The following is a 54,171-nucleotide window of genomic DNA, read 5'->3' on the forward strand; positions in this document are numbered from 1 at the left end:
TCGGGCCGCACATCCACGGCCCGCCACAAGCGCTTGCTGATGGCGCGCACGAACGTTTCGAGATATTCCGCGGCCACCGAGCGAGGGCCTGGCACGCTATCGACGTCAGCGTTCTCGAGGGCATCCCGGTCGTCGTTAAGAATGGGTTAGGGCGCATGATGTGATCGGTCGAAGCGAGTCAAACGCTCCCGCGTTATCATACCCGGTCGCGACCTCCCGGTTATGCTTGGGCACGTCCCAAATCTGATCGGCGGTGGATGCTTCTTCGAGCAAGACTCTCTGGCTCTCGAACTGATTCTTCGCTCACGACGGTGGCCGGCCACCCGGAAAAGCTCTAACGTGACGTCTATGCGTTCGCTAAGTGCTCGCCAGTGGACCGGAATCGCACTCGTCGTTGTAGTTCTCCCCGTGCTCACCGTAACCAGTTGGCCTTTGGCTTCTCTTCTGTGGGATATGCGTCCACAGAGCTGGCCTGCGGCTCGCATCCTCCACGGGATAGCCCTAGGGGCGGTGGTGCTGATCGCAGTCGGATTGATTAGAGGGGCTCGACTGTTGTGGCTGATCACAGCAGCTTGGATGGTGGCTAGCGCCGCAGTGGTCGCGATGATATTCGTAGTTTGGCTCTTCCTGGGCTCTCCCGAGCTGGCGATCACTACCCGACTCTCGCCTGCGAACGTAGACGCGATCGCCACCCGCGCATTCGCTGTCGTTGCCGGGCTCGGCGGTGTGGCGCTGCTGGTCATCGCCTACCGGCGTCAACGCACGACCGAAAACGGTGAGCAGCGCGAGGTCACTCGGCTCTTCACTGAGCGTTTCACCACTGCGGTCAGCCAGCTCGGAGAAGACCAGCCCGCGATACGGCTCGGAGGCGTGCATGCTTTGGCCCATTTGGCCGATGATGCCCCCGAGGGCCGTGAGGACCTGGTGCAGATGGTCATTGACGTACTCTGCGCCTACCTACGCATGCCATCGGCACCCGCCCCCAGCCCTCCGCCCAAGAATGCCAGCAAGGTGCAGCGCGAAGAACATCGCGTTCGGGAACTCGAATTCGTAGCTTTCCGAGAGGTTCGGCACACCATCATCCGTGTCATTCGTGACCATCTGCGCAGAGGCTCCCGTTGGCAAGGGATGGATTACGATTTTACTGGCGCTATATTCGATGGGGCTAACTTGTCTCGTTCCGTATTCTCCAGTGGGCAAATGCTTTTCGATAATGCTTCGTTCTCGAGTGGAAAAATCGACTTCAGTGACGCTGTGTTCTGTGGCGGGAGAGTCTCCTTCAATGGTACCGAAATATCCGATGGGCGTGTTACCTTCAGAGGGGCTGAGTTTACCGACGGTTGGGTGTCCTTCGGGGCCACCGGGTTCGTTGGTGGGGAGGTGGATTTCAATGGTTCCGTTTTCTCCGGCGGAAGGGTTACGTTCAGGGAATCGCGGTTCGCTGGTGGGAAAGTCGATTTTGATGGCGCTTCGTTTCGTGGGGGTTGGGCGTCCTTCAGTGGTGCTGTGTTCTCGGGTGGTCGGGTCTCCTTCGGCGGCGCCCATTTCACCGGAGGGTGGGTGTCCTTCTATCGCACCAAGTTCTCCGGGGCCAAGATCGACTTCTCGCGTGCGTTCGGCGTTTGTCCTGCCGGGCTGATCGAGGCCAGCAGAAAGGCGCCCGATGAAACGGTGTCCCTACTCAATACATGGCAGGCTGCATCAGCTCGACCAAACATAAAATCGCGTGGTGAAGATTGAGAAAATCTGCCGCCCCACGAGCCATCAGTCAAGGAGGTGTAGCCGTCCGGCCCGACACGGTTGTCCCGCCGCGTGCGTCGACTCCGCTGGACGCCTAGACGTTCGCTACCGCGCTGAATCGGCCGCTGAAGCGGATGGTGACTAGGCAGAGGACGCCGGACACCCGAGGGCTGGTCACTGGCGATTGGATGCGCGCCAACGCTGGCCATGTCACCTGGCTGACGGCGCTGGTTCACGTCCGAGAGATTCCCGGCTGGGCATCGCGTCGCATTAGGGGACGGCGAGGGCTTCATAGGGGGTGTCGGGGCGAGGAGCAGTGGGCGGGCACATGATGCATGGCGCGTTCGCAGCAGGTGCACTCCATTGGTGGGGGAGCCGCAGGTACGCCGTTGGCGGTGTGGCCGTGTGCCCCGGCCGGCGGGGTGCGGGGGGGTCGGGGCCACGAGCGGGAGATGTCGGCGGAGCTGGTGCGGCGGGTGGTCACCGCGTTCAGTCCTCCGGCGGGTCGGGTGGCCGTTGTGGGGTGCGGTCGGGGTGTGCCGGTGGCGCAGGGGGCGCTGCTGGGGCGGTCAGTGGTCGGGGTGGACGCCGATCCGAATCGGGTGCGTCGTGCCGTCCGCTACGCCGAGGCGGTGCTGTCCGAGGAGCAGTGCGCCCGGGTGCGGGTCGTGCGGGAGGAAGCGCGCAACCTCGACCGGGTGTGCGCGGACTGGAGCGGACGGGCCGACCTCGTCCTGTTCGATGTCCCTCCACCCATCGGTGGAGAGCCGAAGTGCCGCCGTGATCTGCCGGCGGGTGACCTCCGCCTTCTCGACGGGCCGGCCTTCGCGGTGGCGCTGGAGGAGGCGTTCGCGGCGGTGGCCCGGCTGCTGCGGCCGGGCGGCTACATGGCCGTGGTGTGCCGTCGCGGAGTTCCCCGGCCACGGCCGTTGGACCGGGTGGCGAGCTGCGTTCGCCGCGCCTCTGCCGCCGGTCTGGTCTACGTCCAGCATGTGATCGCGTTGGCGGTGCCGATCCGCGGAGACCGGCTCGCCGCCGACCAGGTGCCGTCGCGGGTGCTGAACGCGTCGCACGCTGCTGCCGCGGCAACCCTCGTCAGTCCCGTCCACGACGACGTGTGCGTGTTCACCCGGCCGGAGGTCGTCCGGGAGGTGGGCTTGTGAAGCGTTCACCGCGTATGCCGTCGGTGTGGGCGACGGGGCAGGTCCAGGCCAAGGGGCAGCGGACGGGCCGGTATTCGCGGTTGTCGCTGGAGCACCCGGCGAAGATGCTGCCCGCCATCGCCCGCCACGCGATCCGTGTCTTCACCGAGCCGGGTGACCTGGTGCTGGACCCGATGTGCGGCATCGGTACAACCCTGGTCGAGGCGGTCCACCTCGGTCGGGAAGCGGTCGGTATCGAGCTGGAGGCCAAGTGGGCCTCGATCGCCCGCATCAACCTGGGCGTGGCCGCGGTCCAGGGCGCGGAGGGGACGGGCGAGGTCCACATCGGGGACGCCGCCCGCGTGGCCGGGCAGATCGCGCCAGCGGTTTCGTCGGCCGCGTCGCTGCTGCTGACCTCGCCTCCCTACGGGGCGATGACCCACGGTCTGGTGCGCACCCGGCGCGACGGCGCGGCCAAGGTCGCCAAGTGGTCGCACCGCTACAACCGGGACAAGGACAGGGCCAACTTGGCCTATCAGAGGCCCGAGGAACTGCTGGCGTCGTTCACCACGATCCTCGCCGAGTGCCGGCCGTTGCTGAAGCCCGGTGCCCACGTCGTGATCACGGCGAGGCCGTTCCGCGTCAAGGGCGAGCTGGTCGACTTCCCTGCCCGCGTGGCCCGAGCTGTTGAGGTGGCGGGGTTGGTCCCAGTGGGTCGGTGCGTGGCCCTGCTGTGCGCTCTGCGCGATGGCGGCGTGGTCTCGCGCACGTCGTTCTTCCAGGCGGTCGAGACCCGCCGGTTGCGGGACGCGGGGACGGCTGCCCACGTGATCCAGCACGAGGACGTGCTCATCTTCCAGAACCCGCCGCTGTCCCCTGTCCCGGCGCTGCTGGCGGTGGCGGCATGAGTCCCGCCTCTGCCCCGCCCGACCTGCTGCGGACGACCGACACCGTTGTGTGGTTCGCCTCGACTCTTGGAGTGCTGACCTGTGACCACCGCTGATGCCCAGGCCCGCGCCGGGTTCACTCGTGATCTTCGTTCGCTCGCCGACTTCCTCGACGCCCACACCGACCTCCCCGTCGGCGCCTTCTCCTGCTTCGACGTCGTGTACTTCCCCTCGGGGACTGATGAAGCCCAGTTCGAGGAGGTCGAGCGCGTGGCCGGCCTGCTCGCCGCCCTGCCGCAGCGCGAGGGCGAGCACTACGTGTGCCAGCACCGCATCGGCCGGGCCGCCTACCGGGTGGTCGCGATCCCGGAGGAGACGCGGGCACGCCACCGGGCGCTGATGAGCTACGCCGACAACCTCCGACCCGAACGGCCTGCGAACCGCCTCACGCGAGGGAAGGAGGCGTAGGTGCCCGCGAACGCCATGGTGGAAACCGGCCCCCTCCCGCGCGCCAGGCGACGCCCGTGCGCGGCGGGTGCGCACGGGGTGGGCGGTGGCGGCGTCGACCTCGGAGCGCGCTGTGCGAGGCGGGGGCCGGGGGAGCGAGGTTCTTCACCCGTCCGCTGGGTTTTTCCGCGAATCCGCTTGTGTCCTCGGGCGGAGTGGAGCGTCCATGTCGTCGGCCCCGCGACCGCGGGGGGCGGACGACGGGATCGATCGCGGGGCGCGGCCCCGGGACGGCGCAGCAAGGCAAGGGGGCGCGGTGAAGCCGGACGTGACCATGGCGCAGATGCGCCGTTTGCCCGTGGTGCTGGACCCGGTGACGGCCGGGCGCCTTCTGGGCATCGGCCGCACCAGCGTCTACCGGTTGCTGGAGGCGGGGGAGTTCCCCGCCCCGGCGTTCAAGGTCGGCAGGCAGTGGCGCATCCCCACCTCGGGGCTGTGCCGTCTGCTGGGCATGGACCCCGCGCTGATGCACGGCGACGACCCCGTTCGGCCGTCTGCGACCGACCCACAGGGATGATCGATGGCCAACACCGAAGGCTCCACCTTCAAGCGCTGCGGGTGCCGCAGCGCCGACAAGCCGCTCGGGGCGGCCTGCCCCCGGTTGAAGCGCCGCAACGGCACCTGGAGCCCCACCCACGGCGCGTGGGGGTACCAGGTCGAGCTGCCCCGCACCGCCGAGGGGCGGCGCCGGCAGGCCCGGCGCACCGGGCTGGCCTCCCAGCAGGAGGCGCTGGAGGGTGCCGATCACGTCAAGGACCTGCTGGCCCTGGCCGAGGACGACGAGGGCAGTGCGGTGCGCATCGCCGACGCCGTCCAGGCCGCCCTCAAAGCGCGCGCCCCGCTGCCGTCCCTGGAAGAAGCCCGGCGCCGGTTCGGCGCCGGTGTGCAGACCCGGGAGGTGATCCCGACGGTCGTGGCGTGGCTGGAGGAGTGGCTGGCAGCCAAGGCGGACCTGGCGGCGGGCACGCGGCGCTCCTACCTCGGCCACATCACCAACCACCTCGTCCCGGTGATCGGCCACATCCGCCTCGACCGGCTGCGGGTGGGCCACGTCCAGGCGGTGTTCGACGCGATCGAGGAGCGCAACGACCACATCCGCCGCTGCCGAGACTCCGACGACCCCGAGATGCGGGCGTCGGTACGGGGCATGCGGCTCATCTCCGTGGCGACCAGGCACCGCATCCGCGCCACCCTGCGCAGCGCGCTGAACGAGGCGATCTCGCGCCCGGACCTGCCGATCCAGGTCAACGCCGCCTCGCATGTGAAGCTGCCGTCCTGCCCCCGGGTGCGCCCGGTGGTGTGGACGCCGGACCGGGTGCAGCAGTACCGGGCCACGGGGGAGGTCCCGTCGGCGGTGATGGTGTGGACGCCGGAGCAGACCGCGGTGTTCCTGCGGCGGGCGCGCCGCGACCGGCTCTATGCCATGTTCCACCTGATCGCGATGAAGGGCCTGCGGCGGGGCGAGGCGGTGGGGCTGCCCTGGCCCCAGACCCGGCTGGGGGACCGGGCCATCGACGTCCGCTTCCAATCGGTCCAGCTCGGGTGGGAGGTCATCACCTCGGCGCCGAAGAGCCTGGCGGGGCAGCGCACCATCACCTTGGACGCCGGCACCGCGCAGGTCCTGAGGACCTGGCGGACGAAACAGAATGAGGAGCGGTTGGCGGCGGGACAGGACTGGCAGGACACGGGGCTGGTGTTCACCCACGCCGACGGGTCGGCGCTGCATCCGGCGTGGGTGACCGATCTGTTCCACCGGATCGCGGCGGAGGCGGGGTTGCCGCCGATCGGGTTGCACGGGCTGCGCCATGGGGCGGCGTCACTGAGTCTGGCGGCGGGGGTGGACGTGAAGGTGGTCTCGGCCGAGCTGGGTCATGCCACGACGCATTTCACCCAGGACACCTACCAGAGCGTGTTCCCGGAGGTGGCGCGGGCGGCGGCGGAGGCCACGGCCGCGCTGGTGCCGCTGAAGGCGGGAGGTCGGCGTAGGGCCGGGTAGGCGAGGGTCTTCGCGCACGGGGGCGGGGTGGTTCGGTGGGGCGGGGCGCCATGGGCGGCCGCCCCGCCGGGCCTTGGGGCGGGCTGCCGTTGATCGTCGGCCCCCGCCGGGCGTTGGTGCGGCTCCTGCCGGGTGTTTTGCCACGGGGTGCGGGTCCGGGGCGGGCCGGTAGGGGAACGGCGGGGGCAGGCCGTTTGGCGGGGCCGACGAGGTGGGGGCGCAGGGGCGTTGAACAGCCCGGGCGACTGAGGGCGGACCATGGAGCACACGCGGAGCACACGCGGGAGCGGGGCGTGGTCCGGTTTGTGGGGTGCATGTCGTCTGACCTGCGAGTTTGTGGTGGCCCCCCAGGGGATCGAACCCTGAACCCGCGGATTAAAAGTCCGCTGCTCTGCCGGTTGAGCTAAGGGGCCCTGCGCGCTTACCACACATCGTGCCAGGCGCGCTCGGGTAAGCCTAACGGGTTTTCGGGGGCGGTGCGGCATCCTGGCGGAGACCGGGGAGGCAGGGTGGTCAGGGTCGGGTCAGGGGTCGGCCAGGGGGGTTCCCGATGGGAGGAACACGGCTGAGCGGGCAGGCTGGAGGACATGAACGAGAACCTCGGCAAGAAGACCCTGCGGCGCAGCGACCGCCACCGGATGCTCACCGGCGTCTGCGGCGGAATCGGCGAGTACGTGGGGATCGACGCGAACCTGGTGCGGCTGGCCTTCGCCGTCTTCACCCTCCTCGGCGGCAGCGGGGTGCTGCTGTACGTCATCGCGTGGCTGGTGATGCCGGAGGCGTCGGGGACGTCGGTGCTGGAGCACCTCATCCGGAACTTCCAGGGCAAGAAGTCGAGCTACTGATGTGGTCCCTCAGGGCCCGGCCCGGGTACGCGCCGAAGGCGTTCCGGCGGGCGGAGGCGGCGGCTCCGGCGGCGGAGCGCGAGACGGCGGGCGCCGGCGCCGGGAACGCCGACGGGGAGCCGAACGGATCGGCTCCCCGCGGTGAGGGCGGCACCGGGCGCTAGCGCCCCGGCGCGGTGTTCGGTTGGTGCCTGACGCCCTGTGGACGTGGGGCGGTGCGCTGTCGGACGGTTTCCGGTCGGCGGGTGACCGCCGCGCCTCCTGCGGCTCCCCGGGCGTGGGGCCGATGGTGAGCGGGTGTGGCCGTTCGGCGGTCCGCCTGCGGGACCCGGTCAGTCGTCCTGGGGGGTTCGGGGGTCCGGGGGTGCCGGGGGGTCGGGTGGGGCTTCGGGCAGGGGGGTGTCGGAGGCGGGGGCGTCGGTCGGTGCCTGCATGGCCGCGATCGTGCCCTCGGACAGCCGCGCCCACGGGATGGCGAGGGCCAGCGCGCCGAGAACGCCCAGGGCCCCGGCCCCGGTGACGACCGGGATGGGCCCGAGGATCTCGGTGAGCAGGCTGGCCAGGGCGATGCCCACACCCTGGGCCGCCTGGAGGCCGGCCGCCACCAGGCCGAACGCGAGCCCGCGCCCCTCGGCCGGTACGCACAGCACGAACGCGGCGTTGGCGACGAACTGGTACGAGGCCATCATCCCGGAGAACACCAGCAGCAGCACCATGGCCCACAGCGGGGGCTCCAGGAGCCACGCCAGCAGGGGCAGGGAGGCCGCCACGGCCATCGGGCCGAGGAGGCGCATGCGGGTGTCGGGGTTGATGAGCCGGGTCAGGACGAACCCGCCGATGACGGCGCCCAGCGCCGACCCCGCCATGATCATCCCGGCCGCCATGGGCCCGCCGTCGACCCGGTCGGCCAGCGGGTTGGCGAGCCCGTAGGGGACCATGTAGAAGCCGGCCAGCCAGGCGAGCAGGCCGAGGGTCCGCAGCCGGGAGTCGCCGAACACCAGGCGGGTGCCGTCGCGGGTGACCCGCCACAGCGAGGGGCGGGAGTCGCCCTCGTCGCGCGGCGCCGGGCGGGAGCGCACGCCGAGGAAGATGATGGTGGCCGACAGCAGGAAGGTCAGCCCGTTGTACATGACGGCGGGGTTGGGCCCGACCACGGCGACCACCCAGCCGCCCGCCACCAGCCCGACGAGGCTCCCCACCTGCGAGGTGAGGTTGATGATGGCCGACCCGGCGATGTAGCGCTCGCCCTGCACGATCTCGGTCATGAGCGCGGCCCGGGCCGCGCCGAAGGGCACCATGGGCAGGATCGAGCAGAACAGCAGCGCCCAGATGGCCCACAGCGGCAGCCCCGGGATGCCGATGCCGACGACGAGCGCCGCCCGGCAGACGTCGCTGGCGATGATGACGCGGCGGCGGGGGAAGAGGTCGGCGAGCCCCGACAGCAGGGGCCCGGCGATGATCTGCGGCAGGAAGGTCAGCGCCATGGTGATGCCGGCCGCGAGCGCGGACGCGGTCTGCTGGTACACCAGCACCGCGACGGCGATGCTCAGCAGGTAGTTGCCGGTCATGGACAGCGCATGGGCGAGCCACAGGGCCTGGAACTCGCGGACGCGGATGACGTCGCGGTAACTGCGGCGCCAGTCGTTCTCGGGGGCGGGCGGGCCCGGTGGGCCGTCGTCGCCGGTGGCGGGGGCGTCGGCGAGGGGGCCGGCGGTTCCGGGCTCGTGTGCGGGGGCGTCGGTCTTGCGGCTGCCCGCAGAAGGTGTACCCACCCGGCGACTCCCTTACTGGTTCGCGGAGTGTCACTCTCGGTTGTTATTCGATGACCTAACGTTCCCGACGATGGTGGTACTTGGCAAGCGGTTTACCGAAATTCGTGTCTGATTCGTTGCAGATGTTCTGCATAAGCGGAGAATCCCGCGCCAGTGCCAGGTCAGCGGATGTGGTGGGTGATCGGGTGAAATGTCGGGCGGCGGTGCTCCTTCCGCATTCCGCTCATCCCCAACCGAGCTCGTGCAGGCGCTCGTCGCCGATTCCGAAATGGTGCGCGATCTCGTGTACGACGGTGATCCGCACCTCCTCGACGACCTCCTCCTCGGTGTCGCAGATCGCGCGGATCTCCCGCCAGTAGATGAGGATGCGGTCGGGCAGCACGCCCGCGTACCCGTCGCCCCGCTCGGTCAGCGGGATGCCCTCGTAGAGTCCGAGCAGCCCGGGTTCCGGCGGGTCCTCCGCGACGGTGATCACGACGTTGTCCATGACGGCGGTCAACTCCGGGGGAATGGAGTCGAGCGCGTCTCCGACCAGTTCCTCGAAGCGCGTACGCGAGATATCCACCACGCCTCGTATTGTCCGCCGTGCCGGTCGGCCGCGCACGCCCGCCCCCGTTGCGGATGGTGTCCCGGCGCGGATTACGGGCAGGTGCCGAGCGCGCCACGTTGGCGCCGACGCCGCCGGGGGCATGATGGGAGGGTGTTGTCTCGCATGAGAGCCGCACCGCCCTTCGACCTGCGCCGGGCCGCCGTCCGCCTCTCCCGGGTGCGCCGCGGCCGGGCGTGGCGGATCGGGGCGGTCGCCGTCGCGGCCCTCCTCGGCGGCTGGGTGGGGCTGGCGCTCGGCGGCCAGGTCACCACCCCGGTCGGCCCGGCCGACGTCCGCTTCACCGTGAGCCCGAGCTGGACCGGCGAGACCGTGCTCGACGTCGCCCCGCTGGGCCGCCTGGAGTTCGACACGCACGCCGCCCCGCTGCGGTTCGAGGCGGCCATCGCCGAGATCCGGCTGTCGGCGGCCGAGGAGATGTTCGAGAACCCCGAGGCGATCGACCGCATGGCGGCGAGCATCGGCACCGAGCTGCGCGACGGCGTGGTGCGGCTCTTCGCGCAGGCCGCGGGGGCGGCGGTGCTGGGCGCGGTGCTCGCGGCGCTGCTGGTGTTCCGCGACTGGCGGCGCTCGCTGTGGAGCGGGCTGACGGCGCTGCTCACGTTCGCCGCCGCCGGCGGGCTGGCGGCGTGGACGTTCAACCCCAGCGCCATCGCCGAGCCGCGCTACAGCGGGCTGCTCGCGGGCGCCCCGCAGGTCGTCGGCAGCGCCGAGGACGTCGTCAACCGGTTCTCCGAGTACCGCGAGCAGCTGGCCGGGCTGGTCGGCAACGTGTCGCAGCTGTACGAGGCGACGTCGACCCTGCCCGTATACGAGGACGACGGCTCCACGATCCGGGTGCTGCACGTGTCCGACATCCACCTCAACCCGGCGGCCTGGAGCGTCATCCGCTCGCTCCAGGAGCAGTTCCGGGTTGATTTGATCGTGGACTCCGGCGACCTCACCGACCGGGGCAGCGCCGCCGAGGACGTGTTCGCCGACGACATCGCCCGGCTGGACGTCCCCTATGTGTGGGTGCGCGGCAACCACGACTCCATGGGCACCCAGCGCGCCGTCGAGGCGCAGCCGAACGCGGTGGTGCTGGACGACGAGGTCGAGGAGGTCGGCGGCATCGTCTTCTACGGGGCCGGCGACCCCCGGTTCACCCCCGACAAGGCGCGCGACAACCCCGGCGCCGACGAGGTCGCCGCCCTCGGCGCCGAGCAGGCCGAGGGCCTGGCCGACGCCGGAACCGAGGTGGACGTCGCCATCCTGCACGACCCGGTGCAGGCGCGGGCGTTCCTGGGCGAGGTGCCGCTGGTCCTGTCCGGCCACGGGCACTCCCGCTACGCCGAACTCGACGCCACGGGCACGCGCTCCATCGTCCAGGGCTCGACCGGCGGCGCCGGCCTGCGCGGGCTCGACCGAGGGGACGACCGGCCGACGCCCTACGAGGCGTCGGTGCTGTACTTCGACGCGGAGACCAAGCGGCTCCAGGCGTGGGACGACGTCACCCTCGGCGGGATCGGGCTGACCTCGGCGCAGATCGAGCGGCACATCGAGCCCGACCCGCAGCGCGACATCACCCCCGCCTCGCCGTCCCCGACCACGCCCGCCCCGACCTCCCCCGGGCGGTCGTCGGCGCCGCCCCCCTCAGCGGACGCCGCCGAGTGACCGGCTTATCGCTTTGGCACTGGCCCCACATCTCCCCTATGCTGGTGCCGTCCCCGACGGCAGGCGAAGCGGGAAGTGGCGACTCGTTCGTCGTCGAGGCCCCCATCGTCTAGTGGCCTAGGACGCCGCCCTTTCAAGGCGGTAACGCCGGTTCGAATCCGGTTGGGGGTACGCTCCGGTCCGAGCACTGCCGAACGTCTGGCAGAATAAGGGCACGGAACAGCGCGGTGCCGACCACCCGAGCGATCGGGTGCGACGCAAGGTGCACAACTGAACAAGGTCCTGTGGAGCAGTTAGGAGTGCTCGCCACCCTGTCAAGGTGGAGGCCGCGGGTTCAAATCCCGTCAGGACCGCCTCCCGTACCCACGCGGTGCGATCGAGGCCAGGTAGCTCAGTCGGTACGAGCGTCCGCCTGAAAAGCGGAAGGTCGGCGGTTCGACCCCGCCCCTGGCCACTCGGTATGACCAGCGAGAAAGCCCGGAGCCATCACGGCCCCGGGCTTTTTTGGCGTCGGTGGTGACGGCAACGGTGCGGCGGCGCCGGTCCCCGGGGTGGTCACGGGCGCGCGGCCTCCAGGCGCGGGGCCACGCCCGTCGGCGGGGTCCGCCGCTCCGCTGCGGGCCGGGGCGCGTCCCCGCCCGTCCGCGCCTCGGCGGGGCCCAGCGTCTCCACGACCACGGCCTGGAAGGCCCGGACCATCGCCGTCTCGGCGGCCGTGGGCCACACCAGGGCCAGCGCCGAGGCCGTCATCCCGTCGACCGGCACGTACACCACGTCGTCCCGCCGGTGGTAGTCCGCCGTGGGCCGGCACACCAGCATGGCCCCGGCCCCCGCCGCCACCAGGGTGAGCCCCTCCTGGAGGGTCTTCACCGGCTCGGTGTGTCCGATCGGCCGCCCCAGCGGGGTGCGGTCGGGCGCGTGGTCGGCGCGCCAGTACGCCGGGGCGGGCTCCGCGAACGGCACCAGCGCCACCCGCGCCAGGTCCTCCGCGTCGACCCCGGCCCGCCGGGCGAACGGGTGGCCGGCGGCGACCGCCAGCATCCGCTGCCGCCGCGAGAACGTCGCGCCCAGCGTGAGCCCGTCCTCGGCCACCGGCAGCAGCACGGTCGCGGCGTCGACCTCGCCCCGGTCCAGGGCGCCGAACGGGTCCGACAGCGGCAGCTCGACGACGGAGACGCGGCACCCCGGGTGGCGCTCGTGGAACAGCGCGATGGCGGCGGTCATGTGCCGGTACACCGTGCCCTGGAAGCCCACGCGCAGCACGCCCGCCACCTCGCGCGCGGCGGAGCGGGTGCGTTCGACGGCGGCCCGCACCGCCGCGTAGGCGGGCGCGAGCCCGGCGTGGAGGTCGGCGCCCAGCGGGGTGAGGCGGACGCGGCGGCTGGTGCGGTCGACCAGGCGGGCGCCGATGCGCCGCTCCAGCGCGCGCAGGAGCTGGCTCACGCGGCTCTGCGAGACCAGAAGCCGTTCGGCCGTTCGGCCGAAGTGCAGTTCCTCGGCCAGGACCAGGAAGCACTCCAGTTCCCGGCTCTCCACGCTCGACGCCATGGCCGCCTCCACCTCCGCCGAACGGGATCGATGAGCCCAGCTTATGGAACGGGGAGGACTTCGCCGTTGTCCGGGGCCGGTCGGACCGGTTCGCTGGGGGACATGTCGAACCCGATCCCAGCCACGTCCCCGGACCCGGCGTCCCCCGATCCCGCGGCGCGGCCCGCGCCCGAGCCGGTCCCCGTGCGGGGGTGGCTCGCGGCGGCCGTGGTCGCCCTGGGCACCTTCACCGTCGTCACCGCCGAGATGATGCCGGTGGGCCTGCTGACCCCGATGGGCGGCGCCCTCGGCGTCTCCCCGGGCACGGCCGGGCTCACGCTGACCATCACCGGTTTCGTCGCCGCGGTGGCCGCGCCGCCGGCCACCCTGGTCGCCGGACGGTTGGACCGGCGCACCGTCCTGGTGCTGACGAGCGTGATGCTGGCCGCGGCCAACCTGGTCGCGGCGGCGGCGCCCGGCTTCGCGGTGATGGTCGCGGCGCGCGTGCTGGTGGGGGTCGCCATGGGCTTCCTGTGGACGTTCGCCGTGGGGGTCGCGCCGCGCCTGGTCCCGGCGCACGCCGCCGCGAAGGCGACCGCGATCGTGTTCAGCGGGGTCGCGGTGGCGTCGGTGCTGGGGGTGCCGCTGGGGACGTTCCTGAGCGGGCTCGCGGGCTGGCGGGCGGCGTTCGCCGCCGTCGCGGGGCTGGCGCTGGTCACGGCGGCCGCGATGGCGCTCCTGCTGCCCCGGCTCCCCGCCGAGGGCCCCGTGCGGGTCGGCGGGGTCCTGGGCACGCTGCGCGTCCCAGCGGTGCGGGCGGGCCTGGCGCTCACGGCGCTGCTGGTCGCCGGGCACTTCGCCGCCTACACCTACGTCCGGCCGGCCCTGGAGCAGGCGCTGGGCGCGGGCGCCGCCCTCATCGGCGCGCTGCTGCTGGTGTACGGGGTGGCGGGCGTGGTCGGCAACTTCACCGCGGGGGCGCTCGTGGGGCGCGGCCCCCGCCGCGTGCTCGTGGCCATCGGCGCGGTGCTGGCCGTGGTCATGCCCCTGGTGCCGCTCCTCGGCGCCACGGGCGTCGGAGCGGTGGTGGTGATGGTCGTGTGGGGCCTGGCGTACGGCGGGGTGTCGGTGAGCACGACGTCCTGGACCACGACGGCGGCCGGGCCGGCGCGTGAGGCGGCGTCGGGCCTGCTGGTGGGCGTCTTCAACGCGGCCATCGGCGGCGGCGCCCTGATGGGCGGCGCGGTGGTGAACGCGGTGAGCCCGGCGGGGGCGATGCTCCTCGGCGGCGGACTGGCGCTGGCCGCGCTGGCGACGGCCCTCCTCGCCCGGTCCCCGGGACGGCAGGCCTGACGGGGCCGAAGGGGCTCGCGCGGTGCGGAACGCCCGTTGTGCGGGACGCCGACCGCCGCGTTGCGCCGGGCACGGTCCCGGACACCTCGACCCGCGCCGGGGAAGCGGGGGCGGGTGACTCCGCCGGGTCCGGGCCCTCCTGCCGCGTGGAGGGCCGGTGGTCCCGCCCCCGCCCCCGGCCACGCGGTACGGCCGGCGAGAAGGCGCTGGGCCCCGGCGGCCTCGGGCCTTCCCGGCGGCGGTGGTGGTGGTGACGACGGCGGCGGCGCACCGGGTGGGCGGCGTTATGATCTTCCGCATTCCACGACAGGGGGAAGCCATGCCCAAGAAGATCAAGCCCCAGGATCTGTCGCCCGATCTCCGGAAGATCCACGACGAGGCCGCGGCCAAGCGCGGGGCAGCGGCCGCCGACGCGGCCGTCCAGCGCGTCAACTCATACTCCGGCATCATCGAGAACGCGGACCTCGCCAAGGCCGTCGCCGAGACCGCCGACCAGGCGGTGAACGCCCAGTACCGGCGGTCCGAGACGGCGTCCCAGCCGGAGCAGCCGAAGCGGCGCGGCTTCGGGCGCAGGTAGCGCGGGCCCTCTCCGGAGGGCGGTGCCCCCTCGATCCACCGCCGTGCGCCGACCGGGGGCGTCCCCGCCCCCGGGCCGCCCGGGCACGGCGGGTGCCTCCGGGCGCGCAGTGCCCGGCGGCGGTCACCCGGCGAAGAACCGGGCCAGGGCGTCGGCGATGCGGTCGGGGGCGTTCTCCGTGGGGATGTGGTCCGCGCCGGGGATGCGCACCAGCGTGGTCTCCGGGACCTCCGCGGCGAACCGCTCGGCGTACTCCACCTTCTCGAAGGCGTCGTCCTCGCCCCAGACCAGCAGCTTGGGCACCGCGGATCGCCGCAGCGCGGGGACGAGGTCCCGGGTGTGGCGGCTGTCGGCCGCAGCCGCCAGCGCCAGCCAGGAGCGCTGGACCCGCGGATCGGTCCACGGGTCCGCGTAGTCGGCGATCAGCTCCTCCGTCGCGGCCCCCGCCAGAGCCGACGCCACGGCCCGGCGGCGGGCCGCGAGCAGGTCGCCGCCGGTCGCGGCCGCGGCGACCTCCGGGTCCCCGAACCGGGCCACGTGCGGCGCCGGCCAGGAGTCGTAGAGGACCGAGTTGACCAGGGCCAGCCGGTCCACCTCCAGCCGGCCGTGGACGAGCAGGTGCTGCGCGACGGCGCCGCCGATGTCGTGGCCCGCAACGGGAACCGGCCCGGAGAGCCCCAGCGCGGCCGCGAACCGGTCCACCCACTCCGCGAGGGCCGGGACCGCGGCCGTCTCCGGGGTGAGCTCGCCGCCCGAGCGCCCCAGCCCGGGGAGGTCGACGGCGAGGGGCCGCAGCCCCGCCGCCGCGAGGCGGCCCACCACCGGAAGCCACACCCGGCTCCAGTACGTCCCGTGCAGCAGGAGCACCGGCGGGCCGCCCCGCCCGGCGGTCAGGTAGCTCGCCGCCTCACCGCCGACCCGGACCGAGGTCCGCCGCACGCCCGTCTCCGTCGTCTGTGCCATGGCACCACTGTGCCCGCGTCCCGCCGCGCGGCCGAGAGTCGGAAAAGACATCCCTGGGTACGTTCCTGCCATGCGCCGTCATCGGGTGGTGGCCCTGCTCACCCCGCCCCAGTCCCCGTTCGAACTCGCCTGCGCCGCCGAGGTCTTCGGCACGGTCCGGCCGGACGTGCCGACCCGCTACGACTTCCGGGTCTGCGCCGAGCGACCCGGCCCACTGCCGACCACCACCGGCTTCGCGGTCGTCGCCGACGCGGGCCTGGAGGCCCTGCGCGAGGCGGACACCGTCGTCGTGCCCGGCCGGCAGCCGCCCGACGCGCCGGTACCGCCGGCCGTCACCGAGGAGCTGCGGGCCGCCCACCGGCGCGGGGCGCGGATCGCCGCCATCTGCACCGGGGCGTTCGTCCTCGCCCGGGCCGGGCTGCTCGGCGGCCGCCGGGCGACCACGCACTGGCGCCACACCGCCCGGCTGGCGGCCGCCTTCCCCGAGGTGCGGGTGGACCCCGACGTGCTCTACGTCGACCACGGCGACGTGGCGACCAGCGCCGGGACCGGCGCGGGCATCGACCTGTGCCTGCACCTGGTGCGCTCCGACCACGGCGCCGCGTACGCCGCCCAGGTCGCCCGGAACATGGTGCTGCCGCCGCACCGGGAGGGCGGCCAGCTCCAGTACGCCGCCCGGCCCACCCCCGCCCGCGCCGACGACTCCCTGGCGCCGCTGCTGGAGTGGGCCGCCGACCGGCTCGACTCCCCGCTGACCGTCGGTCGGCTCGCCGGGCGCGCCGGGCTGTCGGGCCGGACGCTCGCCCGGCGGTTCACCGAACAGCTCGGGACCAGCCCGGGGCGGTGGCTGCTCGACCGGCGGCTCGACGCGGCCCGGGTCCTGCTGGAGCAGACCCGCCTGCCGGTGGAGGCCGTCGCCCAGCGGGTGGGCCTCGTCTCGGCGGTCAACCTGCGCCGCCGCTTCCGGACCCACCTCGGCACCACCCCCGGCGCCTACCGGCGGGACTTCGGCGAGACCCGGTAGGGGCCCGGGCCGGGGCCGTTCCGGTGGTCGTGCCGCCCCGGCCTCAGGGCCCGAGGGCGCGGTGGGCGGCGCGGATGGCGTCGGCGGCGGCCTCGGCCTCGGCGGGGCCGGTGCGCCAGCTGCAGACCGACAGGCGGACGGCGCCGCGCCCCCGCCATCGGGTGCGGGTGACCCAGACGGCGCCCCCGGTGTTGAGGCGGTCGACGAGGCGCCGGGTGCGGTCGTCGTCGCCGACACGGAGGAGGACCTGGTTCAGGCGCACCGGGGCCAGCAGCTCGATCCCGGGTTCGCCGGCCAGCGCCCGCGCGAGCCCCTGGGCGGCGTCGACGTTCCGCTCGACCAGGGCGGCCAGCCCCGCGCGGCCGAGGTGGTGCAGCACCGCCCAGAGGGTGATGGCGCGCGAGCGCTGGGAGAACTCCACCCGCCGGTCGACCTGGTCGCCGCCGGGGGCCGCGCCCCGGACGGGCGCCGGGGCCGCGGGGCCGTCCGCACCGCCCGCGACGGCCGGGGCGGCGTCCCCGGCGGGGGCGGCCGGGCCCGTGCCGCCGCCGGGGTGGACGTAGTCGGCGTGGACGGCGACGGCGCGGTGGAAGGCGTCGGGGCGGGCGCACAGCGCGAGCCCGCAGTCGTACGGGGTGTTCAGCCACTTGTGGCCGTCGCACGACCAGGAGTCGGCCAGGGCGACGCCGTCCAGCAGCGGGCGCAGCCGGGGGGAGGCCGCCGCCCACAGCCCGAACGCGCCGTCGAGGTGCAGCCAGCCGCCGCGGGCGCGGACCACCTCGGCCAGCCGGGGCAGCGGGTCGACCGAGCCGGTGTTGGTCGAGCCGACCTCGCCGCAGACGATGAGGCCGCCCTCGGCCCGGTCGGCCAGCCGCGCCAGGTGGCGCGCGTCCATCCGCCCCTCGCCGTCGGCGCGCACGCGGTGGACCTGTCCGCCGAGCCCGAGCAGGCGCAGGCAGCGCAGCACCGAGACGTGGGTCTCGCGGCCGACGAGGACGGTGAGCGGCGGCGCGCCCCGCATGCCCTGCTCGCGCACCGACCACCCGGCGCGGCGGAGCTGGTCGTCGCGGGCGGCGGCCAGGCAGACCAGGTTGGCCGTGGTGCACCCGGAGGTCAGTCCCATGACGGTGCCCGGCGGAAGGCCGAGCAGGTCGACCAGCCACCGCGCGCACACGTCCTCGGCGGTCGCGGCGAGTGGGCTGGCGTCCGGTGTCGCGGCGCACTGGTCCCACAGGCTGGTCAGCCAGTCGGCGGCGACGCCCACGGGCAGCGCCCCGCCGATGACGTAGCCGAAGCTGTGCGCACCGCCGGTGTCGACGGTGCCCGCCTCGCCGGCGCGGATCAGCCGCCGCACGGTCGCCGCCGCGTCGGCGCCGGCCTCCGGGACCGGGCCGCCCAGCAGGTCCGCGAGCAGGCCCGGGGCGGCCGCCGCCACCGGGCGCGGGCGGCGGGTGGACGCCCGCGCGTACCGCGCGACCAGGTCGAGCACGCCGAGGGCGTCACCGGCCGGGTCGGGGGAGCGGTTCTCCATACGTCGGGCGCCTTCCTCCGCACGCAGGGCTCGGCCCGCTCGGGTGCGCGGGCCCGGACCGGCGCGGACGGGGCGCGGGGCCCGGGCCGCCGCACCGATGGTCACTCAGCGTAGTGGATGTGCGGCGGGCGGTGGTCCGTCACGGCGGAGCGGGGGACGCGGCCCGACCCCGGACGGGCCGCAGCCGGACGGGGCGGCCGGTCAGGGGGTGCGGCGGCGGGTGGGGAGGCGGAGGGCGCGCCGGGCGGCGTCGGTGGCGGGGGCGGAACCGGCGGCGACGTCACGCATGGCGGCGGCCAGGGTTCGGACCTTGGTGTTGGTGTCCTGCGAGACGCGGACCAGCACCCGCCAGGCGGTGTCGGCGTCGACCTGGCGGACGAGCATCACCATGCCGATGGCGCGGTCGATGTCGGCGCGGGAGTCGAGCGCCTGCTCCAGGCGGGAGGCGTGCGCGCGCAGTGTGTCGAGTTCGTGGAGGGACGCCGTGATCGGCTCGCGCGCCCCGCCCGTCCCACGTGCGGCCATGGTCCGAGCCTACGCCGGACGCCGCGCCGCGCGGGGGGAGTGGCGGGAAACCGCCCTGGTGGTGAGGGCGGGCGGCCCGGGCGGCGGGGGGTCCGGCCGCCCCGGCCGCCCCGGTCGGTGCCGGAACGGCCGGCGCGGTCCCGTGCCGCCGGTCGGCCCGGGCCGTGCCGTCTCCGGTCGGGCCGTGGGCGGGGAGGGCCGGCGCGGTGGCCGCCGCGCGCCCCGGCCGCCCCGAGCGGGGCCGCTCGGGGCGGCCGGGGCGCCGAGGTCAGTGGTGGCCGGAGTCGGTCGGGGAGAGCGAGCCCTTGATGCCCGCGACGCGGCCGTAGCCGTCGAAGGAGATCCGGGCGGACAGTCCGGGCCCGGTCAGGGACAGGCCGCCGTCGGGGTCCCACTCCGCGCCGAGGCCGCGGCCGTGGGCGTAGGCGCCGATGGTGCGCCGCCAGTCGGTCGGGCGGAGTTCGGCCACGCTCTGCTGGAGGACGCGCATGACGCGGGTCGGCTCTGGCGGCGGCAGGCGGAACTCGGGGTGCTCCAGGAGGAACGCGGCGCGGGTGCCCCCGCCGGCGTCCCCGGTGTAGGACGTCCAGCGCCCGGTCACCGCCTTGGCGGCCTCCACGAACACCCCCGCGACGTGGTTGGGGTCCTGGGGGTCGCCCGGGAGGGCGGAGAAGGGCACCTCGGGCTCGGTGAGTTCGGCGATGCCGTGCTGCCGGCCGAAGTCGCGCACCGCCGCCGACAGGGCGGTGACCTCCGGCGGGAAACCGGAGGGGTTGGCCCACGCCCACAGCCACGACCGCGGTCCGGGGGCGGCGCTGCCCAGCAGGTGGAGCCGCTCGCACTCCAGCGACCGCTCACCGGAGAAGGTGAACCGCTGCTGCTGGAGGTCGACGTTCCAGTTGTGCCGGCCGACCACCTCGGCGAGGTGGATCTGGTGTTCGAGGGAGAGGAGCGCGGCGTCGTCGAGGAGGGCCGCGAGGGTGGGAGTGGGATGCACGCGTGGATGCTAGTGCTGGCCGGTGATTTGCGTCTATTCGGACATGCGGCCCAGGGAGCGCATGGCGGGTGGAGTCGGGCGCGGGGCGCCGGGCTCCACCCCTACCCGCCCGCCCGTGCGGCGGCGGGGCGGGCGGGGTCATGAGCCGGCCGGCCGCAGGGTGAGGGTGACCGTGTAGGGGTGCTCGTCGGCGGAGATCGCGTCGACCGTGGCCTCGTAGTCGCCCACCGGCTGGGTGTGCCCGACCGGCCCGCTGACGACGACGGTGTCGAGGCCGTCGCCCTCGAAGTGCACCTCGGCGCCGTCGGCGGTGATGCCGTACACCGACGCGGTCAGGCCGCTGTCGCCGAACGGGCCGCGCGTGCCCTCGGCGAGCCGGTGGGTGAGGGCCCCGGACTCGGTGGGGGAGGGGTCGGGAGGCATGCCCGGCTCCATTCCGATGGTCGAGGAGGGCGTCGGCGCGGGCGGGTCGCCGCCGCCGTCGCCGCAGCCGGTCAAGGCGAGGACGAGTACCGCCGCTCCGGCGGCCCCGGTGGTCCACACGCGCATGGGCGTTCCTCTCAGTCGCGGAGGGGCATGCTCTGGATACCGCTGAAGTTGCCGGCGATCTCGTCGTAGCGGACGGTGCGCCGCAGGGCGTCGCCGCCCCAGGGATTGTAGAGATCGACGGTCCCGGCCTCGGCGTCGACGTCGGTGACCACGTAGAAGTGGAAGGCGGTCAGCCTGTCGCCGGGGTCGACGTCGTCGCCGTACCGGCTGCCGTCGGCCTCGTCGGCCGGGGGCGTCAGGAAGGCCATGCCCTCGCCGCGGTCGTCCATGGCCTGCAGCTCCTCGATGCTGAGCGCGTCGGGGGCGTGCGAGGTGGCCTCCTCGCCGGTGAGGATCTCCAGCCCGCGCTGGACGGAGTCGACCTCCAGGTGCTGGTAGCCGCCCTCGCGCTCGGCGAGGGCCTTCTCCATGATCGCCGGCCAGAGTTCCGGGGGGTCTCCGGCGGCGTCGGCGAACACCGGGCTGCTCCCGTTGAGCGGCAGGTCGGGCGAGACCGTGACGGAGTCGCCGGTGTCGGGGAAGGTGACCGTGAACGAGCCGTTGGGGTTCTGCCGGATCATGTCGCGGATGGCCTGGGGGTCGTGTTCGGCCAGGATGCCGAGCGAGGCCATGTACCAGCAGTCGGAGAGCTGCTGCTGGTGGATGTCCGACAGCGAGATGTCGTCGCGGTAGAGCACGGCGTCGGGAACGGGGCCGTACTCGGCGCTGTGCGTCGACGTGTTGGCGACCTCGTCGAACGCCGGGGAGAAGTACGGCGGCTCCATGCCCTGCATCCGGCGGACGATGTCGAGCGACGCGTTGGCCAGGATGTGCTGCTGGATCATGTGGGTGAACGGCTCCTGCCCGCCGGGGAGCCCGGCGAGTTCGGCGAGCTGCTCGTCGCTGAGAGGGCCGAGGAGCGCGGTCAGCTCGGCCGGGTTGAGCTCTTGGAGCGCCTCGTACACGTCGAGCCGGTCGGGCTTGCCGCCGAACCAGCTCTCCCAGAACGAGGGGTCGCGGAGGAACTCGTCGAGGAGTTCGTGGGCGGAGTCGACGTCGTCCTGGTCGACCTGGCCGGGCGGCCGGGGCGCGTCGGTCCCGCTGGGGGCGCCGGTGGGCCCGGGGTCGCCGGGGGTGTCCTCCTGGGGGGCCGCCGCGCCCTCGCCGGGGCTCGCGTCGGGCGCGGGGCCGGCCGGGTCGGCGCAGTCGCCGCCGGAGACCTCGCACACGGCCGAGGCGAGCAGGGTGGCGACGCGGTCGCCGGCGCCGGTGGCGAGGACCACGGCGGCGATCGCCGCCACCAGGAGGACGACGGCGGCGTACTCGGTGAAGCCGGCTCCGGAGTCGCGGGTGCGCGGCGGTGGGTGAAGGGACACCGGGGGGCTCCGTTCGAGGGGAGGCGGTGGCCTACGGGGGATGTGCCCGCGCGGGGGTGGTGCCACGTCCGACGGGTGTGGCCGGTGCGGGCCATTGCCGGACCACCAATGTACTCAGTGTGTTTGATCTGTGACAGGCAGTTATGAAAGGTGTGGACGGGGGAGGAGGGGAGTGCCGGGTCGGGGGGACCGGCCCGGGAGAGGGAGGGAGAACCGGATGGACTTGCGTGGATTCGCCGTCGCGGGGATGGCCGCGGCGGCCGTGCTGGCCACGGCCGGGTTCGCCGACGCGGACGTGACCGCCGCGCCCGGGGACCGGATCGAGTGTGCATCGGTCCTGGGCGGGGAGACCCGCGTGGGCGAGGTCGCCGCAACGGGCGGCGAGGGCGGTACCGAGCCGTTCCTGGTGCAGTGGGACGACGGCACCCGCTCCGTGGTGGAGGACGCCGACAACTGCTTCGTGCTGCCGGCGGAGGCCCCGGCCGAACCCGCTCCGGCGGCCGAGGCCCCGGCCGAGCCCGCGGCCGAGCCGGCTCCGGCGGACGCGCCCGCTCCGGTCGGCGGCGCCTGAGGCGCGTCCGGCGCGGGGCGGTCGGCGCGCCCCGCGCCGGACCGGGCGCGGTCGGGCGCGGCCGGTTCCGGGGAACGCCCGAGGGCCGGGCACCGATGGCGCGAACCGCTCGGCGGAGCCGCTACAGTTGGTGCAGCGGAGAACGCCGAAGGCGTCCGCACCAGGTCCTGTGGAGCAGTTAGGAGTGCTCGCCACCCTGTCAAGGTGGAGGCCGCGGGTTCAAATCCCGTCAGGACCGCCGTACCGCCCGGAGCCCTCACCGGCCCGGGCGTCGTCGTTTCCGGAGGGCGCCGCATGGCCTACCGGTTCGCCACCGAGCGCACCGACCACTCCGACCTCGCGAGCGGGGCGGTCCTGCGGTCGGCCCCCGGCCGCCCCGGGTTCCCGGTGCGGCTGGCCAGCGAGCTGTTCCAGCGCGCCGCCGCGCACGCGCCCGCGCGCCCCCTGCGCCTGTGGGACCCGATGTGCGGCACCGGGCACCTGGCCGTGGCGGTGGGCCTGCTGCACCGCGAGCGCCTGGCGCACGTCCGCGCCACCGACACCGACCCCGACGCGGTCGGCCTGGCGGCCCGCAACCTCGCCCTGCTCACCGCCGCCGGCCTGGCCGATCGCGAACGCGAGCTGCGCGCTCTCGCCGCCGAGAACGGCCGGGCCGACACCGCCGAGCGGGCCGCCGCCGCGCGCCGGCTCGCCGCCCGGCTGGCCGCCGCGGGCGGCGACCTGCCGCACACCGCCGCCGCCGACGACGCGTTCGCGCCCGCCGCGCCCGAGCCCCCGGTCGACGTGGTGCTGACCGACGTGCCCTACGGCGACCTCAGCCGGTGGAGCGGGGCGCCGCCCGGAGGCGACCCCGTGGCGGCGGTGCTGCGGTCCCTGGCCGGGGTCCTCGGCGGCGACGCGGTGCTCGCGGTGGCCGCCCGCGCCCGGCGGGTACCGCTGCCCGCGGGGGTGCCCGCCCTGGAGCGGGTGCGGGTGGGCGTGCGCGCGGCGGTGCTGGTGCGCGCCGGCGACCTCCCGCCCTGACGCGCCGGCTCAACGGGCGCGGTCGACCCCGGCGAACGCGCGCGAGGTGAACAGCGCGACGCCCAGCGCCACCGCCGCCAGCAGCACGAACCCGATGGTGTAGGCGCCGGTGGCCTGGTACACGCCGCCCATCAGCAGCGGCGGGAAGTACCCGCCGAGGCCGCCCGCGGCACCCACCAGCCCGGTGACCGTGCCCACTCGCGCGGGTTCGACCAGGCGGGCGACCAGCGCGAACACGCCGCCGGTGCCCAGCCCGAGGGAGAGGGCGATCAGCACGAACGCCGCCCCCGCCGGGAACTCCGTCGGCGGGTGCAGGGCCAGGACGACGGCGAACACGCACGTGCCGAGGAACGACACCAGGCAGACCCGCACCGGCCCGATGCGGTCGGACAGGGCGCCGCCGATCGGCCGGGCGACGACCGCCGCCGCGGCGAACCCGGCGGTGCGCAGCCCGGCGCCGGTCTGGGTGAAGTCGTAGGCGGTGGTGAGCAGGGTGGGCAGGTAGGTGGAGAACGCGACGAACCCGCCGAACGCGATCGCGTAGAGCAGCGACGTCTGCCAGGTGGCGCGGAGCCGCAGGGCGGCGCCCATGCGCGGCAGCGCGGGGGCCGTACTGGGCCGCCACTCCGGCGCGTCGCGGCTGAACACCCACACCACGACCCCCATCGCGGCGAGGGCGACGCACATGGCGACGTGGGTGCCCAGCACGCCCAGCGCCTCGGACAGGCGCGGGGTGAGCAGCGCCGACAGGGCGGTGCCGCCCATGCCGGCGCCGAACACGCCGGTGGCGAACCCGCGCCGGTCGGGGGTGTGCCAGGCGTTGACGAACGGGATGCCGACGGCGAACGAGGTGCCCGCCACGCCGAGGAGGAACCCCCACACGAGCAGCATCGGGTACGACCCGCCGGACAGCCCGACCAGCAGCGTGGGCACGATGCTCGCGAAGCACAGCACGGTGAACATGACCCGCCCGCCGTAGCGGTCGGTGAGCACGCCCACCGGGATGCGGCCGAGCGACCCGACCAGCACGGGGACGGCCACCAGCAGCGAGGTCTGCGTCGGCGACAGGTCCAGGGCCGAGGTGTAGGACTTCGACAGCGGGCCGACGAGGTTCCACGCCCAGAACGTCAGCGCGAACGCCGCGGTGGCCAGCGCCAGGTTGGCGCCGGCGCCGCGGCCGCCGGTGCGCGGCGCGGCCGCGTGCGGGGGCCGTGCGTTCATGTCCGCCTCCTCTGCTCCGCTCCGCCGGAATTCACCTTAGGTCCCGGACCGCGGTTTTCCGGTAAGGCGTCCCGCGCTTCTCCCTATTCGCGGGGTACCGTTGGCGGCGGCACCGGATTCCATTGTTCCGGCGGTGCCGTCCTGCGTTTCGGCGGTACGCAAAAAACGGGGAACGAATATGTCTGACGACGGTAAAGCCCCACGTGGCGACGTGAGCGACACCGATCTCCTGCTGCGTACCGGAATTCTCCTGGGGCGTTCGCGGACGACCCCCGATAACCGCGCGGTGTTCCGCGAGGGCGGCCGCGAGGGCGACGTCTTCTACCGCGACCGGTGGAGCCACGACAAGGTGGTGCGGTCGACCCACGGGGTGAACTGCACGGGCTCCTGCTCGTGGAACGTCTACGTCAAGGACGGCATCATCACCTGGGAGACCCAGGCGACCGACTACCCGTCGGTGGGCCCCGACCGGCCCGAGTACGAGCCGCGCGGCTGCCCCCGGGGCGCCGCGTTCTCCTGGTACACCTATTCGCCCACGCGGGTGCGCTACCCCTACGGGCGCGGGGTGCTGGTCGAGATGTACCGCGAGGCCCGCGCCCGGCTCGGCGACCCGGTCGCGGCCTGGGCCGAGGTCACCACCGACCCGGAGCGGCGCCGCCGCTACCAGCGGGCGCGCGGCAAGGGCGGGCTGGTGCGCCTGGAGTGGGCCGAGGCGCTGGAGATCGCGGCCGCCGCGCACGTGCACGCGATCCGCGCCCACGGCCCGGACCGGATCGCCGGGTTCTCGCCGATCCCCGCGATGTCGCAGGTCTCGCACGGGGTGGGGGCGCGCTTCCTCAACCTCATCGGCGGCTCGATGCTGTCGTTCTACGACTGGTACGCCGACCTGCCGGTGGCCTCCCCGCACGTCTTCGGCGACCAGACCGACGTCCCCGAGTCCGGTGACTGGTGGGACGCCGCCTACCTGGTGCTGTGGGGGTCGAACGTGCCGGTCACCCGCACCCCCGACGCCCACTGGATGGCCGAGGCCCGCTACCGGGGCCAGAAGGTCGTGGTGGTCTCGCCCGACTACAGCGACGCCACCAAGTTCGCCGACGAGTGGCTGCACCCGCGCCCCGGCACCGACGGCGCGCTCGCCATGGCCATGGGGCACGTGGTGCTGCGCGAGTACTTCGCCGACGCGCGCAACGAGGCGTTCGACCGCTACGTGCGCAAGTACACCGACCTGCCGTTCCTCGTCTCCCTGGGCGAGCGCGACGGGCGCCGGGTCCCCGGCAAGTTCCTCACCGCCGCCGACCTGCCGAGCACCGCCGGACTCCCCAACGCGGCGTGGAAGCCGCTGTTCCTGGACGCCGCCGGCGAGGTGGTGGTGCCCGACGGCACCCTCGGCCACCGGTGGGGCGACGACGGCCGCGGCCGGTGGAACCTGGACCTGGGCGGCCGCGAGCCGATGCTGACCCTGCTCGGCCACCCCGGCGCGGGCACGGCCGAGGTCGCGCTGCCCCGGTTCGACGCCGACGGCGGCACCGGCCGCACGGTGCCGCGCGGGGTGCCGGTGCGCCGGATCGGCGGCCACCTGGTGACCACGGTGTTCGACCTGCTGCTCGCCCAGTACGGGGTGGGCCGCCCCGGCCTGCCCGGGGCGTGGCCGTCGGGCTACGACGACGTGTCGGCGCCGTGCACGCCCGCCTGGCAGGAGGCGGTCACCGGGGTGCCGGCCGAGCGGGCGGTCCGCATCGCCCGCGAGTTCGCCGACACCGCGGCGGCCACGGGCGGCCGGTCGATGATCATCCTCGGCGCGGGCACCAACCAGTGGTTCCACGGCGACACCATGTACCGCGCGTTCCTGACCCTGCTGCTGCTCACCGGCTGCCAGGGCGTCAACGGGGGCGGGTGGGCGCACTACGTGGGCCAGGAGAAGTGCCGCACCCAGGCCGGGTGGGCGGCCTACGCGTCGGCGTCGGACTGGACCCGCCCGGCGCGGTTCATGGCCGGCACCGCCTACTGGTACCTGCACACCGACCAGTGGCGCTACGACACCTACGGCGCCGACGCGCTGACCGCCCCCACCGGTCCGGGCCGGCTCGCCGGGCGGCACACCGCCGACCTGGTGGCCGCGTCGGCGCGGATGGGCTGGCTGCCGTCCTACCCGACGTTCGACCGCAACCCGCTCGACCTGGCGCGGGCCGCCGAGGAGGCGGGCCGCGACCCCGCCGAGTACGTCGCCGGGGAGCTTGCCGGCGGGCGCCTCCGGTTCGCCGCGGAGGACCCCGACGACCCCGGCAACTGGCCGCGGGTGCTCGACGTGTGGCGGGCCAACCTGCTGGGGTCCTCGGCCAAGGGCAACGAGTACTTCCTGCGCCACCTGCTCGGCACGTCCGCCGCCGTGCAGGGCGGCGAGGCGGGGCCCGAGCACCGGCCGCGCGACGTCGTGTGGCGCGCGGACGCGCCGGAGGGCAAGCTCGACCTGCTGCTGTCGATCGACTTCCGGATGACCAGCACCACGCTGCTGTCCGACATCGTGCTGCCCGCCGCCACCTGGTACGAGAAGTACGACCTGTCGACCACTGACATGCACCCGTTCGTGCACGCGTTCACCCCGGCCATCGACCCGCCGTGGCAGGCGCGCAGCGACTTCGACGCCTTCCACGCGCTCGCCGCCCGGTTCAGCGAGCTGGCGCGCGAGCACCTGGGGACCGCCACCGACCTGGTGGCGGTCCCGCACCAGCACGACACCCCGGGGGAGCTGGCCCAGCCCAAGGGCACCGCGCCCGACTGGAAGGGGACCGGGGTGGTGCCGGTGCCCGGGGCGACGATGCCGGCCATCACGGCGGTGCGCCGCGACTACGGCGCGGTGGCCGAGAAGCTCGCCGCGGTCGGGCCGCTGGCGGAGACCAAGGGCCTGCCGGTCAAGGGGGTGGAGTTCACGCCCGACGTCGAGATCGCCTGGCTGCGCGAGGCCAACGGGACGGCCCGGGGCGGGGCCGCCGACGGCCGCCCGCTCATCGACACCGACGTCAAGGCGTGCGAGATGATCCTCGCCCTGTCGGGGACCACCAACGGGCGGCTGGCCGCGCAGGGCTTCGCCCGGCTGGCCGAGCGCACCGGCACCGACATGGACGAGCTGGTCCACGGCGGCCGGGAGCGGCGCATCGTGTTCGCCGACACCCAGGCCCGCCCGACCCCGGTCGGCGCCAGCCCGGAGTGGTCGGGCAAGGAGGCGCCCGACCGCAGGTACGCGCCGTTCACCGTCAACGTCGAGCACGACAAGCCGTGGCACACCCTCACCGGCCGCCAGCACTTCTACGTCGACCACGACTGGATGCTGGAGTTCGGCGAGGCGCTGCCGGTGTACCGGCCCCCGCTCGACATGCACCTGCTGTTCGGCGAGCCCCGCATCGGCCCCAAGGGGCGGCGCGAGGTGGTGGTGCGCTACCTGACCCCGCACTCCAAGTGGTCCATCCACTCCGAGTACCAGGACAACCTGCTGATGCTCAGCCTGTCCCGGGGCGGGCCGTCGATGTGGATGAGCCCGGCCGACGCCGCCGCCATCGGCGCCCGCGACAACGACTGGGTGGAGGCGGTCAACCGCAACGGGGTGGTGGCCGCCCGGCTGGTGGTGTCGCACCGCATGCCGACCGGGACCGTGTTCATCTACCACGCCCTGGAACGGGTGGTCGACACGCCGAAGACCGAGACCACCGGGCGGCGCGGCGGCATCCACAACTCGCTGACCCGGCTGCTGGTCAAGCCCACCCACCTGATCGGCGGCTACGCCCAGTTCGCCTACGGGTTCAACTACATCGGACCGACCGGCAACCAGCGCGACGAGGTCACCGTGGTGCGCCGGCGCACGACCGAGGTGAGGTACTAGATGGCGGAGCGGATCGGCCGGGTCATGGCGCAGGTCGCCATGGTGATGAACCTGGACAAGTGCATCGGCTGCCACACCTGCTCGGTGACGTGCAAGCAGGCGTGGACCAACCGCAGCGGGGTGGAGTACGTCTGGTTCAACAACGTCGAGACCCGGCCCGGCCAGGGCTACCCGCGCGGCTACCAGGACCAGGAGCGGTGGAAGGGCGGGTGGCGGCGCACCGCGACCGGCCGGCTGGTGCCGCGCGCGGGCGGGCGGCTGCGCAAGCTGGCCACCATCTTCGCCAACCCGGTCATGCCCGCCATCCAGGACTACTACGAGCCGTGGACCTACGACTACGAGAACCTGGTGGCCGCCCCGCTCGGCGACGACATGCCCGTGGCGCCCCCGAGGTCGCTCATCAGCGGCGAGCCCATGGCCATCACCTGGAGTGCGAACTGGGACGACGACCTGGGCGGCGGCGAGGAGCTGGGCGTCCACGACCCGATCGTGCGCCGCCTCGGCGAGCAGGTGCGCTTCTCCTTCGAGCAGGCGTTCATGTTCTACCTGCCGCGCATCTGCGAGCACTGCCTGAACCCGTCGTGCGTGGCGAGCTGCCCGAGCGGGGCGATGTACAAGCGCGCCGAGGACGGCATCGTGCTCGTCGACCAGGACCGGTGCCGGGGCTGGCGGATGTGCGTCACCGGCTGCCCGTACAAGAAGGTGTACTTCAACCACAAGACCGGCAAGGCCGAGAAGTGCACGATGTGCTATCCGCGCGTCGAGGTCGGCCTGCCCACCGTGTGCTCCGAGACCTGCGTGGGGCGGCTGCGCTACCTCGGCGTGGTGCTCTACGACGTCGACCGGGTGGGCGCCGCCGCCGCGGTCCCCGACGAGCACGACCTCTACCCGGCCCAGCTCGACCTGCTGCTCGACCCCGCCGATCCGGAGGTGGCGGCGGCCGCCCGCCGCGACGGCATCCCGGACCGGTGGATCGACGCGGCCCGGCGCTCACCGGTGTACGCGCTCGCCGTGCAGCACCGGGTGGCGCTGCCGCTGCACCCGGAGTTCCGCACCCTGCCGATGGTCTGGTACATCCCCCCGCTGTCGCCGGTGGTGGACACCCTCACCGGCACCGGCCACGACGGTGAGGACGCGGGCAACCTGTTCGGCGCGATCGAGACGCTGCGCATCCCCGTCGCCTACCTCGCCGAACTCTTCACCGCGGGCGACCCCGCCCCGGTCACCGCGGTGCTGCGCCGGCTGGCCGCCATGCGGGCGCACATGCGCCGGGTCAACCTCGGCCAGGAGCGGGACCCGTCGATCGCGGCCGCCGTCGGCATGGACGGCGACACGATCGAGGAGCTGTACCGGCTGCTCGCCATCGCCAAGTACGACGACCGCTACGTCATCCCCACCGCCTACGGGGTCGACGACGCCGACCGGGGCGCCGTGGAGGAGGTCGCGTGCTCCCTCGACTTCGAGGGCGGCCCCGGCATGGGCGGCATGGGCGGCCGGCCTCCGTTCGGCGAGGCCTCCGGCCGGCCCGACCCGGTGGGCGTCGAGACCTTCCACGCCCTGCGCGCCCGCCAGACCAGCGACGTCCGGGCGCGGGGCGGGCCGCGCCGGACCAACCTGCTCAACTGGGACGGCAACGGCCGCCCCGACGGGCTCTTCCCGCCCCGGGACGGGGCCCGCGACCGGAGGGAGGACGCATGACGGTCCGCGACCCCGCCGACCCCGCCCGCGTGTGCGCCGTGCTGCGCCAGGCGGCGTCGGTCCTGCTCGGCTACCCCGACGAGGCGTTCTTCGAGCGGCTGCCGGTGGTCTACCGGGCGCTGCTCGCGCTGCCCGACAGCGCCCCGCGCGCCGACCTCACCGGGTTCTGCGACCACGCCGCGAGCACCCCGGAGCTGGAGCTGGGCGCCCACTACGTGGCGACGTTCGACCTGCGCCGCCGCCGCACCCTGCACCTGACCTACTACACCGACGGCGACACCCGCCGCCGCGGCCACGCCCTGGCCGAGGTCAAGGCGGAGTACGCCGCGTGCGGCTGGGAGCTGGAGGCGCCGGAGCTGCCCGACCACCTCGCGGTGCTGCTGGAGTTCGCCGCGCGCGGCGACGCGCGGCGCGGCGAGGCGCTGCTGGTCCGGTTCCAACCCGGCCTGGAGCTGCTGCGCGCGGCGCTGCGCGCGTGCGGGACGCCCTACGCTGCGGTCCTCGACGCCGTCGCGGCCACGCTGCCCGCCCCGCACGCCGGCCACCGCGAGGCGGTGCGCCGGCTCGCCGCCGCCGGGCCGCCCGCCGAGGAGGTCGGCCTGGCCCCCTACGGGGGGCCGGTGCCGCTGGGCATGCCCGGCCCGCGCCCCGGCGGCGCCCCGGCCGCCGAGGGGGCGCGGTGAGCGCGCCGCCGCCGGACCTGGTGGACCTGCTGCTGTGGGGGGTGCTGCCGTACGTGGTGCTGGCGGTGTTCGTCGGGGGCACGGTGTGGCGCTACCGCTACGACAAGTTCGGCTGGACCACGCGGTCCTCGCAGCTCTACGAGTCGCGGCTGCTGCGCGTGGGCAGCCCGCTGTTCCACTTCGGGCTGCTCGTCGTCATCGCCGGGCACGCCATGGGGCTGCTCGTCCCCAAGGGGTGGACGGAGGCGGCGGGGGTGCCCGACGCCGCCTACCACGTGGTGGCGCTGGTGCTGGGCGCGGTCGCCGGGGTGTGCACCCTGGGCGGCGTCGCGCTGCTGGTGTGGCGGCGGCGCACCACCGGGCCGGTGTTCAGCGCCACCACGCGCAACGACAAGCTGATGTACGCGGTGCTCGTGCTGGCGATCCTCGCCGGGCTGGCCACCACGCTGGTCTCGGCGGGCGCCGACCTGGCCGGGCGCGGCGGCCACGACTACCGCGACACCGTGTCGGTGTGGTTCCGCGGCGTCTGGGTGCTCGACCCGCGCGTCGACGCCATGGCGGCCGCGACCCTTCCGTTCCACGTGCACGCGCTCGTGGGGCTCGCCCTGTTCGCGCTGTTCCCGTTCACCCGGCTGGTCCACGCGTTCAGCGCACCCGTGGGGTACCTGTTCCGGCCCTACGTCGTCTACCGCACCCGCGACCGGCTGCCGACGCGCGCGACGCGCCCGGCGCGGCGCGGCTGGTCGTGAGCCGCGGCGAGGCCGCGGGGGAGAGGAGGCCGGGATGGAGCTGTTCCCGCCGCTGCCGCTGTCGGAGTGGGTCGACACCAAGGAGACCCTGCACCGGTTCCTCCAGGTGGTGGGCAAGATCCGGTTGGCGTCCGCGCCGCGGCGCAACCACTGGTGGCACGTGCCGCTGCACCTGACGGGCACCGGGCTGACCACGCGGCCCATGGGGCTGGTCGACGGCAACCCGCTGTTCACGATCGACCTCGACCTGGTGGGCCACCGGCTCACCGCGGCGACGGTGGACGGGCGGTCGGCGTCGTTCGCGCTGCCCGGGCACAGCGTGTCGTCCTTCTACCAGGAGGTGCTGGGCGCCCTGGAGGGGCTGGGCGTGCACGCCCGTATCCGCCGGCCGCACCCCTACGACCTGCCCGACGCCGACCGGCCGTTCGCCGAGGACACCGAGCACGCCGCCTACGACACCGCCGCCGCCACCCGGTACTGGCGGGTGCTGTCGCAGGTCAACCTGGTGCTGGAGGAGTTCGCCGGGGGGTACTCCGGCAAGACCAGCCCGGTGCACCACTTCTGGCACACCTTCGACATCGCGGTGACGCGGTTCAGCGACACCCGGGTACCGCAGCCGCGCGAGGCGGGGCCGCTGCTGCGGGAGGCGTACTCGCGGGAGGCCGTGAGCTTCGGGTTCTGGTTCGGCGACGACACCGTCCCCGAGCCGGCGTTCTACTCCTACACGATGCCCGAACCGCCGGGCCTCACCGCGCGCCCGCTGCCCGAGGGCGGCGAGTGGACCGGCAGCGGCGGCGGGCATCTGGCCCTGCTGCGCTACGCGGAGGCCCGCCGGGCGCCCGATCCGCGCCGCGCCGTGCTGGAGTTCTACGACGCGGCCTACCATGCGGGGGCCGGGCTGCTGGGGTGGCCCGTCGACGACCTCGCCTGCGATCAGGGCGCCACCGACCCCTACCACCGCAAGGGAGAGCCATGGAGCTGACCGTCACCGACCGCCCGGCGGAGCGCCGGTACGAGGCGCGCGACGGCGCCGCCACCGCCGGGTTCGCGGAGTACATCCGCACCGACGAGATGGTCGTCTTCACCCACACCGAGGTCGACCCGTCGTACGAGGGCAAGGGCGTGGGCAGCGCCCTGGTCCGGGGAGCGCTGGACGACGTGCGGACGCACGGGCTGAGCGTGCTGCCGCTGTGCCCGTTCGTGAAGGGGTGGATCCAGCGGCACCGCGAGTACGCCGACATGGTCTACCGGCAGCCGCCGAGCCGGGTCACCGACTGACCCGCCCGCGCCGAGCCGCGGCCCCCGGTGCCCCGCGCACCGGGGGCCGCGGCGTTTCCCGGCCCGGGCGGCGGGCGCCCGGGTGTGGCCGGATGCGGCCGATAGCGGTCGTATTTCCGTTCCGGGGCCTTTCGCCGGATCGGGGAAGATCATCCCTCGATAGGCTCGGCCGCAGCGGCACGAGGACGTGGACGGAGCCTGTTCGTTGGCCATGCGAGACCGGGCCCGGCGCGTGGTGGAGGCGCGCTGGTTCCAAGCGGCGATCATCACCCTGATCCTGTTCAACGGGCTGCTCCTGGGCCTGGAGACCTCGCCCGCTCTTATGGCCGAGCACGGGGCGCTGCTGCGCCGCCTCGACCTGATGGTGCTCGCGGTCTTCGTCGCGGAGCTGGCGCTGCGGATCTACGCGCACCGCGGCGCGTTCCTGCGCGACCCCTGGGGCTGGTTCGACCTGGTCATCGTCGGCATCGCGCTGCTCCCGGCGTCGGGGCCGTTCGCGGTGCTGCGGGTGCTGCGCGTGCTGCGGGTGCTGCGCCTGCTGTCGGTGGTGCCCACGCTGCGCCACGTGGTGACCGGGCTGCTGAAGGCGCTGCCGGGGATGGCGTCGATCGCGTTCCTGGTGGGGCTGCTGCTCTACGTCGCCGCGGTGATGGCCACCAACCTGTTCCGGGCGAACGCGCCGCAGCACTTCAGCGACATCCTGACCTCGCTGTTCACCCTGTTCCAGATCATGACCGGGGACAGCTGGGGGGAGATCGCGCGGAGCGTGATGGACGAGCAGCCGGCGGCGTGGGTGTTCTTCGTCGGGTTCATCCTGGCGTCGACGTTCATCGGCCTCAACCTGTTCATCGCGGTGGCGGTGGAAGCGCTGGAGCACGACGTCGACGGCCGGCCCGACGCCGACGACCCGGTGCTGGTGGAGGTGCGGGCGCTGCGCGCCGAGATCGCCGAACTGCGGGCCGCCCGCGCGGCGGAGGCCCCGCCGGGCGGGGCGCGGAACGCCGCAGGGGCGTAGACACCGCCCGTTCGGTCGATAACCGCGCGTAAGGGTCGATGTCGTCACGGAGAGGGTGCCGCGCCTCGCGTTGAGTCGCTAGTGTTCTAGGTCACCATCGCAGCCTGCGCCGAGGGGGTCGGATGACCGACGTCGCGATCGAGCCCGCCACCCCGGAGCGGTGGGCGGACCTGGAGCGGCTGTTCGGCCGCACCGGGGCCTATGGGCACTGCTGGTGCGTCTTCTTCCGGCGCCGGGCCAAGGACTACGTGGCCAGCGTCTCGTGCCCCCCGCCGGAGCGGGGCGCGGCCAACCGCGCGGAGCTGCGCCGGCTCACCCTCGACGGCGCGGTCCCCGGGCTGCTCGCCTACGAGGGGGCCGAGCCGTGCGGCTGGGTGTCGGTCGCCCCGCGCGGCGACTACGTCCGCCTGGCCCGGTCGCGGTCGCTGCGCCCGGTCGACCCCGATGAGCCCGGCGTGTGGTCGGTGGTCTGCTTCTGGATGCCGCCGCGCCGCCGCCGCAAGGGCCTGGGCGGGCGGCTGCTCGACGCCGCCGTCGACCACGCCCGCGCGAACGGGGCCCGGGTCCTGGAGGCGTACCCCGTCGACACCGCCGGCGGGCGGGCGCCGAGCGCCGAGGTCTACACGGGCACCGTGCGGATGTTCCGCAAGGCGGGGTTCACCTGCGACCCGCACCCGGTCAGCGGGCGGCCCATCGCCCGCCTCGTGCTCGCGGCCGACCAGGCGGTCAGCCGCCCCGGGGCGCGAACATGATCACCGCCACGCCCACCAGGCAGATCAGCGCGCCCGCGACGTCGTAGCGGTCGGGGCGGAAGCCGTCGAGCGCCATGCCCCACGCCAGGGAGCCGGCGATGAAGACGCCCCCGTAGGCGGCCAGCACCCGGCCGAAGTCCGCGTCGGGCTGGAGGGTGGCGACGAAGCCGTAGGCGCCCAGCGCGAGCACGCCGGCGCCCGCCCACAGCAGGCCCCGGTGCTCGCGCACCCCCTGCCAGACGAGCCAGGCGCCGCCGATCTCGGCCAGCGCGGCGAGGGCGAACAGGACGGTCGACTTCAGCACGGTCACAGCGGGCAGCGTAGCCGCCCGGCGGCCGGTCCGGCCGGGCGGTGTCAGTCGAGGCCGACGGCGACCATGTCGACGGCGCCCGAGGCGTCGGTGGCGTAGACGGTGACGTGGCCCGGGGTGGAGACGACGGTGAGGACGGTGTAACCGGCCGGCACCGCAGCCGCGGCGGTGCCGGTAAGCGCGGCGAGGGCGGCGGCGGTCAGCGCCGTGCCGGTGAGCAGGCGGGGCAGGCGGGACATGGCGGTCCTCCGTACGCTGGCCGGCGCGCCCGGGGGCCCGGTGCGGACGCCGGAGGGGGCGGCGCGGGCGGTCGGCCCGCACGTCAGGGTTGTGTCCCCTCCGGTGGGCCGCCAACCGCGCGCGGCGACGGGCGCGGTCGGCGGGTCGGACGAAGCGGACGGACGGCAGGGAACCGCCCCACTGGAATGTCGCCACATGCCGGACATCGGGGGATGGGGCCGGTGGCCGCCGAGGACGTTTCCGCCCGTCCCGCGGCCGTGTTTGCGGCCGCGCCTTACCGTGCCGGAGCCGGCCCGGCGGCGGCCGGTGCGGTGCGGGGCGCCTCGGCGGCCGCCCGGACGCCGTCGAGCGTCCGCCGGATATTCGCGTCCAACTGGGCGAGCCGCACCGCCACCACGCGCTCCTCGCGGTCGGGGTGGCGGGCGATGTAGGTCCGGACGTGCGAGTGCCCCGGGCCCAGGCGGACGCCCAGGCGGAGCAGGGTGGCGGCGCCGAGCGGGCGGAGGTCGAACCGCCACGACGCGCCGGGCTCCGGGGCGCCGTCGACGTACACGTCCCAGCCGAAGGCCTCCTCGGGCGCGCAGGCGGTCACGACGGAGGTGGTCTCCCACGCGCCCAGGGCGTCGTTGCGGTTGCGGCCGGTGAACCGGGCGCCCACGCGCGGGCGGTCGGCGCCGTCGAGCCAGGCCGCCGCCTCCAGTTCGCCGCCGAAGCGCGCGGGTGCGGTGATGTCGGTGGCGACCGCCCAGACGCGGGAGGCGAGGGCGGAGACCAGGACCTCGGCGGAGGTGGCGGGGCCGTCGGTGAGGCGCATGTCGCTCCCTTGGTCGCGGAGGGGTGGGGGGCGGAGGCGGGCGGGCCGGAGGGGGCGGCCGGAGCGGCGGCCACCGGTGGGTTCCATAAAGGAACTTAGTCAGTATCGTTTCGGAACTCAATAACTAGACTGGCCCGTATGCGATGGAGCGAGATCGGCGGCGTCCCCTGCTCGGTGGCCCGGGCGCTGTCCGTGGTGGGCGACCGCTGGGTGATGCTGGTCCTGCGCGAGGCCTTCCTCGGCACCCGGCGCTTCGAGGACTTCCACGAGCGGGTCGGCGCGTCGCGGCGGGTGCTCGCCGAGCGGCTGGCCGGCCTGGTCGAGGACGGCGTGCTCGCCCGCGTCCGCTACAGCGAGCGGCCCGACCGGTTCGAGTACCGGCTCACGGACAAGGGCCGCGACCTGCACACCGTGCTGACGGCGCTGCGCGTCTGGGGCGACCGGTGGATGGCCGACGACCAGGGCCCGCCGGTGACCGTCGTGCACCGCACCTGCGGCGCCGCCATGGACCCGGTCATGGTCTGCCCCGACTGCCGGGACGAGATCGACCCCCGCGACCTCACCGCCGTCGTCCACCGGGGGCCGGTCCGGGGCTGATCCGGGGCTCCATCGGGCGGCCCCCGCCATCCCCTGCCGGGTGGGCGCACGCCGATTGCATACCCTAGGGGGGTATGGTATTTCTTGAGTGAGCGCCGGGCGGAGCGTCCGGCGGACACCCCCTACCCCAGGAGGCACACATGGCGGGCACCGGCACCACCCGGGTCTACGACGTCGAGGGAATGACCTGCGGGCACTGCGCCACATCCGTCGGCCGCGAGGTCGGCGCGGTTCCCGGGGTCACCGGGGTCGACGTCGCCGTGGACACCGGACGGGTCACCGTCACCGCCGACGGCCCCCTGGACGACGGCGCCGTCCGCGCCGCCGTCGACGAGGCCGGCTACCGCGTGGCCGGGGTGCGGGCGTGAACACCGCCACCCGGCTGGGCGTCTACGGCCTCGGGCTCGCCGTCGCGTTCGCCGGCGCGTTCGGGGCCGGCCGGCTGGCCGACCCGCTGCTGCCCGCCGCCGCGGACGGCGCCGCCGATGCCGGCGGCGGGCACGCCCACGACGACACCGCCCCCGCCCCGGCCGGCGCGCCCGTGCCCGCCGGCCTCCAGGTCGCCGCCGACGGCTACCGGCTGGAGACCCTGGCCGCCCCCGGCGCGGCGGACGAGGAGGGCGACCTCTCCTTCCGGGTGATCGGCCCCGGCGGCGACCCCGTCACCGGGTTCGAGGTCGCCCACGAGAAGCGCATGCACCTCATCGTCGTCGGCCGCGACCTCACCGGGTATCAGCACCTGCACCCGCGCATGGACGGCGACGGCGTGTGGACCGTCCGCACCACCCTGGACGACCCCGGGCCCTACCGGATGTACGCCGACTTCGTCCCCATGGGAGGCGGCGACGGCCTCGTCCTCGGCACCGACCTCGCGGTCCCCGGCGCCTACCGCCCCGCCGACCCGCCCCCGGTGTCCGCCACCGCCGAGGTCGACGGCTACGAGGTCGAACTGTCCGGCGCGCTCGAACCCGGCGCCACCGGCGACCTGACCTTCACCGTCCGCCGCGACGGCGCCGAGGTCACCGACCTGGAGCCCTACCTCGGCGCCTACGGGCACCTCGTCGCCCTGCGCGAGGACGACCTCGCCTACCTGCACGTCCACCCCGAGGGCGCCCCCGGCGACGGCGCCACCGCCCCCGGCCCCGACATCGCCTTCCGGGCCGAGGTCCCCTCGGCCGGCGGCTACCGGCTCTACCTCGACTTCCAGCACGGCGGCGAGGTGCGGACCGCCGTGTTCGCCGTCGATGCCGACGGCGGTGCGGCACCGCCCGCCGAGGACGGCGGCGCCCCGGAGGAGCACGGCCACTGACCGCCGCCCCGGCCGGATACTCCCACCCCCTATACACTCGTTCCCAGGAGGTCCAGTGATGGACGGCAGTACCGAACACACCCCGCGGGCGGACGGCGCCGCCCCCGGCGGCACCGACCGGCGGATCGAACTGTCCATCGGCGGCATGACCTGCGCCTCCTGCGCCAACCGCGTCGAGAAGCGGCTGAACCGGCTCGACGGGGTCACCGCCACCGTCAACTACGCCACCGAGAAGGCGCGGGTCGTCTACGGCGGCGGCGTCACGCCCGACGACCTCGTCGCCCAGGTCGAGAAGGCCGGCTACACCGCCGCCCTGCCCGCGCCGCCCGCGCCCGACGCCACCGGGGCGGCCCCCGCCGAGGACGACCCCGAGCGGGCGCTGCGCACCCGGCTCGTCGTGAGCGCCGTCCTGTCGGTCCCGGTGGTCGCCATGGCGATGGTCCCGGCGCTGCAGTTCACGTACTGGCAGTGGGCCTCGCTCGCCCTCGCCGCCCCCGTGCTCGTCTGGGGCGCGCTGCCGTTCCACGCCGCCGCGTGGAAGAACCTCCGGCTCGGCGCGGCCACCATGGACACCCTGGTGTCGCTGGGGACCATCGCCGCGTTCGCGTGGTCGCTGTACGCGCTGTTCCTCGGCAGCGCGGGCGAACCCGGCATGGTGCACCCGTTCGAGTTCACCATCGCCCGCGGCGACGGCTCCGCCAACATCTACCTGGAGGTCGCCGCCGGGGTCACCACCTTCATCCTGGCCGGCCGCTACTTCGAGGCCCGCTCCAAGCGCCGGGCCGGGGCCGCGCTGCGCGCCCTGCTCGAACTCGGCGCCAAGGACGTCGCGGTCCTGCGCGGCGGCACCGAGACCCGCGTCCCCATCGGCGACCTCGCCGAGGGCGACCTGTTCGTCGTGCGCCCCGGCGAGAAGATCGCCACCGACGGCACCGTCGAGGAGGGCACCTCCGCCGTCGACATGAGCATGCTGACCGGCGAATCCGTGCCGGTGGAGGTCGGTCCCGGCTCCGCCGTCGCGGGCGCCACGGTCAACGCCGGCGGCCGGCTCGCGGTCCGCGCCACCCGGGTCGGCGCCGACACCCAGCTCGCCCAGATGGCCCGCATGGTCGAGGACGCGCAGAACGGCAAGGCCGAGGTGCAGCGCCTCGCCGACCGGGTGTCCGGCGTCTTCGTGCCCATCGTCATCGTGCTCGCCGTCGCCACCCTCGGGTTCTGGCTCGGCACCGGCGGCACCGCCACCGCCGCGTTCACCGCCGCCGTCGCCGTGCTGATCATCGCCTGCCCGTGCGCGCTCGGCCTGGCCACGCCCACCGCGCTGCTCGTCGGCACCGGGCGCGGCGCCCAGCTCGGCATCCTCATCAAGGGCCCCGAGGTGCTGGAGACCACGCGCGGCATCGACACCATCGTGCTCGACAAGACCGGCACCGTCACCACCGGCCGCATGGCGCTGACCCGCGTCATCACCGCCGAAGGGGAGGACGAGGCCGAGGCGCTCCGGCTCGCCGGGGCGCTGGAGGACGCCTCCGAGCACCCCATCGCCCAGGCCGTCGCCAAGGGCGCGGCCGCCCGCGCCGGCGCGCTCGGCCGCGTCGAGGACTTCGCCGCCGTCGAGGGCAAGGGCGTGCGGGGCACCGTCGACGGCCACGCCGTGGTCGTCGGCCGCACCTCGCTCCTGGCCGACTGGTCCCAGCACCTGCCCGCCGACCTGGAGCGCGCCAAGGCGGACGCCGAGGCCGAGGGCGCGACCGCCGTCGCGGTCGGCTGGGACGGCGCGGCCCGCGCGGTCCTGGTGGTCTCCGACACCGTCAAGCCCACCAGCGCCGAGGCCGTCCGCCGGTTCCGCGCCCTCGGGCTCACCCCCATCCTGCTCACCGGCGACAACGCCGGGGCGGCCCGCGCCGTCGCCGCCCAGGTCGGCATCGACGAGGTCGTCGCCGAGGTCCTGCCCCAGGACAAGGTGGCCGCCGTCGCCCGGCTCCAGGCCGAGGGGCGGACGGTCGCCATGGTCGGCGACGGGGTCAACGACGCCGCGGCGCTCGCCAAGGCCGACCTCGGCCTGGCCATGGGCACCGGCACCGACGTCGCCATCGAGGCCGGCGACCTCACCCTGGTCCGCGGCGACCTGCGCGTCGCCGCCGACGCCATCCGGCTGGCGCGGCGCACGCTCGCCACCATCCGCGGCAACCTGTTCTGGGCCTTCGCCTACAACGTGGCGGCGCTGCCGCTGGCCGCGGCCGGGCTGCTCAACCCGATGATCGCGGGCGCCGCCATGGCGTTCTCCAGCGTCTTCGTGGTGACCAACAGCCTGCGGCTGCGGGCGTTCACCCCGCTCGCCGACGACCACGCCGGCACCGGCCGGACGGCCGCCGCGGCACCCCGCCGCGACACCGCCTCGGTCCGCTGACCCGACGCCGCGGGCGCGGGCCCCCGGAGAGGGGACCCGCGCCCGCGCGTGCGCCGCCGGCAGGCGGCCGTCAGTAGGTGATCGCCTCGGCGCCGAGCAGCGACTTGATCTCGCCCGAGAACTCCGGGCCGAACCGCACGGCGTAGTCGGGCAGCTCGTAGATGCGCGTGGCGATCGGGTGCTCGGCCCGCAGGGTCACCGGGGTCTCGCCGCGGTGGGACTCCAGCACCCGCTTCAGCTCGGCCACCAGGTCGGGGGTGACCCGCTGCTCCTGCACGGTCAGCAGCACCGGCGGCGGCCCCTCGGACACGTGCGCGATGTCGAGCACGGTCAGCTCCGACGCCTGCACCGAGTACTCGCCCTCGCGCTCCTTGACCCGCCCCTTGATCGCCACGGCGGTGTCGCCCACCAGCACCTCGGAGTACAGGGTGTACGCCTCGGCGAAGAACAGCGCCTCGGTGGAGCCGTCGAGGTCCTCGATGACCACCTTCGCCCACGGGTTGCCGGTCTTGCTCACCCGGCGCTCGACCGAGGAGATCAGCCCGGCGATCCGCACGTCGCTCATGTGCCGCCGCTCGCCGTTCACGATCTCCAGGATGGAGGTGTCGCGGTTGCGGGCGAGGATGCGCTCGGCGCCGGCCAGCGGGTGGCTCGACACGTACAGGCCGAGCATCTCGCGCTCCAGGGCCAGCTTGGTCTTGCGGTCCCACTCGCGCTCGTGCCAGGAGATGTTCAGGCCGATCGGGGCTGCCGGCTCATCGCTGGGCTCGCCCCCGCCGAACAGGTCGAACTGCCCGTTGGCCTCCTGCTTCTTCGCGCCGATCATGGCGTCCACCGCGTTCTCGTGGTGGTCGCACAGGTCCATGCGGGCCTGCCCGAGCGAGTCGAACGCACCCGCCTTGATCAGCGACTCGATGACCCGCTTGTTGCAGGCCACCAGCTCCACCTTGGACAGGAAGTCCACGAACGACGTGAACTTGCCCTTCTCGCGGCGGGTCCGCACCACCGAGTCGACCACGGGCGCGCCCACGTTGCGCACCGCGCCCATGCCGAAGCGGATGTCGGTGCCGACGGCGGTGAAGCGCAGGCCCGACTCGTTGACGTCCGGCGGCAGCACCCGGATGCCCATCTTGCGGCACTCGGCCAGGTAGACCGCCATCTTGTCCTTGGAGTCGGCCACCGAGGTCAGCAGCGCCGCCATGTAGGACGCGGGGTGGTTCGCCTTGAGGTAGGCGGTGCGGAAGCTCAGGATGGCGTACCCGGCCGCGTGCGACTTGTTGAACGCGTAGCCGGAGAACGGGAGCATGACGTCCCACAGCGTGGTGATGGCGTCCTGGGAGAACCCGCGCTCCAGCATCCCCGCCTGGAAGGTCACGTACTCCTTCTCCAGGGCCTCCTTCTTCTTCTTGCCCATGGCCCGGCGCATCAGGTCGGCGCCGCCCAGGCTGTACCCGGCGAGCTGCTGCGCGATCGCCATGATCTGCTCCTGGTAGACCAGGACGTGGTAGGTCTCCGACAGGATCGGGTCGAGCGCCTCGCCCAGCTCCGGGTGGATCGGGGTGATCTCCTGGCGGCCGTTCGACCGGTCGGCGTAGTCGTTGTGCGCGTTCGCCGCCATCGGACCCGGACGGTACAGCGCGTTGACGGCCGTGATGTCGGAGAACGCCTTGGGCTGCATGCGCCGCAGCAGCGCCCGCATGGCCGTACCGTCGAGCTGGAACACGCCCAGGGTGTCGCCGCGCGACAGCAGCTCGTAGGTCTTGCGGTCGTCGTGGCCGATGGCGTTCCAGTCGATGTCGACGCCCTCGTTGGCCTTCACGTTCTGGATGGCGTCGTCGATGATGGTGAGGTTGCGCAGCCCCAGGAAGTCCATCTTGAGCAGGCCCATCTCCTCGCACTGAGGGTAGGGGAAGCCCGTGATGATGGCGCCGTCCGTGTCGCGCTTGTGCAGCGGGATGACGTCGAGCAGCGGCTCCTTGGACAGGATGACGCCGGCCGCGTGCACGCCGGTGCCGCGGGTCAGCCCCTCGATGCCGCGCGCGGTCTCCAGCACCCGGCGGGTCTCGGGGTCGTTCTCGTGCATCTGCCGCAGCTCGGACGCCTCGCTGTAGCGCTCCTGGGACTCGTCGAAGATCGCCGCCAGCGGGATCTCCTTGCCGCCCGCGGCCGGGGGGAACGCCTTGGTGATCTTGTCGCCGATCACGTAGGGCAGGCCGAGGATCCGGGTGGAGTCCTTCACGGCCGCCTTGGCCTTGATCGTGCCGAAGGTGAGGATCTGCGAGACGCGCTCGTCACCGTACAGCTCGGTGACGTAGCGGATCATCTCGCCGCGCTTGCGTTCGTCGAAGTCCAGGTCGACATCGGGCATGCTCACGCGTTCGGGGTTGAGGAACCGCTCGAACAGCAGGCCGTGCGCCACGGGGTCGAGGTCGGTGATGCCGAGGACGTAGGCGACCATCGACCCGGCGGCCGAACCGCGCCCGGGGCCGAGGGCGATCGCGTTCTTGCGCGCGTACTGGCAGATATCGGACACCACGAGGAAGTAGGCGGGGAAGCCCATCTCCTCGATGACCGACAGCTCGTACTCGATGCGCTGTGCCACCTCGTCACTCGGGCCGTCGGGGTAGCGGGTCGGCACCAGGCGGGCGACCTCCTTGCGCAGCCACGACGACTGGGACTCGCCCTCGGGGACCGGGAACTCCGGCATCAGGTCGCGGTGCGCGAACACCTCGTCGTAGCAGCCGTCCTCGACCTGCTCGGCCACCCACAGCGTGTTGTCGCAGCCCTGCGCCCACTCGTCGAGGGAGAGCAGCGCGCGCATCTCCTCCGACGTCTTCACGTAGTAGCCCGACCCGTTGAACTTGAACCGGTTCGGGTCGTCCAGGTTCTTGCCGACGCCCACGGCCAGCAGGGCGTCGTGCGCCTCGGCCTGGTCCTCGGTGACGTAGTGGGAGTCGTTGGTGACGAGCGGGCGCAGGCCGACCTTGCGGCCGACGGCGAGCAGGCCGTCGCGGACCTCGCGCTCGATGGGCACCCCGTGCTCCATGAGCTCCAGCAGCACGTTGTCGCGGCCGAAGATCTCGGTGAGCTTCCCCGCGTAGGCGATGGCCTCCTGCTCCTGGCCCAGCCGCAGCCGGGTCTGCACCCCGCCGGAGGGGCACCCGGTCGACACCATGACGCCGTCGGAGTACTGCGCCATCAGCTCCAGGTCCATGCGGGGCTTCATGTAGTAGCCCTCGAACGACGCCAGCGACGACATCCGGAACAGGTTCCGCAGGCCCTGGGCGTTCTTCGCCCACATGGTCATGTGCAGGAACCGGCCGCCGCCGGAGACGTCCTTGCCGCCCTCGGCGGACTCGTCCCCGGACTCGCGGGCCTGCCCCCACTTCACCCGCTTCTTGTGGAACCGGGACTCGGGGGCCACGTACGCCTCGATGCCGATGATCGGCTTGACCCCGCTGCCCTTGGACTGCTGCCAGAACTCGTAGGCCCCGAACATGTTCCCGTGGTCGGTCATCGCCACCGCCGGCATGCCCAACCGGTTCGCCTCGGCGAACAGCGGCTTCAACTTCGCGGCGCCGTCGAGCATCGAGTACTCGGTGTGGACGTGCAGGTGAACGAAGGGATCGTGGCTCACGGTGCGACTACCTCGGCTGCGACTCGTCAGGCGGATGATGCCCCCTGAGCCTACGGTGCCCCACCCCCCATGTCGGCCCCTCCACCCCCGCCGCCCCCCATCCCCGCACCCGCCTCGCACGACTCCGGTGTCGGGCGGGTCGCGGGTCAGGGGAGGAGGTGGGGGATGAGGCGGAGGGTGGTGGTGGTGACCTCGGCGGCCTCGGTGGGGGTGGGGCAGACGGCGACCTCGCGGGCGGCCTCGGCGATGACCGTGGTGACGATGGCCACCGTCGCGCGCTCGGCGGGGGAGGTGCCCGACCCCAGGAGGGCGGTGTTCTGCCGGACCCAGGCGCGGTCGCGGGCGCGGCGGGTGCGTTCGAAGCCGGGCGGGCCGTCGCCGTCGGAGAACAGGCGCACCAGGTCGCGGTGCTCCCAGGCGCCGTCCAGGAAGGCGCGGGCGCCCGCGGTGAACAGGGCGCGGGGGTCGTCCGTGCCGGCGGCGCGGGCGGCGGAGACCGCGCTCGCGGCCCGGCGCTCCTGCTCGGCCTGGTGCTCCTCCCACAGGGCGAGGAACAGCTCGGTCTTGCCGCCGAAGTGGTGGTAGAGGCTGCCGACGCTCGATCCGGCGCGTTCGACGACGGCCGCCACGCCCGCCTCGGCGAACCCGGAGGCGGTGAAGACCTCGCGCGCCGCCGCCAGGAGGGTGCGGCGGGTCTCGGCGGTGCGGCTCCACTGCCAGGAGCCGGCGGCGGATGCGCGGGGGGTGCGGTGGGGCATGGTGGATCCGCTCGCTTCCCAGGTGGCGCGTCGCGACAACGGTAGCCGAACGGCGGCGCGGCCCCGCTCCCTCCCCGGACCTGCGGACGGGGTGTTCGGGGGTGGGAGGCCACACGGCCCCCCACTACATCCCCAGGCCTGTGGACGGAAGTCCGTCACCCCGGCCCCCGGGCGGGTGGCCCGGGGGACCGGGGGTCTCAGGGGGTCAGGGGGTCGGCGCCGCCGCGGTGTCGGCGCGGTGGTGGCGTTCGATCCACGCCACGACCGCGTCGGCCGTCGCGGCGACCGGCGCGGTGGTGGTGTCGAGGAGGGTGACCGGCGGGTCCATCTCGTGGGCGGTGCCGCGCACCCACGCCGTGTACTCCAGCATCTCGGCGATGCGGTCCTCGTCCCACTGCCGCCACGCCGGGCGGCCGCGCAGCCGGTCGGCGAGCACGTCCGGGTCGCACATCAGCGCCAGGTAGCGGATCTCGGAGAACAGCGCCCGCTCCGGGAGCGGTTCGAACTCCGGCGGCACCACCGTGCCGCACAGCACGACCGGGCGGCCGGACTGGTGGATCATCGACGCCATGCGCAGCCAGGTGGACCGGAACAGCCGGTGCGCGCCGTCCTCGTCGTCGCGCAGTCCGGCCGTCCACAGCAGGTCCTGCTCCAGGACAACGAACCGGTCGGCCAGGCGCTCGTTGAGCAGCCGGGCGACCGTCGACTTCCCGGTGCCGCTGGGCCCCGTGACGCTGTACAGGGGCAGGCGGTGGAACGGTTGCCGGTGGCCGCAGTCGAGGCAGCGGACCACCGGCCCGGCGGGTTCCACAACAGGATGGTCGGTGCGCGCCCCGCAGCGCGCGCAGATGAGCAGGTTCACGCGGTCAGTCGAACAGGTTCTCCAGGAAGCTCTTGCGGCGCTTGTTGTGGCCGTAGGGCCGCGGGGAGTCGGAGTGGCCGTATCCGCCGCCGCCGTAGGGGCGCGGGGAGTCGGAGTGGCCGTGACCGCCGCCCCGGAACGGCCGGGGGGAGTCGGAGTGGCCGCCGCGGTAGCCGCGCGGGGAGTCGCCGTAGACGGGGGCGCCGGCGTGGCCGGGCACGGGGGCACCGTAGTGGTGCTGCTCCGCGCGCAGGATCTGCTCGAGCTCACCGTGGTCGAGGAAGATCCCTCGGCAGCGTCCGCACTGCTCCAGGTGTATCCCCATGCGGTCGTAGGTCTTCATCGGGCCTTGGCACTTAGGGCATATCACGTCCTCATCGTACGCAATGCCGAGATGTGTCGCGGGTAAAAACGCCGTATTGGTCGTTGGTGTCGTATTCGGTTTCCGTGGGTAGCGGTGGACCCGACGGCGGTCGCGGCCGTCCCGTCCGCAGCGGCAGAATGTTGTGCCGGACCGGGGCGGCGCGGCGCGGCCGCCATCCGCCCAGATCACCACGGACCCCCGCCCACGGCGACCCTCCTGAGGGCGGGCCGCGCCCCTCGGGCGCCGCGCTCGCCGCGGTCGCGTGCTTCTACACTCGCCAGGTGACGCTCCGGCCCGGCGGACGCCGCCCGACCCAGAGGAACCCCCACGCATGAGCACTGAGCACTCCCGGTCCGGACGCCTCCTCGCCGGCCGCTACCGGCTGTCCGAGCTGATCGGCGAAGGCGGCATGGGCCGGGTCTGGCAGGGCACCGACGAGCTGCTGGACCGGCCGGTCGCCATCAAGGAGCTCATCATCCCGCCGCACCTGCCGCAGGGGGAGATCGACGTGCTCCGGGCGCGCATGCTCCGCGAGGCGCGCAGCGCGGCGCAGCTCAGCCACCCCTCCATCATCACCGTGTTCGACGTGGTGGAGATCGACGACCGGCCGTGGATCGTCATGGAGCTGGTGCGCGGTCCCTCGCTCGGCGACCTGGTCAAGCAGGAGGGGGTGCAGTCCCCGCAGCGGGTGGCCAAGATCGGCCTCCAGGTCGTCGCGGCCCTCGCCGTCGCCCACGAACGCGGCATCGTGCACCGCGACATCAAGCCGGGCAACGTGCTGATCGCCCGGGGCGACCGCGCCGTGCTGACCGACTTCGGCATCGCCCGGCTGGAGGGCACCACCAACCTCACCCGCACCGGGCTGCTCGTCGGGTCGCCCGGCTACCTCGCGCCCGAGCAGGCCCACGGCAAGAAGGCGACCCCGGCCACCGACATGTGGTCGCTCGGCGTCACCCTCTACCAGGCGGTGCAGGGCACCACCCCGTTCAACCGGGCCACGCCGGTGGCGACCCTCACCGCCATCGTCACCGAGGACGTGCCGCCGCCCACCGCGGCCGGCCCGCTGCGCCCCCTCATCGAGCGGCTCCTCGACAAGGACCCCGAGGGCCGGCCGTCGGTGCACGAGACCGCCCGCATGCTCCAGGAGGTCGCCGACGCCGACCGGGGGCGGAAGAAGAAGCGTCCCGCGGCGCCGGCGCCCGCTCCGGCCACCGGGCTGGCCATGGCCCCCGCCGCGCTGCCGGCGCCCGAGAGGGTCACCGGGTCGTCCCCGCTGCCGACGGCGCACATCCCGCCGGGCGCCGGAGCGGGGAGCGGCACCGCCGTCCGCACCACCGCGGGCTCCGACGGCGGTGGCCGGACCCGGACCGCCGTGCTGCTCGTCGCCGCCGCCCTCGCCGTCGCCGTGGCCATCGCGACCGGCTTCTGGCTGGGCAGCCGCGGCGAGGGCGCCGGCGCCGAGCCGACCGCCGGCGAGGGCGAGGCCGCATCCGCGTCGCCCGGCGACGGGGGCGGTGGCGCGGCGGAGGGGCCGGAGGCGTCGGAGGAGCCGGCACCGGCCGAGGACGGCGCCCCGGAGCCCGACCCCGACACCTACCACTACGAGGACGACACCGGGTTCGCCGTCGACGTCCCCGACGGCTGGGAGGTCGACCCCTCGCGCGAGACCGCCACCAGCGTCTTCTTCACCATCCCCGGCGGCGGCTACCTCCAGGTGGACCAGACCGACAGCCCGGGCGACAACGCCCGCGCGGACTGGGAGGAGCAGGAGCCGGCGATCTCCGGCAACTTCGGCGGCTACGAATTGGTGGGCATCACCGAACTGGACGAGCCCTACCTGGACGAGTACGTCAGCGCCGCCGACTGGGAGTTCACCTTCGACGGCCGCGGCGGCCGGATGCGCGCGGTGAACCGCGCCTTCCACACCGAGGAGAAGGGCTACGCCCTGTTCCTGGTGTCGCCGGAGTCGAACTGGGAGGCCAACCGGGCCCGCCTGGACGCCATGACCGCGTCGTTCGAGCCGGCCGCCTGACCCGCCGGCGCCCCCGCTGCGCGCGAGGGGCGCCGACGGCGCCGGCCTACTTCTTCAGCAGCTGGCGGGCCATCACCAGGCGCTGGATCTGGTTGGTGCCCTCGTAGATCTGGGTGATCTTGGCGTCGCGCATCATGCGCTCCAGCGGGAAGTCCTTCACGTAGCCGGCCCCGCCCAGGAGCTGCACGGCGTCGGTGGTGATCTCCATGGCCGCGTCCGAGGCGTAGCACTTGGCCGCGGCGCCGAAGAACGCCAGGTCCGGGTCGTTGCGCTCGGACTTGGCGGCGGCGACGTAGACCATCTGCCGGGCGGTCTCCAGCTTCATCGCCATGTCGGCCAGCATGAACTGGACGCCCTGGAACTCCGCGACGGCCTTGCCGAACTGCTTGCGCTCCTTGACGTAGGCAACGGCGTGGTCGAGCGCGCCCTGGGCGATGCCCACCGCCTGCGCGCCGATGGTGACCCGGGTGTGGTCGAGCGTGCGCAGCGCGATCTTCAGCCCCTCGCCGGGCGCCCCGACGATGCGGTCGCCGGGGATGCGCACGTTGTCGAAGAACAGCTCGCGGGTGGGCGAGCCCTTGATGCCGAGCTTGCGCTCGGGCTCGCCCAGGGTGAACCCCTCGTCGTCGGCGTGCACGACGAACGCGCTGATGTTGCCGCCCCGCTTGCCGTCGGGGTCGGTGACCGCCATGACCGTGTAGTACGAGCTGACCCCGGCGTTGGTGATCCACGACTTCTGGCCGTTGAGGACCCAGTCGTCGCCGTCGGCCACGGCCTGGGTGCGCATGCTCGCGGTGTCCGACCCGGCCTCGCGCTCGGACAGGCCGTAGGAGAACATCGCCTCGCCGCGGGCGACCGGCGGCAGGTAGCGCCGCTTGACGTCGTCGGAGGCACCGAGGATCAGCGGCATGGTGCCGAGCTTGTTCACCGCCGGGATGAGCGACGACGACGCGCAGGCGCGCGCCACCTCCTCGATGATGATGCAGGTGGCGAGCGCGTCGGCGCCCACGCCGTCGTACTCCTCGGCGATGTGCGCGGCGTGGAAGTCGGTGGCCCGGAGCGCGTCGTAGGCGTCCTGCGGGAAGGCGCTGTCGGCGTCGACGGCGGCGGCGTGCGGGGCGATCTTGTCGTCGGCGACCGCGCGGACGGCGGCGCGCAGCTCCTCGTGGTCGTCGCTCGTGGTGAACAGGTCGAAGTCGCTCATGGGGCCTTCCTTCGGCGGCGGTCTCCCGAATGGCACTACGTGCCGGAGAATGGCATCTAGTGTCACAGTAGATGGTCCGGGCGGGTTTCGCACCGTCCGGCGGAGGATCGACGGCGAACGACGGGGGGTGCGCGGTGCGCAGCGGTGGCGGGGACGGCGCGGTCGGGGACGACCGGGCGCGCGGCGGTCGGCCGGGGCGGGGCGACGTGGTCGCCGCCGCCGTCCGGCTGTTCACCGAGGAGGGGTACGAGGCGACCACCATGGACGCCGTCGCCGCGGCGGCCGGGGTGAGCCGGCGCAGCCTGTTCCGCAACTTCGGCTCCAAGGAGGACATCCTCTTCGCCGAGCACGACGGGCTGTTCGCCACCGTCGAGCGCTACCTGGCGGCCGCCCCCGGCGACGACCCGGTCGCCACCGTGCGCGCCGCCGCCCGGATGGTCTTCCAGGGGTATGTGTCGGCGCCGGAGATCACCGTGCCCCGCTACCGGCTCGTGCGCGCCGTGCCCCGGCTGCGGGACCGGGAGATCGCCATGACCGCCCGCTACCAGGCGGCGTTCAGCCGCTACCTGGCCCGCGGCGAGACCGAGGGCGACCGGGTCCTGGCGGGGGAGGCCGTGGCGGCGTCGGTGATCGCGGCGCACAACCACGTGCTGCGGTCCTGGCTGCACGCGCCCGACCGGCCGGTGCCGTGGGCGCGGTTCGACCGCGCGATGGAGTACGTCACCGCGTCGCTCGGCGGGGTGCTGCGCGAGGCGGGCGGCGGCGCCGGCCCCGCGTCGGTGCTGGTCGCCGTCTACCCCTCGGGGCTGGGCGGCGACGACGTGCTCCGCCGCGTCCGCGCCGCCCTGGAGACCGCCGGACCCGACGCGGCCGGGCCGGCCGCCGGGAACGAGGGGACGCCGGAGGACGGGGACTGGTAGAACGGGGGACACCCGTCCCGCCGCCGCCCGTGCGGCCGCAGCCGTAGGAGGCCCGACCGTGCACGCCAAGGCCCAGCGCTTCCAGGAACTGCTCGACGCGCACGGCGAGCCCGGCCGGGTGCGCGAACTGCCCGACAGCGCGCGCACCGCCGCCGAGGCCGCCGCCGCGCTGGGCACGACGGTGCCGGAGATCGCCAAGAGCCTGGTGTTCCTGGCCGGCGATACGCCCGTGCTGGTGGTCGCCTCCGGCGGCAACCGGGTCGACACCGCCCTCCTCGCCAAGCTGTGCGACGCCGAGATCACCCGGGCCGACGCCGCTGCCGTCCGGCGGATCACCGGGTTCAGCATCGGCGGCGTGCCGCCGTTCGGCCACGCCACCCCGCTGCGGACCGTCGTCGACGCCGACCTCCTCGGGTTCGCCACCGTCTGGGCCGCCGCGGGCACCCCGCACGCCGTGTTCCCCATCGCCCCCGGCCGGCTGGTCGAGATCGCCGGCGGCGAGGTCGCCGCTGTCGCGGTCGCCTGACCCGCGGCCCGGCCCGGCCGACCCGCCCGTTGCGGTAGATTCGCCGGGAGGGGGGCCGAGGATGTCGCGACCAGCCGCGTACCCGCGGAACGGCGAGGTCGCCGGGCACACCGGCCCGTCGCCGCGCGCCGTCCGCGGCCGCGGCCCGACGGGGCCGGCCGCGCCGCCGGGGCGCCCGCCCGGCGGGTGCCGCCCCTCCACCGGGGCGGGCGAGCCGTCCCCGATCACGCGCATGAGGCCCCGGGAGTCCGGCCGGGAGGGGACGCGCGACCCGAGGGCCGCCCCCGGCGGCCCGGCCGTCCACCGCCGGACCGACCGGTCGGCGGCGCGCGCGAAGGCCGCCACCGCCGACGGGTTCGGCGGCGTGCCGGCGGCCGCGCGGGCCCACGGCGCACACGCGAGCGAGGAGACGGAGCACCGGTGAGTGTGACAGCGGACAACGCGACCCAGAAGACCCCGGAGGTCGCCGCCGAGGCCGGACGGCGGCGGACCTTCGCCGTCATCTCCCACCCCGACGCCGGCAAGTCGACGCTGACCGAGGCGCTCGCGCTGCACGCGGCCGCGATCACCTCGGCCGGCGCGGTCCACGGCAAGGGCGACCGGCGCGGGGTCACCTCCGACTGGATGGAGATGGAGCAGGCGCGCGGTATCTCCATCACCTCGGCGGCGCTGCGCATCGACTACGCCGACTGCGTGCTCAACCTGCTCGACACCCCCGGCCACGCAGACTTCTCCGAGGACACCTACCGGGTGCTGTCGGCGGTGGACTGCGCCATCATGCTGCTCGACTCGGCGAAGGGCCTGGAGCCGCAGACCCTCAAGCTGTTCGACGTGTGCCGCGCCCGGCGCATGCCGGTGATCACGTTCGTCAACAAGTGGGACCGGCCCGGCCGCGAGCCGCTGGAGCTGCTGGACGAGATCGAGCAGCGCATCGGGCTGCGCCCCACCCCCCTGAACTGGCCGGTGGGGATCGCCGGCGACTTCCGGGGGCTCGTCGACCGCCACGCCGGCACCTACACCAAGTTCCACCGCACGCCCGGCGGCGCCACCAAGGCCGTCGAGGAGGTGCTCGACCCCGAGGCGGCCGCCGGGGTCGAGGAGGCGGCGTGGACGCAGGCGAGCGAGGAGATCGAGCTGCTGGAGGCGCTCGGCGCCGACTTCGACGAGGCGTCGTTCCGGGCGGGGGAGTCCTCGCCGGTGCTGTTCGGCGCGGCGCTGCCCAACTTCGGCATCTCCCAGCTGCTGGAGGTGCTGGTGCGCCTGGCCCCGGCGCCCGCGCCGCAGCCCGACGCCAAGGGGGAGCCGCGGCCCATCACGGCGCCGTTCTCCGGCCAGGTGTTCAAGATGCAGGCCAACATGGACAAGGCGCACCGCGACCGGATGGCGTTCGTCCGGGTCAGCTCCGGCCGGTTCGACCGGGGCATGGTGCTCACCCACGCCGCCACCGGGCGGCCGTTCGCCACCAAGTACACCCAGGCCGTGTTCGGCAGCGAGCGCAGCACCATCGACACCGCCTACCCCGGTGACGTGATCGCGCTCATCAACGCCCAGGCGCTCAGCGTGGGCGACACCCTCTACGACGGCCCGAAGGTGGAGTTCCCGCCCATCCCGAGCTTCGCGCCCGAGCACTTCGCGGTGGCGCGGGCGGTCGACGCCGGACGGTACAAGCAGTTCCAGCGCGGGATCTCCCAGCTCGACAGCGAGGGCGTGGTGCAGGTGCTCACGTCCGACGTGCGCGGGGAGCAGGCGCCGGTGCTGGCCGCAGTGGGGCCGCTGCAGTTCGACGTGGTCCGCCACCGCATGGAGCACGAGTTCCGCGCGCCGATCGAGCTGGCGCACCTGGACTACTCGGTGGCGCGGCGCACCGACGCGGCGTCGGCGCCGGTGCTGCACGGGCTGTCGGGCGGCGAGGTGCTCACCCGGCGCTCCGACGGTGCGCTGCTGATGCTGGTGCACAACAAGTGGCGGCTGCGCGTGATCGAGCGCGACCACCCCGGTCTGCTGCTGGAGCCGCTGCTGGCGGGCGGCGTGGTCGACGGCGACTAGCCGGGGGCGCGCGGAGGGGCCTGAGGGGCCGGACGGGTAACCGTCCGGCCCCGTTCGTGTTACGGGCGCGTTAGCGGGGTGTTCGCGGGTGGCGAACGGGGCACGTAGCTGGGAGCGGCGGGGACGTGCCCCGACCGGCCCGTGTGTCCGTTTTGTGAACAGTCACACGTTCCTGCACATGAAAAAAGTGCAATTCTTCAGCTGTGGGCAAATAAAATACGCTCTTCGCCGTGTGGCGCACGTCACCTGTTCGCGAATGAGTGAGAATTGTATGATTTTGCTTCACTGGAGTTTAATGGAAACTGAACAGAGGCATCGGCCCGGGAGATCCCGGGCGCTTCCCTGATTCCCCGCACCCTCGCCTGGAAAGGTTGGCTCGGGCATGAGCGACGACGGCAAAGAGCGCACGGTAGAGCTGCGACACGAGGGTGGGACCCACTCCCTGCCGTTGCGGAGCGGAACCGAGGGCGACACCGCCTTCGAGACCAAGACCCTGCTGTCCGCCACCGGTATGACCACACTCGATCCCGGCTTCGCCAACACCGCCGCGTGTCAGTCGGAGATCACCTACATCGACGGCGAGGCCGGCATCCTCCGCTACCGCGGATACCCGATCCAGCAGCTCGCCGCGCAGAGCTCGTTCCTGGAGGTCGCCTACCTCGTCATCCACGGCGAGCTGCCCGCGCCGGGCGAGCTCAAGGAGTTCTCCGAGCAGCTCCGCGCCAACGCCGCGCTGCCCGACGAGATGCGCGCCATGCTGGACGCGCTCCCGCGCAACGGCCACCCCATGACCCTGCTGTCGAGCGCGGTCAACACCCTGGCGGCGTACTACTCCGACACGGTCGACCCGCACGACGCCGACCAGGTCGACCGCGCCACCATCCTGCTGCTGGCCAAGCTGCCCACGATCGCGGCGCACATCTACCGGAACTCCATCGGCGAGGCGCCGGTGGCCCCGGACGAGTCGCTCGACTACGTCGAGAACTTCCTCCGCATGACCTTCGGCGAGCTGAGCGGCGAGGCGGAGCTGGACTCGCTGTTCGTCAAGGCCCTCGACCTGCTGCTCATCCTGCACGCCGACCACGAGCAGAACTGCTCGACCGCCACCGTCCGCGTGGTGGGGTCGTCGCAGGCCGACCTCTACGGCAGCGTGTCGGCCGGGATCAACGCCCTGTTCGGCCCGCTGCACGGCGGCGCCAACCAGGCGGTCCTGGAGATGCTGGAGGAGATCCGCGGCCTCGGCGGCGACGTGGACTCCTTCCTGGCCAAGGTCAAGGACAAGGAGAGCAAGACCCGGCTCATGGGCTTCGGGCACCGGGTCTACAAGAACTTCGACCCGCGCAGCAAGGAGATCAAGGGCCTCGCCGCGCAGATCCTGGACCGCCAGGAGAACCCGGACGAGCTGTTCGAGCTGGCCCTGCGCCTGGAGGGCAAGGCGCTGGAGGACTCCTACTTCACCGACCGGAAGCTCTACCCCAACGTCGACTTCTACAGCGGCGTGATCTACCGGGCGATGGGCTTCCCGACCAACATGTTCACCGTGCTGTTCGCGATCGGCCGGCTGCCCGGCTGGATCGCGCACTGGCGGGAGCAGCGCCTCGACCCGGCCGCGCGCATCGCGCGCCCGCGCCAGCTCTACGTGGGCCCGGCGAAGCGGTCGTACCCCGGCGGCGCCTGAGCCCCCGGACTCCCCGTGCGCGCGGCGGCGGGGGCGGAGCGGTCCGCCCCCGC

At 73.9% G+C, this 54,171-nt stretch carries 48 protein-coding genes and 5 tRNA genes; 34 read left to right on the forward strand and 19 right to left on the reverse strand.

Annotation, left to right across the window (positions count from 1 at the left end; genetic code table 11):
• The first annotated feature begins 513 nt into the window (after window positions 1-513).
• From NT8_RS28355 to NT8_RS05930, 6 genes are all read left to right on the forward strand, one after another.
• On the forward strand, window positions 514-1,740 hold the full coding sequence (locus NT8_RS28355) for a pentapeptide repeat-containing protein (protein WP_245646049.1): 1,227 nt from the start codon (window positions 514-516) through the stop codon (window positions 1,738-1,740).
• Window positions 1,741-2,192: 452 nt separating this feature from the next.
• Window positions 2,193-2,903 (forward strand): TRM11 family methyltransferase, encoded by a 711-nt coding sequence (locus NT8_RS29180; RefSeq protein ID WP_067965089.1) that lies wholly within the window; start codon window positions 2,193-2,195, stop codon window positions 2,901-2,903.
• Complete coding sequence (locus NT8_RS05915; RefSeq protein ID WP_245646050.1) at window positions 2,900-3,790, forward strand: TRM11 family SAM-dependent methyltransferase; 891 nt, start codon at window positions 2,900-2,902, stop codon at window positions 3,788-3,790. The genes NT8_RS29180 and NT8_RS05915 overlap by 4 nt, the downstream gene beginning before the upstream one ends.
• Before the next feature lie 81 nt (window positions 3,791-3,871).
• The gene (locus NT8_RS05920) at window positions 3,872-4,237 is read left to right on the forward strand and encodes a hypothetical protein (RefSeq protein ID WP_067965092.1); all 366 of its coding nucleotides are present in this window, start codon (window positions 3,872-3,874) and stop codon (window positions 4,235-4,237) included.
• Between the two features lie 322 nt (window positions 4,238-4,559).
• Window positions 4,560-4,793, forward strand: a complete 234-nt coding sequence (locus NT8_RS05925) for a helix-turn-helix domain-containing protein (RefSeq protein ID WP_217999079.1) — start codon at window positions 4,560-4,562, stop codon at window positions 4,791-4,793.
• 3 nt (window positions 4,794-4,796) lie between these two features.
• On the forward strand, window positions 4,797-6,272 hold the full coding sequence (locus tag NT8_RS05930) for a tyrosine-type recombinase/integrase (protein WP_067965094.1): 1,476 nt from the start codon (window positions 4,797-4,799) through the stop codon (window positions 6,270-6,272).
• A gap of 337 nt (window positions 6,273-6,609) precedes the next feature.
• On the opposite strand, the gene NT8_RS05935 is transcribed toward NT8_RS05930, so the two are convergent.
• A tRNA-Lys gene (locus NT8_RS05935) sits at window positions 6,610-6,685 on the reverse strand.
• 174 nt (window positions 6,686-6,859) lie between these two features.
• Between NT8_RS05935 and NT8_RS05940 the strand changes: the two genes are divergently transcribed.
• On the forward strand, window positions 6,860-7,117 hold the full coding sequence (locus NT8_RS05940; protein ID WP_067965096.1) for a PspC domain-containing protein: 258 nt from the start codon (window positions 6,860-6,862) through the stop codon (window positions 7,115-7,117).
• Window positions 7,118-7,449: 332 nt separating this feature from the next.
• Here the strand turns inward: NT8_RS05940 and NT8_RS05945 are convergent, their stop codons facing one another.
• Window positions 7,450-8,889 carry an MFS transporter gene (locus tag NT8_RS05945; RefSeq protein ID WP_369406288.1) on the reverse strand — a complete coding sequence of 480 codons (1,440 nt, stop codon included), beginning with the start codon at window positions 8,887-8,889 and terminating at the stop codon, window positions 7,450-7,452.
• 223 nt (window positions 8,890-9,112) lie between these two features.
• Complete coding sequence (locus NT8_RS05950) at window positions 9,113-9,457, reverse strand: metallopeptidase family protein (protein ID WP_067965098.1); 345 nt, start codon at window positions 9,455-9,457, stop codon at window positions 9,113-9,115.
• Between the two features lie 144 nt (window positions 9,458-9,601).
• On the opposite strand from NT8_RS05950, the gene NT8_RS05955 reads away from it, so the two are divergent.
• From NT8_RS05955 to NT8_RS05970, 4 genes are all read left to right on the forward strand, one after another.
• Window positions 9,602-11,149, forward strand: a complete 1,548-nt coding sequence (locus NT8_RS05955) for a metallophosphoesterase family protein (protein ID WP_067965100.1) — start codon at window positions 9,602-9,604, stop codon at window positions 11,147-11,149.
• A 98-nt stretch (window positions 11,150-11,247) separates the two neighbouring features.
• A tRNA-Glu gene (locus NT8_RS05960) sits at window positions 11,248-11,320 on the forward strand.
• Between the two features lie 107 nt (window positions 11,321-11,427).
• Window positions 11,428-11,502 (forward strand) — tRNA-Asp (locus tag NT8_RS05965).
• A 27-nt stretch (window positions 11,503-11,529) separates the two neighbouring features.
• A tRNA-Phe gene (locus NT8_RS05970) sits at window positions 11,530-11,603 on the forward strand.
• 101 nt (window positions 11,604-11,704) lie between these two features.
• On the opposite strand, the gene NT8_RS05975 is transcribed toward NT8_RS05970, so the two are convergent.
• On the reverse strand, window positions 11,705-12,697 hold the full coding sequence (locus NT8_RS05975; protein ID WP_084468673.1) for a LysR family transcriptional regulator: 993 nt from the start codon (window positions 12,695-12,697) through the stop codon (window positions 11,705-11,707).
• Window positions 12,698-12,799: 102 nt separating this feature from the next.
• On the opposite strand from NT8_RS05975, the gene NT8_RS05980 reads away from it, so the two are divergent.
• Both NT8_RS05980 and NT8_RS05985 read left to right on the forward strand, forming a co-directional pair.
• Window positions 12,800-14,029 carry an MFS transporter gene (locus tag NT8_RS05980; protein ID WP_084468681.1) on the forward strand — a complete coding sequence of 410 codons (1,230 nt, stop codon included), beginning with the start codon at window positions 12,800-12,802 and terminating at the stop codon, window positions 14,027-14,029.
• Window positions 14,030-14,348: 319 nt separating this feature from the next.
• Window positions 14,349-14,606 (forward strand): hypothetical protein, encoded by a 258-nt coding sequence (locus NT8_RS05985; RefSeq protein WP_067965103.1) that lies wholly within the window; start codon window positions 14,349-14,351, stop codon window positions 14,604-14,606.
• A 123-nt stretch (window positions 14,607-14,729) separates the two neighbouring features.
• Here NT8_RS05985 and NT8_RS05990 read toward each other — a convergent pair whose 3' ends face one another.
• Window positions 14,730-15,569: an alpha/beta fold hydrolase gene (locus NT8_RS05990; protein WP_067965105.1), complete on the reverse strand. Its 840-nt coding sequence runs from the start codon at window positions 15,567-15,569 to the stop codon at window positions 14,730-14,732.
• Window positions 15,570-15,639: 70 nt separating this feature from the next.
• Between NT8_RS05990 and NT8_RS05995 the strand changes: the two genes are divergently transcribed.
• On the forward strand, window positions 15,640-16,593 hold the full coding sequence (locus NT8_RS05995) for a helix-turn-helix domain-containing protein (RefSeq protein ID WP_084468674.1): 954 nt from the start codon (window positions 15,640-15,642) through the stop codon (window positions 16,591-16,593).
• A gap of 43 nt (window positions 16,594-16,636) precedes the next feature.
• On the opposite strand, the gene NT8_RS31210 is transcribed toward NT8_RS05995, so the two are convergent.
• From NT8_RS31210 to NT8_RS06020, 5 genes are all read right to left on the reverse strand, one after another.
• Window positions 16,637-18,124 carry a pyridoxal phosphate-dependent decarboxylase family protein gene (locus NT8_RS31210; protein ID WP_067965112.1) on the reverse strand — a complete coding sequence of 496 codons (1,488 nt, stop codon included), beginning with the start codon at window positions 18,122-18,124 and terminating at the stop codon, window positions 16,637-16,639.
• Window positions 18,125-18,325: 201 nt separating this feature from the next.
• Window positions 18,326-18,649, reverse strand: a complete 324-nt coding sequence (locus NT8_RS06005; RefSeq protein ID WP_067965114.1) for an ANTAR domain-containing protein — start codon at window positions 18,647-18,649, stop codon at window positions 18,326-18,328.
• A 268-nt stretch (window positions 18,650-18,917) separates the two neighbouring features.
• Window positions 18,918-19,646 (reverse strand): DUF6882 domain-containing protein, encoded by a 729-nt coding sequence (locus tag NT8_RS06010; protein WP_067965116.1) that lies wholly within the window; start codon window positions 19,644-19,646, stop codon window positions 18,918-18,920.
• A 138-nt stretch (window positions 19,647-19,784) separates the two neighbouring features.
• Window positions 19,785-20,195, reverse strand: a complete 411-nt coding sequence (locus NT8_RS06015; RefSeq protein ID WP_067965118.1) for a hypothetical protein — start codon at window positions 20,193-20,195, stop codon at window positions 19,785-19,787.
• Window positions 20,196-20,206: 11 nt separating this feature from the next.
• Window positions 20,207-21,550 (reverse strand): C2 family cysteine protease, encoded by a 1,344-nt coding sequence (locus NT8_RS06020; protein ID WP_067965120.1) that lies wholly within the window; start codon window positions 21,548-21,550, stop codon window positions 20,207-20,209.
• A gap of 217 nt (window positions 21,551-21,767) precedes the next feature.
• On the opposite strand from NT8_RS06020, the gene NT8_RS06025 reads away from it, so the two are divergent.
• The 3 genes from NT8_RS06025 to NT8_RS06035 all read left to right on the forward strand — a co-directional run bounded on the left by NT8_RS06025 (window position 21,768) and on the right by NT8_RS06035 (window position 23,144).
• Window positions 21,768-22,121: a DUF1918 domain-containing protein gene (locus NT8_RS06025; RefSeq protein ID WP_084468675.1), complete on the forward strand. Its 354-nt coding sequence runs from the start codon at window positions 21,768-21,770 to the stop codon at window positions 22,119-22,121.
• A 163-nt stretch (window positions 22,122-22,284) separates the two neighbouring features.
• A tRNA-Asp gene (locus NT8_RS06030) sits at window positions 22,285-22,359 on the forward strand.
• 56 nt (window positions 22,360-22,415) lie between these two features.
• Window positions 22,416-23,144: an rRNA methyltransferase gene (locus NT8_RS06035; RefSeq protein ID WP_067965124.1), complete on the forward strand. Its 729-nt coding sequence runs from the start codon at window positions 22,416-22,418 to the stop codon at window positions 23,142-23,144.
• 9 nt (window positions 23,145-23,153) lie between these two features.
• On the opposite strand, the gene NT8_RS06040 is transcribed toward NT8_RS06035, so the two are convergent.
• Window positions 23,154-24,365, reverse strand: coding sequence for an MFS transporter (locus NT8_RS06040; protein WP_067965125.1), 1,212 nt, complete (start codon window positions 24,363-24,365; stop codon window positions 23,154-23,156).
• 178 nt (window positions 24,366-24,543) lie between these two features.
• Between NT8_RS06040 and NT8_RS06045 the strand changes: the two genes are divergently transcribed.
• The 8 genes from NT8_RS06045 (at window position 24,544) to NT8_RS06080 (ending at window position 34,414) form a co-directional block, all read left to right on the forward strand.
• Window positions 24,544-28,239 (forward strand): nitrate reductase subunit alpha, encoded by a 3,696-nt coding sequence (locus NT8_RS06045; protein WP_067965127.1) that lies wholly within the window; start codon window positions 24,544-24,546, stop codon window positions 28,237-28,239.
• Window positions 28,240-29,937 (forward strand): nitrate reductase subunit beta, encoded by a 1,698-nt coding sequence (narH, locus tag NT8_RS06050; protein WP_067965129.1) that lies wholly within the window; start codon window positions 28,240-28,242, stop codon window positions 29,935-29,937.
• On the forward strand, window positions 29,934-30,620 hold the full coding sequence (gene narJ / locus NT8_RS06055) for a nitrate reductase molybdenum cofactor assembly chaperone (RefSeq protein WP_067965131.1): 687 nt from the start codon (window positions 29,934-29,936) through the stop codon (window positions 30,618-30,620). The genes narH and narJ overlap by 4 nt, the downstream gene beginning before the upstream one ends.
• Window positions 30,617-31,369 (forward strand): respiratory nitrate reductase subunit gamma, encoded by a 753-nt coding sequence (gene narI / locus NT8_RS06060; RefSeq protein ID WP_245646051.1) that lies wholly within the window; start codon window positions 30,617-30,619, stop codon window positions 31,367-31,369. Before narJ ends, narI begins: the two co-directional genes overlap by 4 nt.
• Window positions 31,370-31,403: 34 nt before the next feature.
• Window positions 31,404-32,351 carry a DUF5996 family protein gene (locus NT8_RS06065; RefSeq protein WP_067965132.1) on the forward strand — a complete coding sequence of 316 codons (948 nt, stop codon included), beginning with the start codon at window positions 31,404-31,406 and terminating at the stop codon, window positions 32,349-32,351.
• Window positions 32,342-32,647, forward strand: coding sequence for a GNAT family N-acetyltransferase (locus tag NT8_RS06070; RefSeq protein ID WP_067965134.1), 306 nt, complete (start codon window positions 32,342-32,344; stop codon window positions 32,645-32,647). The genes NT8_RS06065 and NT8_RS06070 overlap by 10 nt, the downstream gene beginning before the upstream one ends.
• 211 nt (window positions 32,648-32,858) lie before the next feature.
• Window positions 32,859-33,662 carry an ion transporter gene (locus NT8_RS06075; RefSeq protein ID WP_067965136.1) on the forward strand — a complete coding sequence of 268 codons (804 nt, stop codon included), beginning with the start codon at window positions 32,859-32,861 and terminating at the stop codon, window positions 33,660-33,662.
• A 122-nt stretch (window positions 33,663-33,784) separates the two neighbouring features.
• A complete protein-coding gene (locus NT8_RS06080; protein WP_067965138.1) occupies window positions 33,785-34,414 on the forward strand; it encodes a GNAT family N-acetyltransferase in 630 nt (209 codons plus the stop codon).
• Here the strand turns inward: NT8_RS06080 and NT8_RS06085 are convergent.
• From NT8_RS06085 to NT8_RS06095, 3 genes are all read right to left on the reverse strand, one after another.
• On the reverse strand, window positions 34,389-34,724 hold the full coding sequence (locus NT8_RS06085; protein ID WP_067965140.1) for a YnfA family protein: 336 nt from the start codon (window positions 34,722-34,724) through the stop codon (window positions 34,389-34,391). The genes NT8_RS06080 and NT8_RS06085 overlap by 26 nt on opposite strands.
• Before the next feature lie 44 nt (window positions 34,725-34,768).
• Window positions 34,769-34,963 (reverse strand): hypothetical protein, encoded by a 195-nt coding sequence (locus NT8_RS06090; protein ID WP_067965142.1) that lies wholly within the window; start codon window positions 34,961-34,963, stop codon window positions 34,769-34,771.
• A 275-nt stretch (window positions 34,964-35,238) separates the two neighbouring features.
• Complete coding sequence (locus tag NT8_RS06095; RefSeq protein ID WP_067965144.1) at window positions 35,239-35,778, reverse strand: SRPBCC family protein; 540 nt, start codon at window positions 35,776-35,778, stop codon at window positions 35,239-35,241.
• Between the two features lie 138 nt (window positions 35,779-35,916).
• Between NT8_RS06095 and NT8_RS06100 the strand changes: the two genes are divergently transcribed.
• The 4 genes from NT8_RS06100 to NT8_RS06115 all read left to right on the forward strand — a co-directional run bounded on the left by NT8_RS06100 (window position 35,917) and on the right by NT8_RS06115 (window position 40,091).
• Complete coding sequence (locus tag NT8_RS06100; protein ID WP_067965147.1) at window positions 35,917-36,375, forward strand: winged helix-turn-helix transcriptional regulator; 459 nt, start codon at window positions 35,917-35,919, stop codon at window positions 36,373-36,375.
• A 140-nt stretch (window positions 36,376-36,515) separates the two neighbouring features.
• Window positions 36,516-36,743, forward strand: a complete 228-nt coding sequence (locus NT8_RS06105; protein ID WP_067965149.1) for a heavy-metal-associated domain-containing protein — start codon at window positions 36,516-36,518, stop codon at window positions 36,741-36,743.
• Window positions 36,740-37,684, forward strand: coding sequence for a hypothetical protein (locus NT8_RS06110; protein ID WP_067965151.1), 945 nt, complete (start codon window positions 36,740-36,742; stop codon window positions 37,682-37,684). Before NT8_RS06105 ends, NT8_RS06110 begins: the two co-directional genes overlap by 4 nt.
• A gap of 58 nt (window positions 37,685-37,742) precedes the next feature.
• Window positions 37,743-40,091, forward strand: coding sequence for a heavy metal translocating P-type ATPase (locus NT8_RS06115; protein WP_067965153.1), 2,349 nt, complete (start codon window positions 37,743-37,745; stop codon window positions 40,089-40,091).
• Window positions 40,092-40,161: 70 nt separating this feature from the next.
• On the opposite strand, the gene dnaE is transcribed toward NT8_RS06115, so the two are convergent.
• From dnaE to NT8_RS30680, 4 genes are all read right to left on the reverse strand, one after another.
• Window positions 40,162-43,680, reverse strand: coding sequence for a DNA polymerase III subunit alpha (dnaE, locus tag NT8_RS06120; RefSeq protein ID WP_067965182.1), 3,519 nt, complete (start codon window positions 43,678-43,680; stop codon window positions 40,162-40,164).
• A 194-nt stretch (window positions 43,681-43,874) separates the two neighbouring features.
• On the reverse strand, window positions 43,875-44,486 hold the full coding sequence (locus tag NT8_RS06125; RefSeq protein WP_067965154.1) for a TetR/AcrR family transcriptional regulator: 612 nt from the start codon (window positions 44,484-44,486) through the stop codon (window positions 43,875-43,877).
• A gap of 205 nt (window positions 44,487-44,691) precedes the next feature.
• Window positions 44,692-45,348, reverse strand: coding sequence for an AAA family ATPase (locus NT8_RS06130; protein ID WP_084468678.1), 657 nt, complete (start codon window positions 45,346-45,348; stop codon window positions 44,692-44,694).
• A 4-nt stretch (window positions 45,349-45,352) separates the two neighbouring features.
• Window positions 45,353-45,718 carry a TFIIB-type zinc ribbon-containing protein gene (locus tag NT8_RS30680; protein WP_281203389.1) on the reverse strand — a complete coding sequence of 122 codons (366 nt, stop codon included), beginning with the start codon at window positions 45,716-45,718 and terminating at the stop codon, window positions 45,353-45,355.
• A gap of 325 nt (window positions 45,719-46,043) precedes the next feature.
• On the opposite strand from NT8_RS30680, the gene NT8_RS06140 reads away from it, so the two are divergent.
• On the forward strand, window positions 46,044-47,744 hold the full coding sequence (locus NT8_RS06140) for a serine/threonine-protein kinase (RefSeq protein ID WP_067965159.1): 1,701 nt from the start codon (window positions 46,044-46,046) through the stop codon (window positions 47,742-47,744).
• A 46-nt stretch (window positions 47,745-47,790) separates the two neighbouring features.
• Here the strand turns inward: NT8_RS06140 and NT8_RS06145 are convergent, their stop codons facing one another.
• On the reverse strand, window positions 47,791-48,948 hold the full coding sequence (locus NT8_RS06145; protein ID WP_067965162.1) for an acyl-CoA dehydrogenase family protein: 1,158 nt from the start codon (window positions 48,946-48,948) through the stop codon (window positions 47,791-47,793).
• A 134-nt stretch (window positions 48,949-49,082) separates the two neighbouring features.
• Here NT8_RS06145 and NT8_RS06150 point away from each other — a divergent pair, with 134 nt between their 5' ends.
• From NT8_RS06150 to NT8_RS06170, 4 genes are all read left to right on the forward strand, one after another.
• The gene (locus NT8_RS06150) at window positions 49,083-49,868 is read left to right on the forward strand and encodes a TetR/AcrR family transcriptional regulator (protein ID WP_067965165.1); all 786 of its coding nucleotides are present in this window, start codon (window positions 49,083-49,085) and stop codon (window positions 49,866-49,868) included.
• A gap of 58 nt (window positions 49,869-49,926) precedes the next feature.
• Window positions 49,927-50,394: a YbaK/EbsC family protein gene (locus tag NT8_RS06155; RefSeq protein WP_067965167.1), complete on the forward strand. Its 468-nt coding sequence runs from the start codon at window positions 49,927-49,929 to the stop codon at window positions 50,392-50,394.
• Window positions 50,395-50,814: 420 nt separating this feature from the next.
• Entirely contained in the window at window positions 50,815-52,440 is a 1,626-nt protein-coding gene (locus NT8_RS06165) for a peptide chain release factor 3 (protein WP_067965171.1), read from the forward strand.
• A gap of 382 nt (window positions 52,441-52,822) precedes the next feature.
• Complete coding sequence (locus NT8_RS06170; protein ID WP_067965173.1) at window positions 52,823-54,118, forward strand: citrate synthase; 1,296 nt, start codon at window positions 52,823-52,825, stop codon at window positions 54,116-54,118.
• Window positions 54,119-54,171: the final 53 nt, after the last annotated feature.

It is taken from the genome of Nocardiopsis trehalosi NBRC 14201 (assembly GCF_001552555.1).
GTDB lineage: Bacteria > Actinomycetota > Actinomycetes > Streptosporangiales > Streptosporangiaceae > Nocardiopsis_B > Nocardiopsis_B trehalosi.

Excerpts from the sequence above, each read along its gene's own strand:
- NT8_RS29180 (WP_067965089.1), top strand. The coding sequence starts at position 2,193 with ATGTCGGCGGAGCTGGTGCGGCGGGTGGTCACCGCGTTCAGTCCTCCG.
- NT8_RS05925 (WP_217999079.1), top strand. The coding sequence starts at position 4,560 with ATGCGCCGTTTGCCCGTGGTGCTGGACCCGGTGACGGCCGGGCGCCTT.
- NT8_RS05930 (WP_067965094.1), top strand. The coding sequence starts at position 4,797 with ATGGCCAACACCGAAGGCTCCACCTTCAAGCGCTGCGGGTGCCGCAGC.
- NT8_RS05940 (WP_067965096.1), top strand. The coding sequence starts at position 6,860 with ATGAACGAGAACCTCGGCAAGAAGACCCTGCGGCGCAGCGACCGCCAC.
- NT8_RS05955 (WP_067965100.1), top strand. The coding sequence starts at position 9,602 with ATGAGAGCCGCACCGCCCTTCGACCTGCGCCGGGCCGCCGTCCGCCTC.
- NT8_RS05975 (WP_084468673.1), bottom strand. The coding sequence starts at position 12,697 with ATGGCGTCGAGCGTGGAGAGCCGGGAACTGGAGTGCTTCCTGGTCCTG.
- NT8_RS05980 (WP_084468681.1), top strand. The coding sequence starts at position 12,800 with ATGTCGAACCCGATCCCAGCCACGTCCCCGGACCCGGCGTCCCCCGAT.
- NT8_RS05985 (WP_067965103.1), top strand. The coding sequence starts at position 14,349 with ATGCCCAAGAAGATCAAGCCCCAGGATCTGTCGCCCGATCTCCGGAAG.
- NT8_RS05990 (WP_067965105.1), bottom strand. The coding sequence starts at position 15,569 with ATGGCACAGACGACGGAGACGGGCGTGCGGCGGACCTCGGTCCGGGTC.
- NT8_RS05995 (WP_084468674.1), top strand. The coding sequence starts at position 15,640 with ATGCGCCGTCATCGGGTGGTGGCCCTGCTCACCCCGCCCCAGTCCCCG.
- NT8_RS31210 (WP_067965112.1), bottom strand. The coding sequence starts at position 18,124 with ATGGAGAACCGCTCCCCCGACCCGGCCGGTGACGCCCTCGGCGTGCTC.
- NT8_RS06005 (WP_067965114.1), bottom strand. The coding sequence starts at position 18,649 with ATGGCCGCACGTGGGACGGGCGGGGCGCGCGAGCCGATCACGGCGTCC.
- NT8_RS06015 (WP_067965118.1), bottom strand. The coding sequence starts at position 20,195 with ATGCGCGTGTGGACCACCGGGGCCGCCGGAGCGGCGGTACTCGTCCTC.
- NT8_RS06025 (WP_084468675.1), top strand. The coding sequence starts at position 21,768 with ATGGACTTGCGTGGATTCGCCGTCGCGGGGATGGCCGCGGCGGCCGTG.
- NT8_RS06035 (WP_067965124.1), top strand. The coding sequence starts at position 22,416 with ATGGCCTACCGGTTCGCCACCGAGCGCACCGACCACTCCGACCTCGCG.
- NT8_RS06040 (WP_067965125.1), bottom strand. The coding sequence starts at position 24,365 with ATGAACGCACGGCCCCCGCACGCGGCCGCGCCGCGCACCGGCGGCCGC.
- NT8_RS06045 (WP_067965127.1), top strand. The coding sequence starts at position 24,544 with ATGTCTGACGACGGTAAAGCCCCACGTGGCGACGTGAGCGACACCGAT.
- narH (WP_067965129.1), top strand. The coding sequence starts at position 28,240 with ATGGCGGAGCGGATCGGCCGGGTCATGGCGCAGGTCGCCATGGTGATG.
- narJ (WP_067965131.1), top strand. The coding sequence starts at position 29,934 with ATGACGGTCCGCGACCCCGCCGACCCCGCCCGCGTGTGCGCCGTGCTG.
- NT8_RS06065 (WP_067965132.1), top strand. The coding sequence starts at position 31,404 with ATGGAGCTGTTCCCGCCGCTGCCGCTGTCGGAGTGGGTCGACACCAAG.
- NT8_RS06070 (WP_067965134.1), top strand. The coding sequence starts at position 32,342 with ATGGAGCTGACCGTCACCGACCGCCCGGCGGAGCGCCGGTACGAGGCG.
- NT8_RS06075 (WP_067965136.1), top strand. The coding sequence starts at position 32,859 with ATGCGAGACCGGGCCCGGCGCGTGGTGGAGGCGCGCTGGTTCCAAGCG.
- NT8_RS06080 (WP_067965138.1), top strand. The coding sequence starts at position 33,785 with ATGACCGACGTCGCGATCGAGCCCGCCACCCCGGAGCGGTGGGCGGAC.
- NT8_RS06090 (WP_067965142.1), bottom strand. The coding sequence starts at position 34,963 with ATGTCCCGCCTGCCCCGCCTGCTCACCGGCACGGCGCTGACCGCCGCC.
- NT8_RS06095 (WP_067965144.1), bottom strand. The coding sequence starts at position 35,778 with ATGCGCCTCACCGACGGCCCCGCCACCTCCGCCGAGGTCCTGGTCTCC.
- NT8_RS06100 (WP_067965147.1), top strand. The coding sequence starts at position 35,917 with ATGCGATGGAGCGAGATCGGCGGCGTCCCCTGCTCGGTGGCCCGGGCG.
- NT8_RS06105 (WP_067965149.1), top strand. The coding sequence starts at position 36,516 with ATGGCGGGCACCGGCACCACCCGGGTCTACGACGTCGAGGGAATGACC.
- NT8_RS06115 (WP_067965153.1), top strand. The coding sequence starts at position 37,743 with ATGGACGGCAGTACCGAACACACCCCGCGGGCGGACGGCGCCGCCCCC.
- dnaE (WP_067965182.1), bottom strand. The coding sequence starts at position 43,680 with ATGCTCGACGGCGCCGCGAAGTTGAAGCCGCTGTTCGCCGAGGCGAAC.
- NT8_RS06125 (WP_067965154.1), bottom strand. The coding sequence starts at position 44,486 with ATGCCCCACCGCACCCCCCGCGCATCCGCCGCCGGCTCCTGGCAGTGG.
- NT8_RS06140 (WP_067965159.1), top strand. The coding sequence starts at position 46,044 with ATGAGCACTGAGCACTCCCGGTCCGGACGCCTCCTCGCCGGCCGCTAC.
- NT8_RS06145 (WP_067965162.1), bottom strand. The coding sequence starts at position 48,948 with ATGAGCGACTTCGACCTGTTCACCACGAGCGACGACCACGAGGAGCTG.
- NT8_RS06170 (WP_067965173.1), top strand. The coding sequence starts at position 52,823 with ATGAGCGACGACGGCAAAGAGCGCACGGTAGAGCTGCGACACGAGGGT.